The organism is Herbaspirillum rhizosphaerae (genome assembly GCF_046025915.1).
In the GTDB taxonomy this organism is placed as follows: Bacteria; Pseudomonadota; Gammaproteobacteria; order Burkholderiales; family Burkholderiaceae_D; genus Herbaspirillum; species Herbaspirillum rhizosphaerae_A.
Map to the genome: position 1 here is coordinate 57672 of NZ_JAQQFR010000011.1, position 57158 is coordinate 114829.

General features: G+C 56.0%; 52 protein-coding genes (2 of these 52 cut by a window edge). 18 read left to right on the forward strand and 34 right to left on the reverse strand.

The features are described from left to right. A protein-coding gene (locus tag PQR63_RS16850) for a UvrD-helicase domain-containing protein (RefSeq protein WP_408169149.1) crosses the window boundary here: on the reverse strand, positions 1–974 show its 5' end (the start). 1108 nt of this gene lie to the left of the window's left edge; only the first 974 of its 2082 coding nucleotides appear in the window; it begins with the start codon at positions 972–974; its stop codon lies off the left edge, out of view. A 110-nt stretch (positions 975–1084) separates the two neighbouring features. Between PQR63_RS16850 and PQR63_RS16855 the strand changes: the two genes are divergently transcribed. After that, positions 1085–1555 carry an SRPBCC family protein gene (locus tag PQR63_RS16855; protein WP_408169150.1) on the forward strand — a complete coding sequence of 157 codons (471 nt, stop codon included), beginning with the start codon at positions 1085–1087 and terminating at the stop codon, positions 1553–1555. Positions 1556–1565: 10 nt separating this feature from the next. Here the strand turns inward: PQR63_RS16855 and PQR63_RS16860 are convergent, their stop codons facing one another. The 7 genes from PQR63_RS16860 to PQR63_RS16890 form a co-directional block, all read right to left on the reverse strand. Then, entirely contained in the window at positions 1566–3104 is a 1539-nt protein-coding gene (locus PQR63_RS16860) for a PfkB family carbohydrate kinase (protein ID WP_408169151.1), read from the reverse strand. A 133-nt stretch (positions 3105–3237) separates the two neighbouring features. Beyond that, positions 3238–3996 carry an SDR family NAD(P)-dependent oxidoreductase gene (locus PQR63_RS16865; protein ID WP_408169152.1) on the reverse strand — a complete coding sequence of 253 codons (759 nt, stop codon included), beginning with the start codon at positions 3994–3996 and terminating at the stop codon, positions 3238–3240. Next, entirely contained in the window at positions 3993–5327 is a 1335-nt protein-coding gene (locus tag PQR63_RS16870) for a methyltransferase domain-containing protein (RefSeq protein WP_408169153.1), read from the reverse strand. The genes PQR63_RS16865 and PQR63_RS16870 overlap by 4 nt, the downstream gene beginning before the upstream one ends. After that, the gene (locus PQR63_RS16875) at positions 5237–5785 is read right to left on the reverse strand and encodes a WbuC family cupin fold metalloprotein (RefSeq protein ID WP_408169154.1); all 549 of its coding nucleotides are present in this window, start codon (positions 5783–5785) and stop codon (positions 5237–5239) included. Before PQR63_RS16875 ends, PQR63_RS16870 begins: the two co-directional genes overlap by 91 nt. 381 nt (positions 5786–6166) lie before the next feature. Beyond that, positions 6167–6961 (reverse strand): nucleotidyltransferase family protein, encoded by a 795-nt coding sequence (locus PQR63_RS16880; RefSeq protein WP_408169155.1) that lies wholly within the window; start codon positions 6959–6961, stop codon positions 6167–6169. 66 nt (positions 6962–7027) lie between these two features. Further along, positions 7028–7735, reverse strand: a complete 708-nt coding sequence (locus PQR63_RS16885) for an FkbM family methyltransferase (RefSeq protein WP_408169156.1) — start codon at positions 7733–7735, stop codon at positions 7028–7030. A 106-nt stretch (positions 7736–7841) separates the two neighbouring features. Then, positions 7842–8774 carry a glycosyltransferase family 2 protein gene (locus tag PQR63_RS16890; RefSeq protein WP_408169157.1) on the reverse strand — a complete coding sequence of 311 codons (933 nt, stop codon included), beginning with the start codon at positions 8772–8774 and terminating at the stop codon, positions 7842–7844. Positions 8775–9326: 552 nt separating this feature from the next. On the opposite strand from PQR63_RS16890, the gene PQR63_RS16895 reads away from it, so the two are divergent. After that, positions 9327–10760, forward strand: coding sequence for a GSCFA domain-containing protein (locus tag PQR63_RS16895; RefSeq protein ID WP_408169158.1), 1434 nt, complete (start codon positions 9327–9329; stop codon positions 10758–10760). A 117-nt stretch (positions 10761–10877) separates the two neighbouring features. Here the strand turns inward: PQR63_RS16895 and PQR63_RS16900 are convergent, their stop codons facing one another. The 11 genes from PQR63_RS16900 to PQR63_RS16950 all read right to left on the reverse strand — a co-directional run bounded on the left by PQR63_RS16900 (position 10878) and on the right by PQR63_RS16950 (position 21025). After that, a complete protein-coding gene (locus PQR63_RS16900) occupies positions 10878–11654 on the reverse strand; it encodes a phytanoyl-CoA dioxygenase family protein (protein WP_408169159.1) in 777 nt (258 codons plus the stop codon). A 39-nt stretch (positions 11655–11693) separates the two neighbouring features. Next, positions 11694–12749, reverse strand: coding sequence for a zinc-binding dehydrogenase (locus PQR63_RS16905; protein WP_408169160.1), 1056 nt, complete (start codon positions 12747–12749; stop codon positions 11694–11696). A 10-nt stretch (positions 12750–12759) separates the two neighbouring features. Then, positions 12760–13431 (reverse strand): class I SAM-dependent methyltransferase, encoded by a 672-nt coding sequence (locus tag PQR63_RS16910; RefSeq protein WP_408169161.1) that lies wholly within the window; start codon positions 13429–13431, stop codon positions 12760–12762. Between the two features lie 3 nt (positions 13432–13434). Beyond that, positions 13435–14445 carry a phosphotransferase gene (locus tag PQR63_RS16915; protein WP_408169162.1) on the reverse strand — a complete coding sequence of 337 codons (1011 nt, stop codon included), beginning with the start codon at positions 14443–14445 and terminating at the stop codon, positions 13435–13437. Next, a complete protein-coding gene (locus tag PQR63_RS16920; protein ID WP_408169163.1) occupies positions 14427–15044 on the reverse strand; it encodes a haloacid dehalogenase-like hydrolase in 618 nt (205 codons plus the stop codon). The genes PQR63_RS16915 and PQR63_RS16920 overlap by 19 nt, the downstream gene beginning before the upstream one ends. 3 nt (positions 15045–15047) lie before the next feature. Then, on the reverse strand, positions 15048–15980 hold the full coding sequence (locus PQR63_RS16925) for a transketolase family protein (protein ID WP_408169164.1): 933 nt from the start codon (positions 15978–15980) through the stop codon (positions 15048–15050). Then, complete coding sequence (locus PQR63_RS16930; RefSeq protein ID WP_408169165.1) at positions 15977–16804, reverse strand: transketolase; 828 nt, start codon at positions 16802–16804, stop codon at positions 15977–15979. Before PQR63_RS16930 ends, PQR63_RS16925 begins: the two co-directional genes overlap by 4 nt. Positions 16805–16876: 72 nt before the next feature. Beyond that, complete coding sequence (locus tag PQR63_RS16935) at positions 16877–17869, reverse strand: GDP-mannose 4,6-dehydratase (RefSeq protein ID WP_408169166.1); 993 nt, start codon at positions 17867–17869, stop codon at positions 16877–16879. An 11-nt stretch (positions 17870–17880) separates the two neighbouring features. Further along, positions 17881–18480, reverse strand: a complete 600-nt coding sequence (locus PQR63_RS16940; RefSeq protein ID WP_408169167.1) for an SIS domain-containing protein — start codon at positions 18478–18480, stop codon at positions 17881–17883. Further along, positions 18477–19427 carry an NAD-dependent epimerase/dehydratase family protein gene (locus PQR63_RS16945; protein WP_408169168.1) on the reverse strand — a complete coding sequence of 317 codons (951 nt, stop codon included), beginning with the start codon at positions 19425–19427 and terminating at the stop codon, positions 18477–18479. Before PQR63_RS16945 ends, PQR63_RS16940 begins: the two co-directional genes overlap by 4 nt. A gap of 530 nt (positions 19428–19957) precedes the next feature. Next, positions 19958–21025 carry a YeiH family protein gene (locus tag PQR63_RS16950; RefSeq protein ID WP_408169169.1) on the reverse strand — a complete coding sequence of 356 codons (1068 nt, stop codon included), beginning with the start codon at positions 21023–21025 and terminating at the stop codon, positions 19958–19960. 118 nt (positions 21026–21143) lie between these two features. On the opposite strand from PQR63_RS16950, the gene PQR63_RS16955 reads away from it, so the two are divergent. After that, positions 21144–22049, forward strand: coding sequence for a LysR family transcriptional regulator (locus PQR63_RS16955; RefSeq protein ID WP_408169170.1), 906 nt, complete (start codon positions 21144–21146; stop codon positions 22047–22049). 17 nt (positions 22050–22066) lie between these two features. Here the strand turns inward: PQR63_RS16955 and PQR63_RS16960 are convergent, their stop codons facing one another. After that, positions 22067–23536, reverse strand: coding sequence for a sensor histidine kinase (locus PQR63_RS16960; protein ID WP_408169171.1), 1470 nt, complete (start codon positions 23534–23536; stop codon positions 22067–22069). Positions 23537–23550: 14 nt separating this feature from the next. Further along, positions 23551–24228: a response regulator gene (locus PQR63_RS16965; protein ID WP_408169172.1), complete on the reverse strand. Its 678-nt coding sequence runs from the start codon at positions 24226–24228 to the stop codon at positions 23551–23553. Positions 24229–24576: 348 nt separating this feature from the next. Between PQR63_RS16965 and PQR63_RS16970 the strand changes: the two genes are divergently transcribed. The 5 genes from PQR63_RS16970 (at position 24577) to PQR63_RS16990 (ending at position 31063) form a co-directional block, all read left to right on the forward strand. After that, positions 24577–25551, forward strand: a complete 975-nt coding sequence (locus PQR63_RS16970; RefSeq protein WP_408169310.1) for a tripartite tricarboxylate transporter substrate binding protein — start codon at positions 24577–24579, stop codon at positions 25549–25551. Positions 25552–25613: 62 nt separating this feature from the next. Next, positions 25614–26732, forward strand: a complete 1119-nt coding sequence (locus tag PQR63_RS16975) for an ABC transporter substrate-binding protein (RefSeq protein ID WP_408169173.1) — start codon at positions 25614–25616, stop codon at positions 26730–26732. Between the two features lie 200 nt (positions 26733–26932). Next, on the forward strand, positions 26933–28744 hold the full coding sequence (locus tag PQR63_RS16980; protein WP_408169174.1) for an ABC transporter permease: 1812 nt from the start codon (positions 26933–26935) through the stop codon (positions 28742–28744). A 59-nt stretch (positions 28745–28803) separates the two neighbouring features. Continuing rightward, a complete protein-coding gene (locus PQR63_RS16985; RefSeq protein ID WP_408169175.1) occupies positions 28804–29883 on the forward strand; it encodes an ABC transporter ATP-binding protein in 1080 nt (359 codons plus the stop codon). Between the two features lie 118 nt (positions 29884–30001). Next, on the forward strand, positions 30002–31063 hold the full coding sequence (locus PQR63_RS16990) for a porin (protein WP_408169176.1): 1062 nt from the start codon (positions 30002–30004) through the stop codon (positions 31061–31063). Positions 31064–31166: 103 nt separating this feature from the next. On the opposite strand, the gene PQR63_RS16995 is transcribed toward PQR63_RS16990, so the two are convergent. Together PQR63_RS16995 and PQR63_RS17000 are read right to left on the reverse strand one after the other, a co-directional pair. Next, a complete protein-coding gene (locus PQR63_RS16995) occupies positions 31167–31664 on the reverse strand; it encodes an asparaginase domain-containing protein (RefSeq protein WP_408169177.1) in 498 nt (165 codons plus the stop codon). Positions 31665–31737: 73 nt separating this feature from the next. Beyond that, entirely contained in the window at positions 31738–34329 is a 2592-nt protein-coding gene (locus PQR63_RS17000; protein ID WP_408169178.1) for a chemotaxis protein CheW, read from the reverse strand. A 348-nt stretch (positions 34330–34677) separates the two neighbouring features. Between PQR63_RS17000 and PQR63_RS17005 the strand changes: the two genes are divergently transcribed. After that, a complete protein-coding gene (locus PQR63_RS17005) occupies positions 34678–35433 on the forward strand; it encodes an L-asparaginase (RefSeq protein ID WP_408169179.1) in 756 nt (251 codons plus the stop codon). On the opposite strand, the gene PQR63_RS17010 is transcribed toward PQR63_RS17005, so the two are convergent. Further along, positions 35411–36397: a D-2-hydroxyacid dehydrogenase family protein gene (locus PQR63_RS17010; protein ID WP_408169180.1), complete on the reverse strand. Its 987-nt coding sequence runs from the start codon at positions 36395–36397 to the stop codon at positions 35411–35413. The two genes, PQR63_RS17005 and PQR63_RS17010, sit on opposite strands and share 23 nt — an antisense overlap. An 88-nt stretch (positions 36398–36485) precedes the next feature. Beyond that, a complete protein-coding gene (locus tag PQR63_RS17015; protein WP_408169181.1) occupies positions 36486–37487 on the reverse strand; it encodes a zinc-dependent alcohol dehydrogenase family protein in 1002 nt (333 codons plus the stop codon). 203 nt (positions 37488–37690) lie between these two features. Here PQR63_RS17015 and PQR63_RS17020 point away from each other — a divergent pair, with 203 nt between their 5' ends. Both PQR63_RS17020 and PQR63_RS17025 read left to right on the forward strand, forming a co-directional pair. Continuing rightward, entirely contained in the window at positions 37691–38575 is an 885-nt protein-coding gene (locus PQR63_RS17020; RefSeq protein ID WP_408169182.1) for a LysR family transcriptional regulator, read from the forward strand. A 537-nt stretch (positions 38576–39112) separates the two neighbouring features. After that, entirely contained in the window at positions 39113–40981 is a 1869-nt protein-coding gene (locus PQR63_RS17025; RefSeq protein WP_408169183.1) for a phosphoenolpyruvate carboxykinase (GTP), read from the forward strand. 65 nt (positions 40982–41046) lie between these two features. On the opposite strand, the gene PQR63_RS17030 is transcribed toward PQR63_RS17025, so the two are convergent. Then, complete coding sequence (locus PQR63_RS17030; RefSeq protein WP_408169184.1) at positions 41047–41487, reverse strand: acyl-CoA thioesterase; 441 nt, start codon at positions 41485–41487, stop codon at positions 41047–41049. A gap of 324 nt (positions 41488–41811) precedes the next feature. Here PQR63_RS17030 and ahpC point away from each other — a divergent pair, with 324 nt between their 5' ends. Both ahpC and ahpF read left to right on the forward strand, forming a co-directional pair. Beyond that, complete coding sequence (ahpC, locus tag PQR63_RS17035) at positions 41812–42375, forward strand: alkyl hydroperoxide reductase subunit C (RefSeq protein WP_050476347.1); 564 nt, start codon at positions 41812–41814, stop codon at positions 42373–42375. Positions 42376–42645: 270 nt separating this feature from the next. Further along, entirely contained in the window at positions 42646–44241 is a 1596-nt protein-coding gene (ahpF, locus tag PQR63_RS17040; protein ID WP_408169185.1) for an alkyl hydroperoxide reductase subunit F, read from the forward strand. Between the two features lie 137 nt (positions 44242–44378). Here the strand turns inward: ahpF and PQR63_RS17045 are convergent, their stop codons facing one another. The 4 genes from PQR63_RS17045 to PQR63_RS17060 form a co-directional block, all read right to left on the reverse strand. Further along, positions 44379–45539, reverse strand: coding sequence for a D-alanyl-D-alanine carboxypeptidase family protein (locus PQR63_RS17045; protein WP_408169186.1), 1161 nt, complete (start codon positions 45537–45539; stop codon positions 44379–44381). Between the two features lie 279 nt (positions 45540–45818). Beyond that, the gene (locus PQR63_RS17050) at positions 45819–46454 is read right to left on the reverse strand and encodes an alpha/beta hydrolase (protein ID WP_408169187.1); all 636 of its coding nucleotides are present in this window, start codon (positions 46452–46454) and stop codon (positions 45819–45821) included. Positions 46455–46485: 31 nt separating this feature from the next. Continuing rightward, positions 46486–46824: a (2Fe-2S) ferredoxin domain-containing protein gene (locus PQR63_RS17055; protein WP_050476350.1), complete on the reverse strand. Its 339-nt coding sequence runs from the start codon at positions 46822–46824 to the stop codon at positions 46486–46488. A 55-nt stretch (positions 46825–46879) separates the two neighbouring features. Continuing rightward, on the reverse strand, positions 46880–47950 hold the full coding sequence (locus PQR63_RS17060) for a VanZ family protein (protein WP_408169311.1): 1071 nt from the start codon (positions 47948–47950) through the stop codon (positions 46880–46882). Positions 47951–48171: 221 nt separating this feature from the next. Here PQR63_RS17060 and PQR63_RS17065 point away from each other — a divergent pair, with 221 nt between their 5' ends. Beyond that, positions 48172–49053: a biotin--[acetyl-CoA-carboxylase] ligase gene (locus PQR63_RS17065; protein WP_408169188.1), complete on the forward strand. Its 882-nt coding sequence runs from the start codon at positions 48172–48174 to the stop codon at positions 49051–49053. A 36-nt stretch (positions 49054–49089) separates the two neighbouring features. Here the strand turns inward: PQR63_RS17065 and PQR63_RS17070 are convergent, their stop codons facing one another. Continuing rightward, complete coding sequence (locus tag PQR63_RS17070) at positions 49090–51483, reverse strand: tetratricopeptide repeat protein (protein ID WP_408169189.1); 2394 nt, start codon at positions 51481–51483, stop codon at positions 49090–49092. Between the two features lie 289 nt (positions 51484–51772). Here PQR63_RS17070 and PQR63_RS17075 point away from each other — a divergent pair, with 289 nt between their 5' ends. The 3 genes from PQR63_RS17075 to argB all read left to right on the forward strand — a co-directional run bounded on the left by PQR63_RS17075 (position 51773) and on the right by argB (position 54437). Continuing rightward, entirely contained in the window at positions 51773–52534 is a 762-nt protein-coding gene (locus PQR63_RS17075) for a type III pantothenate kinase (RefSeq protein WP_408169190.1), read from the forward strand. Positions 52535–52580: 46 nt separating this feature from the next. Beyond that, the gene (locus PQR63_RS17080; RefSeq protein ID WP_408169191.1) at positions 52581–53387 is read left to right on the forward strand and encodes an SPOR domain-containing protein; all 807 of its coding nucleotides are present in this window, start codon (positions 52581–52583) and stop codon (positions 53385–53387) included. 150 nt (positions 53388–53537) lie between these two features. Continuing rightward, on the forward strand, positions 53538–54437 hold the full coding sequence (argB, locus tag PQR63_RS17085; RefSeq protein WP_094562391.1) for an acetylglutamate kinase: 900 nt from the start codon (positions 53538–53540) through the stop codon (positions 54435–54437). A gap of 72 nt (positions 54438–54509) precedes the next feature. On the opposite strand, the gene PQR63_RS17090 is transcribed toward argB, so the two are convergent. Continuing rightward, a complete protein-coding gene (locus tag PQR63_RS17090; RefSeq protein ID WP_408169192.1) occupies positions 54510–55352 on the reverse strand; it encodes a TraB/GumN family protein in 843 nt (280 codons plus the stop codon). Positions 55353–55437: 85 nt separating this feature from the next. On the opposite strand from PQR63_RS17090, the gene PQR63_RS17095 reads away from it, so the two are divergent. Further along, positions 55438–56172, forward strand: coding sequence for a pyrimidine 5'-nucleotidase (locus PQR63_RS17095; protein WP_408169312.1), 735 nt, complete (start codon positions 55438–55440; stop codon positions 56170–56172). A 36-nt stretch (positions 56173–56208) separates the two neighbouring features. Here PQR63_RS17095 and PQR63_RS17100 read toward each other — a convergent pair whose 3' ends face one another. Then, on the reverse strand, positions 56209–56784 hold the full coding sequence (locus tag PQR63_RS17100) for a Fur family transcriptional regulator (RefSeq protein WP_408169193.1): 576 nt from the start codon (positions 56782–56784) through the stop codon (positions 56209–56211). Positions 56785–56924: 140 nt separating this feature from the next. Beyond that, positions 56925–57158, reverse strand: partial view of a tyrosine recombinase XerC gene (xerC, locus tag PQR63_RS17105; RefSeq protein WP_408169194.1) — the final stretch only. Its footprint extends 747 nt past the window's final position; only the last 234 of its 981 coding nucleotides appear in the window; its start codon lies off the right edge, out of view — the gene reads right to left on this strand; its stop codon occupies positions 56925–56927.

Sequence of the window (57158 nt, forward strand, 5' to 3'; positions counted from 1 at the left end):
TCCATCGCCATGACCTTGATCGGATCGCCGAGGCCATGCTCCGACCACAGTGCCTTTTCAAACAACTTGGGATTATTCGAAATCACCGAGTTGGCGGCTTGTAGAATGCGTGTGCTGGAACGGTAATTCTGTTCCAGCTTGATCAGATGCAGATTCGGAAAATCGATCTGCAGCGTCTTCAGATTTTCAATCGTCGCACCACGCCAGGCATAGATCGCCTGATCGTCGTCGCCCACGGCGGTGAACATCGGTTTCTTGCCGATGCCGCTGACCAGCAGCTTGACCAGCTCGTACTGGCAGGTGTTGGTGTCCTGATATTCATCCACCAGCAGATAGCGCAAGCGGCGCTGCCAGCGGTCGCGCACCTCTTCGTTATTGCGGAATAGTTCCACCGGCAAGCGGATCAGATCGTCGAAGTCGACCGCCTGATAGGCCGATAGTGTCGCGACATAGCTGCGATAGATGCGGGCGGCCACAGCTTCCTCTTCGTCGACAGCATTCCTGAGAGCAAGATCCGGATCGATCAGACCGTTTTTCCATAGCGACATCGCGTTCTGGATGCGACGGATCAGCTGCTTGTCGGTCGTTACCGCCAGATCTTGCACCAGCGAAAAGCAATCGTCGCTGTCCATGATCGAGAAGCGATCCTTCAGGCCCAGATGCTTGGCCTCCTGACGCAGAATCTTCACGCCCAGCGAGTGGAAGGTCGACACGGTCAGATGCTTTGCCTGCTTGGGTTCCTTCAGCAGTTTGGCAATACGCTCCTGCATTTCCAACGCGGCCTTGTTGGTAAAGGTCAGCGCGGCAATATGGCGCGATTCGTAGCCGCAGTTCTCGATCAGATGAGCGATCTTTTGTGTAATCACGCGCGTCTTGCCCGAACCGGCGCCGGCCAGCACCAGGCAAGGGCCGTTCATATACAACACAGCTTCGCTTTGCGGGGCGTTCAGGCCAAATGCGGGGGCAGCAGACATGCGGGGATCGATTCGGTACGGTGGGGGATAACACGCCATTGTAGCAGGCCGGGCAAGCCGGGCCGGGGCCTTCTGTGGGACAATGGAGGCATACGGAAACAGGCCATAGCATGAAATTCAATCACTTGATACAAATCAACGATCCGCTCAATCCGCTGATCGACAATCTGACCCGCGAACAACTCTGGCGCGGGCTCGTCATGCGTGCGGAAGCACCGCAATTGTTCATGGAACATCTCGACGAATGCAAGCTGTCCGACAAGACGGATGCGTCGGTCAAGCGCATGCTGCGCTATGGCGAATTACGTATTCACGACGTCGTCACCTATGAGCCGCAAGTGCGGGTGCATTACCTGGTGCCGGCGCAGGGCGAGATCCCGACATCAAGTTTAAGCATGACCATCGAAGAGCCGGAAGCGGAAGCCTTATTCGTGCGCTTCGAATACGACGATGGTGCGCCGGAAGAAGTCGATACTGAGAAGGCCTTCTACGACCAGTTCCGCCGCTCGGCGTATGAAGAGGCGGATATCGATACCATCCGCATCATTCGTGAACTGATTGTTAAAGGTTCGATGCATTAAGCATCGAACCTCACATCTTGCGCTGACCGGAGGAGGCAAGCAGCGTATCTGTGATGGAAAAGTCTTTTAGTTCCTGCATCAAATCCGTAGATGACAATGGAATATTGCCGACGCGGCTGATCTGGCAAGCTGCGGCAATTGAGCCAAGATACATGCTTTGCCAGATGTCTGCCCCGACGGCCATCGCGATCGAGGTGCATGTCAGCAAACTGTCTCCGGCGCCAGCCGTGTCTTTCGGGGAGATGTTGAAAGCGGGTAGTCTGTCCGTCAACCAATCGCCGTTGTCTTCAGGTTTGGCATGCACGAGTATGCCTTCTGCCCCGAGCGTGAGAATGATGTTGTCGGCTCTGGATTGTTGCCGTAGTTGCTCCGCGAGCACGACGAGGCCAGCGTTGTAGTCCCGCACGGCCAGACGCGCTTCGCGTTCTGTAGGGGTAAGCAGCATTGCCCCCTTGAATCTCGATACGTCGCCCATTTGAGATGACGACTGGCTGTCCGCGACAAACGGAATGTTGCGTTCGACGCAGGCGGCAATCAGTTCGTCGACCACAGCTTGTGGCAGGCAGCCATAGTTGAAATCAGAAAAAATCACGAGATCGCATGCAGCCAGGCTGCTCTTGACCTTCTCGATGAAACGTCGAGCAAGTCTGGGCTCAATATCATGTTGCCGCAGATGGCTCACGCGCAGCAAAGTTTTACCCGCAGCGCGAAAGCGTTGCTTCAGAGTTGTCGGTCGGCTGTCATCTTCGAAAAGGGTTGCGGTGACCTTGTATTCCTGCAGTTTTTCACGCGCGAAATCTGCGGCAACGTCGGTGCCTGCGACGGAAAAATAGCTGACCTCGGCGCCAAGTGTGCAGGCGTGCGAGGCGACAATCCCTGCGCCACCAATGAATCGCTCTTGCAAAATCGGAGTCACCACCAACGTCGGATCTTCTTGCGACATGCCGAGTGCTTCGCAACTGACATATTCATCAACGATCAAGTCACCGATGACGGCAACCCGAAAACCTTTGAACTTTTCCATAATTGCTCGCAAATCTCGCATGGAGAAAGCATGGCGATCAAGATAGTCCTGTGGTCGAATTATCGAGCCAAGATTCGGCTCCAGGATGTCGCGCTTTAGCAAGTCGATAGATGAGAAGCGCATTTCTCCAGAGCTGAACATCAACTTGCCGCCGTATTCGTCAACGGCAGCTTGCTCCGGATTGTCTTTTGATTCGTGCTCGTCACCCTTTACCACCACCGTGGGTCGTAAGACCCGGATGATGTCTTCCGGTGCAGAGGTCATGACAAACGCATAGTTGACAAAACTGATCGCGGTTATCCCGTCGAAGCGCAACTGTGCAGGAAGCAACGCACCCGGAATATGGTCGCCTGCTACGCCGACAACCAGAAAATCTCCACATTCGGAAGCAAACTTCAGAAGACGCAAATGTCCTGGGTGAACGGTATTAAAGTTGCCTGCGACAAACACGACGCGAGCGTCGGCACCAGCGCGGGCTCTTATCTCTGTGATTTCTGCGATATCTGATAACAACGAACTATCCAATTTATCCTCCGATGCAGCTTCTTATCCTGATGCCATTTTTCGAACCTGGCGTGGCCACGCGTCTCCACATTGCACCTGGGCGATGATCCTCAAGATTCTTTGTATTGAGCAACACTCATAGATGCGTTTGCCGTCATTCTTCTCTGGGAAAATCCCTGATGATCGACTCGTGGCTACGCAGCGTCAGTCCGCCATCCACTGCAATATTCTGACCCGTGATGTAGGAGGCCTGGTCACTGGACAGAAACATGATGGTGTTGATGATGTCTTGTGAACTGCCTGCACGTCCGAGCGGTATGAAACGTTCGAAGCGGTCTGTGATCCAGCTGTTTTGACGATAGTATTCCTGCGCAGCCTCTTTAATCACTACGCATGGTGATACAACGTTGACACGAATACCTTTGTGGCCGAGCTGCAATGCATAGTAACGCGCGAGTTGCGCCAGACCGGCTTTGCTGACGTGGTAGCCGAGATCCTGTTCGGGAGCAATGTAATGGTCTGCGATAGAACTGACCATGACGATGCTGTTTCCTGTTTCACTCATGGTGAAATAAGAGCATTCAACGAGATGGTCGATAGCAACTCTGGTTGCTGTCAGCGCGACGGACAGATCGGTTTCAAACGCATCCGTCGACGACCTGTTGCGCTGCATGAAAACGATACTGTCTACCTTGCCATGCATTGCTACGGCACGATCCAGCGTAGCGCGTAGTGCCGCTGCGTCTGAAACATCTACAGCGTGCATTCCCAGCTGGAGCGAAGCTCTCTGCGAGGCTGGATTGCGGCCGAACACAGAGACCCGATTTCCCGGATCGGCAGCGAGTAAATGCTGAACAAGGGCCAGGCCGGTCCCACGTGTGCCACCGACGACGATGTAATGCTTGTCACTCATTTTTTGATGATCTTGAACTCGGGCAGCGGCACTACGAAACAACCGCCCTGATCCAGATATTCCTGATGTTTTTGCATGAAGGTCTCAGCAAAGCGCCATGCCAGCACCAACACATAATCCGGTTTGCGCTCATAGATAGCCGATGACGGCAGAACCGGCAGATGCCAGCCAGGGCTATAGCGCCCTTGTTTGGCTTGATTATCGTCGACCAGATAGTCGATGTATTCGCCCATTTCGAAATGATAGATCAGCGTTGTTCCAGTGATTGACGCTCCAAAACCGGCGACTGTCTTGTTTTCTTTTTTTGCCTGCTTCAGGAATTGCAAGGTCTGTTGCTTGAGTCCCTCGATTTTGGCCGTATAAGTATCATAGGTCTCCTTGCGATAGATTCCTTTGCTTTCTTCCTCAGCCAGCAGCTTCTCCACAGATCCGTCTTTTTGCATTGGGCCGCTCGGACGTTGCACGAAGTAGCGGAGCGAGCCACCTTTGGTGGCAACGCGTTCAATCGCGGTCAGTTCCAGTCCTACGCTTGCGAACAAGGCCTGCATCGGCTTGACCGAAAATGACGACAAGTGTTCGTGATAAATGAAATCGAACACCATGTTGTCAATGAGATCGGCCAAGTAATAGCTCTCAAAAATGAATACGCCGTCCGCTGCCAACAGCACATTAATACCGTCGACCCAAGATCGTAAATCATCAATGTTCGCAAAGACATTGTTGGCCGTGACGATGCGGGAATGACCGTGAGAAGCGACGATCTGCGTGGCCAGATCGCGTTCGAAAAATTTACCGATGGTTTCGATGCCGCTGGCAGTTGCCTGCTCGGCGATATGTGCAGCAAACTCGACGCCAAGGACCTTCATGCCCAGTCCCTTGAACGACCGTAATAAGGTGCCGTCATTGGAGCCCAGATCCATGACCAGCGATCCTGGCGCAACCTTGCAACGCTGAACGACATTCTCGGCATAGGCCTGAAAATGTGTATTCAGTCCGAATGAACTCTGTGTCACATAGATGTAGTTGCCATACAGTACGTCCGGATCAATGATGTCTGTGATTTGTGCAAGGCCGCATTGTTTGCACATAAACAGGTCGATCGGATAGCTAGGCTGTATTTCATCCAAACGATCCTGACTGACATAGTCGTCGCCGATGGGCGTCGGCTTCAATGCAAATACCAGTTCCAGATCTTCGCTTGCGCAGGCGCGGCAGTCCGTGCGTCGATGAATAATTTGCTTCATTGCTTTCCTGTCTGAGGATTGATTCGTTGATCCAGGTTCCGGATATAGCGTTCGGCAGCAGCAGCATCGCTGCCATCCGGCGCCCAATCGGGAAATTCAGTCGTGCCCAATTGAAACGGGCCATTCGTCGTTTCATGAAACACGAGTACATCGGAGCGGATAATGAGCGTATGAAACACGGGTTTCTCGATGCGCTCGTAAAACGTCAGCCCCGATGCGTAGTCACCCATTTCGATTACCTGCGCCACTTCGCCTGCGTCATCGAATATCACCAGATCGACGCGGCCTGAAATGACATGCATCGATTCGGATTTTCCGGGGTGTTTGTGAGGGCGGACATAAGCAGTGCGCTCATGGATGATCAGCATTTCGTGCAATGCATTTTCGGGCGTATTGTGTGCGCATAAACGAATCCGCTTGCGCGGATTTTTGGACGATAGGTCTTCGAGGTGACCGATGTCCTCACGTGATGCGGTGACTATTTCAAGATCCGAATAGATGACTTCGGCGTTCTGAAATCGATATTTGCGTGCGTCTTCGATCATAGCCTTTTCATATCCGCAGCAAGGTGGTTGCTAAAATTGCATTCATATTGAACAGTCGCGCTATTGTTAAGCATTCGTAGATAAAACGATAAAAGATAATTTCATTAATCTGTTCGTGAATGTCATCGCAATTTCTATGCGGACTACGCCGATTCGCTCATTCTCGCAAAGAAAATCGCAAGAATAGACGTTATTGGAAAGAATACATGTCGATTTATGCTTTTGATCGGGAAAACAGCTTTGTAAATGACGGGCAAACATCGCATTTGGATAGAGCGACGGCCAGCGACGGCCTTGTTGCCCGCGAAAATGGTGATGAGTGGCAGCGTATAGCGGACAGAACTCAGCCTGAAACCGAGAAACGCAATTCGCGCGCAACAATCAGATTGTTGTCAGAGTGTTCATTAATCGAGGCAAGTCCGGGCTTAGCGTATCCAAGAGCCGGTTCCAGGCAAGTTGGTTTTCAGGAAGGGCGGCTGGCATATCAAAGTCCCGTTGGGCTTCCGTCCAACTCTTGATGGTTCCGATATCCCGATGATATGAACTATTTGAAAAGGTGAAAATACGGCCTATGAAATGCGGGATAACTTCGGTGCTGAAATCAATTTCCGGTTTGCCCAATGTGGCCATGAACTCCAGGACGGTAGGTTCGACGATATAGACAGCGGCGTTGGCCAGATTGCCTGGCGGATTGGCGACCTTTTCATGAAATGCCTGGACGATGCCGTCGTTGTCCAGATCGACAATTCCGCACGATCGGGGATCCTCGGTCTCGAATAGCATCATCGTTAGCGCCGCATCGACTGGTCGATGATGATGAGCATCCATGAACTCTGCACAGTTGAAACGCGTCAGGTTATCTGCATGCGCAATCAGGAATGGCTCACTCCGGAAAAAATCCCAATTGGCCAGCGCCGTGCCTGCCGTTCCGAGCAACTGCTTCTCATAGATCAGCGTTACTTGATTGTTCCAGCTGCTTTGACGAAGATACTCAGTCACTAACGGTGCCTGGTAGTGCGTGTTGATGAGAATCTGATCGACCCCTTGCGCCAACAAATTTCCAATCCAGTAATCCAATAGCGGTCGTCCGTTAATGGGTACGAGACATTTGGGTAAAAAATTGGTCAGTGGCTGGAGTCTTGTTCCAAGGCCAGCTGCGAGTAACAGTGCACGCATCTTGAAACTCACCTCATCATGGCTGCGAGTGAGAACACGCTACCAATTTCTTATTCGTAGCTTTCATCATTTTTTTGTGAATACGAGGTTGCGCGAATTTTCCGAAGAGCGTACCCCTTGATAGCCAAACTGCGCTAAAAATTCAGGCACGCCGGTTGTGGCATTTTGCACTTCTACAATCAATACGGGATGGTCGCGTTGTATCAATTCCGTCATCCCCTTGCAAACAGCAAGCTCGTGGCCTTCAACGTCCATCTTGACGAGCGCAATACGATGCGGCAGCTTGAGCGAATCAATACTCAGGCCCAATTTGCTATCGCCCGCCCCGTTATCCGTACTGGAAATGCGGGAGCCGGTGTTTGTGTCGAAAATATAATTCGGGTTTGCCGGAAATAAATCTGGGGCGATACGGATCAGGCAAGTTTGTTCGGTGGCCGCGGCGTTGAGCATGGTGATGTTGCGATACCCGCCTTTTTCGACAAAATGGGTCAACAAATCGAAGGTGTGTGTCAGTGGCTCAAATGCGATGACCTGCCCCGAGCTGCCAACCAATTCGGACATTTTTAGACTGTAACGGCCGACGTTGGCACCGACGTCAATACACCAATCACCAGGGCTCAACCAATTGGATAAACGCGCCCATTCGGCTTCATGGCTTTTGAAGCGACCGGTTCGTATCTGTCGAAAAAAATACCATTTAGAGGCAGCATGTTGCATCCTGTCTGGAAGCATTTTGACGAATGTCCTCAGGATATTCATGGTCGGATTTGTCATGTCGTGCTCCCGACGGAGACAGCATTCGCGATGTCGCTTTTGGTGGGTGTGCCGTTCACAATACTTTTCTCTTTGTCCGGTGTTGTTTTTTAAAAACCAAGTAGGCTTACATGTTGATAAGTAGGGCGTCGGCAGCTAGTAATATCGGTTTATAAATCTCGACGAAATTATGACTTTGTTTTGCGGTATCGCTTATTTGCCCAGCCTTTGCGTAAAGGAGGTTTCTTATCGCAGTCTTGAAATAATCGGATTTCTTGACTCTTTTTCTCAATTCATAGTCTTGTAGATATCTCAGTATCAGCATCGCCATCTCATAGGCAGCACGGCCGGTATGAACATACGTGTCATCTGAAGATAGCTGAGACGCGACCTTGCGAAAACAGCCGCAATATTCATCCAGGAAATAAAAGCGGTCAGGATGCGTTTTTGCCATATCGAGCGCTAGAGTCCAATCCTGGGCTCTGAATTCTCCCATGCCGTCCGCACCAGCCATTCTATCTAGGCTTAAATCCCAAGGGGAATTGTCGGGGCCATACTTAGGTAGAGTTTCACACTTGACGATGGCGACAATGAAAGACGTGTAGTGATCAAAGCCGAGGATCGAACAAAATTCATCAGCGTCGGCCTGACGCCGGGCCTGCCACCCAGGATGGTTCAATTCAATGATTTGTCCGCCGTCTTCGATGACATACTTACCGAATCCAACATAGGCGTCATTTTTGATCATTTCATCGAACAACCTAGCTATTTTATCGGGGAAGAAATAGTCGTCGCTCGCCAGAAACATCACGTAAGGCGTTTCGACATGGGTATACATCATCACAACCGATCCGATGGCACCTTTGCTTTTCTCGTTATGGAAAATCCGTATCCTTTTATCGCCTGAGAATTTTTCCAGAATAGATGCAGTGTCATCGGTCGACCCATCATTACAGATCAGCAGATTGGTGACTGGTGAATTGTCTGCAAAAATGACATTGGTAATCAGGTGCTCAAGGTAGCTACCGTGGTTTTTGGTAGGGATGATGACGGTAAGCATGTTCTTCTCCAATTAATAGCTTCTTTGGCGAGTCGCCGTTCAGGTTCGCCCGCATTTCTTTTCTCTGCAATTCAATATGCCGCAAGACCTGCCGCCATCCAAATTCACGGTCGTAACCGACAAAAACAAGGGATATTGCATCCCGATGATTAGTTTCGGGTGACGAGATGAGGCAGGCACGTTGCCGTTAATTCGATCTGCCTAGGTAAGGTAAGTCGAAGTGCCCCTAATATATCTCTGGCTTAAAGATGATAAGTGCAAGCCTGCCAAGCTGAAACGGTGAATAACGCCCTTAAAGACCCGTTAGCTCTTCATTTAATGACGCAAATCAGCGGATCGCTTCGTCACAAAAGCGTTTGCTCGAACAAGTGTTGCGTCAGTAAGATTTGTCACTATGCTTTTGCTATATCGACGTTCTCCGGACTTCACAAGCGGCGTTAAAACATGTGTAGAATCAACTCAGCATTAGCCTATTTATTTGGCTGATAGGGTGCTTTCGGCCGCTGCAGATGCAGGCGTGCTTCTCCAAAAAACCTTACCGAATTTTCAAACATGACAGATTCTATCCAACCTCTTGACGCCAATTTGCTTCAATTGCTTGAAGCAGGCAATCGTGACGCCATTCGCGAAGCAGCAACAAGATTTATTGGAGAGAATCGACGAGTTGAAGCAATAGCCTGTTTTAAGAAACTCGCGGAAGAAAAAAACGATCTGGATTCGCGGTTTATTTATGCGCAGTTGATTGATGATGGCTCGCACAAGCAATTGGCAATTGCCAGAGATCTGGCGCTATCGATTCTGGATGATTATCCGGTACTTTTTGAGGATAATGCGGACGCCAACTGTTTTCTGGTTCGGTATGCGGCACAGCGATGCAGCTACGTAGGCCCGCAGGAAAAAGCTGCCGAGTTGTATCGCAAAGTCGCCTCCATGTCCAATAGCGCAGACGACTACTATCATCTTAGCGAAAGTCTGTCGCACATTAACAATGTCGCGAACAATCTGGCGGATTCCATCTCAGCTTTGGAGAAGGCTATTTCACTGGATCCAGCCACCTACGATACGGAAACGAATCGTGAAACGATCAAGATCGGAAAAGCCGGGCTGGCATCGACGAATGCAGAAGTGGCCGTGCAGAAGCGGAAAAAAATCGGGCGCTATCCATTGACCGAAGACTTTCTGGGTAACTTGCCGGATCTGATCAAGAACCATATCGCCTTCGATTTGCGGAACGAAAAAAAATTCATCAGCAAATCGACGCGGTTTTTCACGATGGGCTCCTGCTTTGCGCGAAACATCTCTGTGAGTCTGAATAAGAATGGCTTTAACAGCACGCACATGGAAATCTCTGAGTACATCAATACAACGTTCGCGAACAAAGCGTTTGTTGATTGGCTAAGTACAGGAAAAGTTGATGGTGCAATCGGCGATCGGATTCAAGAGTTGTTGCCGCCGGGATGGAATGCCGAGAATACACTGGAAAAAATCACGAATACCGACGTGTTCATCTTGACGCTGGGTGTTGCCCCGGCTTTTTTTGATCGAGCTACCGGTGACTTTGTTTTGCCGCGCCCGACTGCGCTCAATTCTCGTGTGCTGGCTGAAAAATATGAATATCGTACGACTTCGGTACAGGAAAACGTTGATAACGTTCTTTATCTGATCAATTTCATCCGGCGTCTTTCCCCGGATGTAAAACTGGTCGTCACCGTTTCTCCCGTACCGTTAATTGCATCGTTTGAATTCGAGTCTTGTATAGCCGCAGATTGTTTATCCAAAAGCACCATGCGGCTGGTGGCGCATCAGGTCGTCAATCAATCCGGTCTCAAGGACATTATCTATTGGCCTTCATTTGAAGTATTCCGTTGGGCCGGCTCCAATGCAGGCAATTTCTATGCCGCTGACGATGGTGCTGCATGGCATGTATCGGAAGAGAAGGTAAATGGAACGATTGGTGCTTTCATCGATATGTTCAATGCGGAATGAGTCGATAAAATGAAGTGAAGAGCGTCGCGATGAGACTTCCTTTGTAGGAAAGTCTCATCGAGATAGCTTCATTTCAGAGGCTATTTTTCTCGTGTTCCGGCGACATTGCATTGCCAATTATTTTGTCTGCCTGTTGGCGAAGACCATCGTTATTTCAACGCTGACACGAGTCTGATCCCCCATATTGACCGCACCGCCGTGCAATATCCCCTCGTTGAAGATCAGCATGTTGCCGGGTTCGGTCAGCATCAGTTCTGCACCTAGTGTCGAGACATCTTCGTCAATGACCGGTTTCATGCCGCCGGCGCCTGGTGCCGCATGATAGCGGTAGGACTTGCGATGGGAGTTGGGTACGATCATCAAGCCGTTCTTGCCGGGTTGCGAAAAAATCGGAATCCATATCTTGACGGTCTCGGCCTCCGACGGAAAGGCCTGATCGTCCATACCCATGACATCATGAAACCATTTATCCGCATGCAGGGAGCCAACATCTTTGGCTGCGTGTGGGCGTACCAGCCGCCAGTAAATTTCTTCCCGACCGGCTTCATGCGTGTCGCCATAAAACACATCGGAAATCGAAAATTCACCCAGCTCATCACGCAATGTCTGCAAAAAAGGCAAGACCTTGATTTTGTCGCAACTATGTTTAGGTAAGCAACGCGTTTGCTTGGGCCATAAGGTTTCATGCGTCAACAGATGTGCCAGCTGGTGATAATTGGGGATGCCAATTTCACTGAATTGAGGGACCAGTTCGCGATGCGCTGCGCCGATTACAGATAACCATTGCTCGGTGATTGCATTGCGAAATATATCCAGCTCATCCTGAGTAAGCCGGACATCTTTTGAAAATCCAGGCGCATCAAAGATCTTGCTTTTCAGATTGAGTGTGCTCATGTGTCTATCTCGTTAGCATCTCGGACGATACATTCCAATTCAGGCATCCATCTTGATCAGACAGCGCCCCGCCAGCTCGCCGCTGCGCATACGCTGTATCGCCACGTTGATGTCGTCCAGTTTGAAATGTTCGGTGATTAGAGGCTTGAGTTGGATGCGTCCGGCATTGAGTAGCTTGGTATAGCGCGGGATGTCGACATGGGGCACCGCTTCGCCTCCATGCGATCCGCTGATGCGCTTGTCGAAGTGCAGCGGCAGCGAATAGATGTTGATGTTGCGTCCCTTGCGCGGCACGCCGACCAGCACCACGCGTCCTTGCGCCTTGGTCAGTTCGTAGCCGAGTTCGATGATCGCCGGTTGTCCGGTGTTGTCGATGAACACGTCGATACCCTGATTACCCAACAGCTCTTGCAATGCCGCCTTGGCGTCGACCTTGCTGGAATTGATGGTGTGCGTCGCGCCCAGCGACTTGGCCAATTCGAGGCGGTTGTCGTGCAGGTCGACGGCAACGATAGGATAGGCTGACAACAAGCCTGCCGCCTGAATGATATTGAGACCGACACCGCCGGCACCGAACACCACGACGGCTTCACCGAAGCGAATCTTGGCGTTGTTCTCGGCGACGCCGAAACCGGTCGTAACGGCACAACCGAACAGCGACGCCACTTCCATGTCTGAGGATGGCTCGATACGAGTGACGCGATTTTCGGAGACGATGGCGTATTCGTTGAAGGTCGCAATCAGTCCGGCATTGAGCGACTTGCCTTTCCAGGTGTAACGCGGCGGCACCGATTCGATGCCCTGGCTCTTGCGCCAGTGCAGAACGACATGATCTCCCGGCTTGACAAAGCGCACGCCGGGACCGACGGCTTCCACCACGCCCGAACCTTCGTGCCCGAGCAAGTGAGGCAGATATCTGTCTTCACCCTTGGCACCGTCAATCTCGCCAAGCTGCGAGCCGCAGATGCCGCTGTTGTTGACCTTCACCAGCACCTGGCCAACTTCCAGCGTCGAAGGTAGTTCGACTTCATCCACTACCAGCGGTTGTTGTAATTCGACCAGGATGGCCGCCTTCATTGTTTTTGGCATGTTCATGGCGTTACCGTCATTCAAAGTAGATCAAGGAATGGTCGCCGGTGTAACCGGTCTGTTTGAACCACCAATCCCATTCTTCCGGTGTGCAGAAGGCTTCACAGGTCACTTGCCAGTACAGCAAATTGGCTTTCTCCGACTCGTTGCGATAAGACTCGACGCAAAGATATTTATTCTTTTTGCCGACGCGTTCCATTTCACGCAGTGCTTTGTCCAGATCGTAGTTGTGCAGGTTGTGCAGGGTCGTGATGGAAAAGACGAAATCGAAATAGTTGTCTGCAAATGGCAAGCTCGTTGCGTTGGCTACCTGCAGATTTGGTTTGATCTCTTCCTTGGCGTTGGCGATCGCGTATTCCGATATGTCGATGCCGTGGATTTTCACGCCCGGTACCAACAGCGAAATTTCGTATAGTAAGAAACCCTTGCCGCAACCGATGTCCAGAATTTTGTCGCCTGCCTTGATGCCGTAATGATCGATCATCGCCTGTGCAACCGGCGCCCACCGTCCTGGCATGTAGCGATAACCGCCGTAGCAGATGCGACGGTCGCCATCCCAGTAATCGAAGCCCCATTGCTTGGCCAGTGCTGCCGCTTTGGCTTTTGGAAACTCGGCGTCATTGACGCGCGCCAGATAATCGCGCGTGGTGCTTTTGTGGACGGAGGTGAGGAAGTCTATGTATGCCATGATTTATACCAGCCAGGAATGGAAAAAATGTTCTGTCTTGTCAAACTGCATGCGCTGTCTTTGTTCCAGCGACAAGGTCGGATCCGCAAATTGCCGGCGCTTCGCCGCAGCCGGCAAGAATTCGTTGAGCATGATGCAGCACCACTTGAGCTGGAAGGCCGGCAACAACAGGCGCGCACGCTCGCGCAGTATCTCCGGTCGCGTCGAGTAGCTGACGGCTGTCGTCACAAAATCATCAAAGTACGTTTGTGACACGGGCACCGCCGGCTGGCAAAAGAAATCGCCGATCATCTTCGCCGGATCATCCCAGCCTGCATATTCGAAATCGATGAAACACAACTGGCCATCGCTCTTCAGCAAGGCATTGTGAAAGCCGAAGTCGGACGGCGAAATGCAACGGTCGTCGTCATGCAGGTCGGGCACTGTCGCACCAGCTATACGCAGGCGGTGGCCATGCCACGTTCCGGCAATACGACCAATCAGATTTTTTGCCTTGCGCGACAAGTCGTCGTCGTCGGTAATTTCCTGCAATCGCAGCAGACGGCGATCAACCATCTCCAGATGCTGCGCGACGGAAAAGCATGCTTCTGATGCCGTCGGCAACTTCTCGCTCAAGGCATTGTTGGCGTGCCCTCTGGCGTTGAGCGCGGCGATGAATTGCGCTGCACTGCGCACATGCGTCGGCTGCAACTCGTTCGCCGTCAGTTTGTTGCCGTCGATGAATTCGTAGATGCCCAAATGATCCTGAGCGCTACATACAATCGGCGTCGGCACATTTTTTAATCCGATGGCAGATGCATGGGACAGAAACGCATATTCAGCGCCGAGGCGATCACGCGTATCGGCCGGGTGATTGAAGTACGCCTTCGCCAGATAACGGCCGGCGTTCAGATCCACAGAGAACACCTGGTTGTTGCCGCCACCTCCGACGATCATCAAGGACAATCCGGCCGGATCGATTCCCGACGACAGGAGCAAGCTCGCGATTTTTTCCGTCAGTTCCCGGTTTGCCATGTCGCCTCGAAAAACGCCTGAATTTCTTGCCACGAGCCGAAGCGCGCGCTGACGCCTTCCCCGTCATGGCCATGTTCCGGATCGAACAGCAAGCGCTGGGTATGCGCCGGAAAGCCCTGCATCTGCAAAATCTCGGGAAGGTCGTCGATGAAATAATCGCACTCGCACGCGGCGATGCGCGCGATCTTCTCTTCCTTGGTCAGTTCGAAAAAAACGCGTTCAGTGGCAAACAACGGCGATGTGCCGTCGACCAGTACCGTCGAGATCCAACCCGCCGCCGCCGCATGCAAATCATACTGTGGTCCAAGGAATGGATGTTTGGTCTTGTGGCTGACGATCACGATCTCCGCATGCTCACGCGCTGTACGGATGAACTCGATCACGCCGGGATACGCTGCTGCCTGCGCCATTCGCGCACCGTACACGTAGCCCTGCAATTCAGTCCATGCGGCTTCGTTGTCGATCTTGCGCAGGTGATTGCGCACAGCTATTTTTGACACCGGCGTCGCGGCGGGGACCAGAGACTGTTCCACCGCAACCGCGTGAAACAACTCGTCGTAGCTGACGATAGTGTTATCGAAATCGAAACCTATTTTCATGGCTTAGCTGCGAGCCTTGGCATATGCCGCCTGAACCTTGCTGGCGATGTTTTCTGCCGTCAGGCCGTACTTGGCGCGCGCATAGTCTTGCGAACCGACTTCGTGCATGAACTCGTCGTCGGTGCCGAAGCTCAGTAAGCGTCCTTGCATTCTGTCCTGCTGCGCCAGCCATTCGGCGATGCTGCCGCCAAGACCGCCAATGCGGCTGTGTTCTTCAACCACGGCAACGATGCTGTAGTCAGTAAATGCTGTCCGGACGGTATCGACGTCGAGCGGCTTGATTGTGTGAAAACTTTCCACGCGCGCAGTGATGCCTTGAGCCGCCAGCAAGTCAGCGGCTTGCAGCACTGTCGGCAGCAAGGTGCCGGCGCCGATCAGGCAGACGTCAGTGCCTTCACGCACGTTAATGGCACGGCCGATTTCAAAGGAATCATCTTTCTTGGGGACGATCTGCTCGCCCTTCTTACCGATGCGGATGTAGACCGGGCCATTTTGTTTCAGCGCTGCACGCAGACATTGGCGCAACTCGACTTCATCGGCCGGCGCCATGACGGTCATGTTCGGCAGCACGCGCATGATAGCGAGGTCTTCGCATGAATGATGGGTCGGGCCGAGTTCCGCATACGACAGGCCGGAACCGGTGCCGACGATGATGACCGGCACATTGTGATAGCAGGCATCGACGCGGATCTGCTCGTAGCAGCGCGTCGTGGTGAACGGTGTGATCGTGTAGATCACAGGGCGCAATCCCGACAAGGCCATGCCGGCGGCGACGCCCATCATGTTGGCCTCGGCGATGCCGCAGTTGAGGAAGCGGTCTTCGCTGGCGGCCTTGAATTTGTCGAACAGCTTGTTGCCAATATCGCCGGACAACAACACGACGCGCGAATCGCTCACGCCCAGTTTGGTGATTTCATCTGCAAATGCGTTTCTCATGCTGTCACTCCCAGTTCCACGTAAGCAGCGGCCAGTTCATCCGCATTCGGAATCCGGTAGTGCCAGTTGTTGTCGTCTTCCATGAAGGACACTCCTTTGCCCTTGACCGTATGCGCGACGACTGCGATCGGCTTGCCTGTGCGGCTGCGCGGACGGCCCATGACCTCTGTCAGCGTGGCCAGGTCGTGGCCGTCGATTTCCATTGCCTCCCAGCCGAAGGCGCGCCATTTGTCGACCAGCGGTCCCAATGCGAGAACGTCTTCGCTGCGGCCGGTGGCTTGCCATTTGTTGAAATCGACAATCGCCATCAGACTGCCGACTTGCTGGCCGGCTGCCATCATGGCGGATTCCCAGACCGAACCCTCGTTGCATTCACCGTCACCGAGCAATACCGTGACGTCGTAGCTACGTTTTTGGATACGTGCTGACAAGGCCATGCCCAGTCCGATCGGCAAACCGTGACCCAGCGAGCCTGTTGCGGCTTCGATGCCGGGCAAGTGGTCCGGGGTCGGTGGATGCTCAGCGAAAATGCCGCCGTCCTGACCGTAGGATTCCAGCATGGCTTCCGGATAAAAGCCCTTGAGTGCGAGGACTTGAAACAGCGCCGCAGCGCCGTGTCCCTTGCTCAGGATGAAGCGGTCGCGATCCGGATCGACAGGTTTTGACGGATCGATTTTGAGTGCGCTGAAGTAAGCTGCAATCAAGATGTCGACACAGGACAGGCAAGATCCCAGATGCGGGGTTTGCGTGTGATGAGACGTTGCGATGATGCGGCCACGAATGGTAGCGGCGATTTTTTGTAAGGCGAGCGTATCTGAAGTCATGGCGGTCTCTAAAAACAATGCCCGTTCTTGCAAACGGGCAGTACAGCAAGCAGTAAGGAGGGCAGCAAGCCCTCAGGGCTTGTGGACGTAGTTCCACTCCATCGATTGCATTGCGTCCAGATTCTCTTTTACCCAGGCAATGCACTCATCGAGGCCTTGGTCCAGGTCGATCTTGACGTCCCAGTCCAGAGTGTTGCGCAACTTGCTGCTGTCGAGCATGTAGGCGGCATCTTTGCCGAGACGTTCGCCGACCACTTCAACGCAGGAATCGAAATCAACGCTGAGCTTGCGGCAAATACGCTCAACCAGTTCGCGCACACTGACGATTTCATCGGTGGAGATGTGGTAGGTCTGACCAGACGTGCCTGCCGTAGCAATCTTGTGCGTGGCGTTCGACACGTCGCGCATGTGAATGAAGGAGCGGCGCGAATGTCCGCCGCCATGCAGCTGCAGCTTCTTGCCTGTCAGTATCGACAGGATGGTGCGCGGGATGATGCGGTACAACTGTTGACCCGGGCCGTACACGTTGGCCGCACGCGTGAATACCACCGGGAAACCGTAAGCGTCGAAATAAGTCTTCAGGCTCATATCGGCCGCAGCGCGCGAGACCGCATACGGCGTGCTCGGATTGAACGGCGTGTCTTCCTTGATGAAGCCATCGGTGCTGCCGTAGACTTCCGGCGTAGTGACATGCACGTACTTTTCCATGAAGTCGCAATGGCGCAAAACCTCATGCAGGCGAATGGTCGCCATGACATTGGTTTCGAACCAGTGTTCGGGATTCTTCCAGCTTTCCGCGACCATGCTTTGTGCCGCAAAATTGACAACGAAGGCCGGTTTTTCCTGCTTGATCAGCGCCGTCAGCGGTTCCAGATCCTTGTTCAGATCATAGTTGTAGAAGCGGAAGTTGGCATCCTTGCCGGACCAGCGGTATGGTAGAAAGGCCTTGTGCGGTTCTTGCGAGCGGCTGGTGCCGATGACGCTCTCGCCGTTTTGCAGCAGAAAGTCGGCGAAGCTGGCGCCGGAGAAGGAGTTGCTGCCGATGATGAGATATTTGCCCGACATGTGTATTTTGTTTATTCCGCTACAGGTTTATTTTCGTACAGCCATTGCATGATCATGTGCCCGACGACCAATTGCATGTCTTCCGCAATCTGCATATCGTCAATGGCGAAGTGAATCGGCACGTCGCACATGGCTTTTGCCTTGCCGCCGCTGTAACCGAGGATCGCACAGGTTTTGACGCCCATGGTTTTGGCTTGTTCCAGCGCGCGCAAGATGTTGGGAGAGTTGCCGCTGCCTGACAGGACAATCAATAAATCGCCGGCTTGTGCCTGAACGGCGAGCTGTTCAGAGTAAATATAGTCGTAACCGATATCGTTTGCCAGGCAGGTGATGACTGCCGCATTGGCCGACAGCGACGATACACGCATGCCGCCGCCGGTGCGCTTGGCGATGCCATATAGATAATCGTTGGCGAGATGGATGGCATTACCTGCGCTACCGCCGTTGCCGCAGAAAAATACCTGGCGCCCACTTATCCAGCAATCTTTCATATCCTGGGCGAGTTGCGCCACGCCCGACCAGTCCGATGTCGCCAGGACTTCTTGCAAGCGGCTGGCGTAAGCGGTGAAGACGGCAGTTGGCAATTTGTCCTGCGTGGTCATTGAAGTCATGCCGCTTTCGGAGTCAGCACAGTCTGCTCCATCCACTTCAGGTTGTAATAACGGTCTTCATCTTTCAACTCGCCGCTGCGGTATTTTTCGATGATTTCGGTAATGGCGACTTCGACTGATTTGGACGGCTTGAAGCCGGTAGCCAGCAGCTTGTCGGAGTTGACGCGGTAGGAGCGGGGGTCGTTCGATTCGGTCACGACGATGTCGACCGGGATGTGCTTGGCAACCATCTTGGCGATATCGAGGATGGAGATGTTTTCGAAGCCGGCGTTATAGACGCCTGTGACTTCCGGATGATCGATCAGATGCAGATAGACGTCGGTGATGTCGTCGATATGGATGTTCGGACGTACTTGCGCGCCGCCAAAAACGGTGATCTTGCCCTTGGACAGTGCCTGCATGGTCAGCAGGTTGACCGACACGTCCAGGCGCATGCGCGGCGAATAACCGCATACGGTGGCGGGACGGACGATCTGTACAACCATGCGATCCTTGTAGCTCAGTAGCACCGGCTCGGACACCATCTTGGTCTTGTTGTATTCGGAGATCGGTTTCAGTTCCAGATCTTCCGTGACTTGCAGTTCTTCCTTGACACCATAGACGCTGCCCGAAGACGCATAGATAAATTGCTTGACGCCTTTGCGTGCCGCTTTGTCGGCCAGCTGCATGGTCGCCAGGGCGCTGACTTCCCAGGTCAATTTTGGATCGAGGTCACCGCAAGGATCGTTGGCGACGGAAGACAGATGAATGATGGTGTCGACGCCGTCGAGCGAGATTTCGTCGATGTTGCGCACATCGCCTTTGGTGACAGTCAGATTCGGATGCGGCTGCAGGTAATTACCGAACCACATGATATCCAGCACATGCACCTTGTATCCGCGCGCCAGTAATTTAGGGACAAGTACCGTGCCTTTGTAGCCGCAACCACCAGTAACTAGAATGTTCATATATATGCGCGTGATTCTCTTAAAAATTAAATGGACCTGATTGATCGCTGCCCGAACGTGTCATCGCAACGACGTTCTGCGTGGCGTGAAAATTGCAAATCAACAACTTAATTTGCCTGCGAGCTTCTCTTTCATCATTCCTGAGCGTGCTCCCATCATGCGTTTGCCGTCTCCGCTGTCTCTGTATACGGACGGGAATCGGAAAACTGGAATTTGAGAGGTGAAATCCCGAGGGGCTCTGTTCTCCAACTCACCCGGGCGCTTTACTTGAAGCGATGGAATGGGCCGACGCTAACTATGTTGGTGCAATCTTAGTGCGGGGAAAGGTGTAGCAAAGAGGCAATAACACGCTGAATCCGGTCGTTGTTCTTCTTTTGTCCGGATATCGGCAGAAAGCCTGATTTTATGGGGGAAAGCGATGCATGGCCAGGTCAAGCCGGGATGGTCTGGCAGAAGCCAGGCCAAGATACTGCACCTCTTTCAAGGCGCGGAGATGCGGGAAGTTGTCTTTATGAAATGTTTTGGGCGGATCAGCGAAACAGATAGTCAATCACAGTGTTCACTAGCGCACCACCCACGATCAACCACGCAAACAGCAACCCACCCAGCAGCAGAGGACGCATCCCGGCGCGCCTTACCGACGACAGATGCGTCGTCAGACCCAGTGCTGCCATGGCCATCGCCAGCAGGAACGTATCGGCGTCGAGCAGGGCGCCGGTGACGGCGGCCGGGATCGGAAACAGCGAGTGAATCGCCACCACGCCGATGAAGGCGAACGCAAACCAGGGGATGCCGGCCATACGGGAAGTCTTGCCGCCACCGGCAGGCGCCGCCGACTTGCCGCGTTGCACATAAGCCGACAGGATCAGCAGGAACGGTGCCAGCATCATCACGCGAACCATTTTGGTGATCACCGCAGTGTTGGCGGTGTGTTCATCAATCGATCGCGCTGCGGCCACGACTTGCGCCACTTCATGCACGGTCGAGCCGATGTAGACGCCGAAGTCGGCGCGGCCTTGCAGCAAGTTCAGGCCATGCAACATGGGGTAGAGGAAGATTGCCACCGAGCCGAATACAACGACGGTCGACACCGCCACGGTTACCTGTTCGCTGCGTGCACGCAGCACCGGCTCCGTCGCCATCACCGCCGCTGCGCCGCAAATCGAGCTGCCGGCGCCGATCAGCATGACGGCATTGGGATCGAGCTTGAATACCTTGACGCCGATAAAGTAGGCCAGCGCAAAGGTCGACATCAGCATACAGGCGTCAATGACGACGCCGCTGACGCCGACTTGCGAGATGTCCTGAAAAGTCAGGCGCAGACCGTACAGCACAATGCCCAGGCGCAGCAGGTTTTGCTTGGAGAAGGCCACGCCGCTGCCGCAACTGGCGGCGACACGGGGAAATACCGTGTTGCCGATCAGCATGCCCAGCACGATTGCGATCGTCAGCGCGCTGAAGCCATGCGCCTGCAGCCAGGTATTCTTGCTGACCTCGATAGAGACCAATGCCAGCGTCGCGCTCAGTGCGAGTCCCGGAATGAAACGAGCCAGCGGCGATGTGGGGACGGCTGTGACGGAGAGCGGCGAGGTGTTCATGATGTGCCTGTCATTCATGGGTGATCGGAATGAAGGCACTTTATCGCGTCGCCATTTAAAAGAAAAACGCGTTATTTTGTTAATATCTACCTAAATAACAGGTTGATTGGCGAATTTTATGAAAATTACTTTGCGGCAATTGCAAATCTTTCTGGCGGTGGCGCAGTCGGGTAGTACAACTGCGGCGGCCGAAACGGTGGCTTTGTCGCAATCGGCGGCCAGCGCGGCGCTCAATGAGCTGGAAGCCGGTTTGAACGTGCAGTTGTTCGACCGAGTCGGCAAGCGGCTGGTGCTGAACGATAACGGCCGCCTGCTGTTGCCGCAGGCGCAGCACATGCTCGATGCCGCGCACACGATCGAGCAGCAATTCCTTGCGCCTGACCAAGCCGGCGCCGAACTGCATATCGGCGCCAGCACTACCATCGGCAGTTATATGCTGCCCGAGATGGTCGCAGCCTATCGTCACGATCATCCGCAATTGCGTGTGCGTGCGCTGGTGGCCAATACGGCCGACATCGTTGCTGCCGTCAGCAATTTCGACGTCGACGCGGCGTTGATCGAAGGGCCGTGCCACGCCAGCGATGTATTGGTCGAGCCGTGGATGACGGATGAGCTGATCGTGGTTGCCTCGCCGACGCATCCGCTGGCGGCGCAAGGCAAAAAACTCACTCTGAAAAAGTTGAGCGAGGCGGATTGGCTGTTACGTGAAGCAGGTTCCGGTACACGCGAAGCGGTTGAACATGCCTTGCTACCTTACCTGCATCACTTGCCGTCGGCGTGCGAGTTCGGTAATTCGGAGGCGATCAAACGCGCAACAGCGGAAGGCATGGGCATCAGTTGCCTGTCGCGCGCTGTCGTGAAGGATTTGCTGGAGTCGGGACGGCTGATCGAACTGGCGACGCCGTTGCCGATGTTGCGCCGGCATTTTTATCTGGTGCGCAATAAGCATCGCGTGTTGTCGCTGCGGCTGGCATCCTTGCTGGATTTCTTCCGCAGTTGGGCAGTGCAGCACGAACAGACTTGATACGTACGATTGAACTGTTATTTACGGGAGGATGCCGGGAAGCGCACCTTCACGATCAGGCCCTGATTTGATGCCGGATTTGGTCCCGGATTGTTCGCGCTGTCGGAGAGGATGATTTCACCGCGATGAGCTGATGCAATGTCGCGCACGATGGACATGCCGAGACCGGCGCCGTGGGGATTGGCAAGTTGCGCCGACGGTGCGCGATAGAAGGGCGCAAACACGCGCTCGCGATCGGCAGCCGGAATGCCGGGGCCGCTATCTTCCACTTCAAGCACGGCATACAGATCATCGCCGATACGCTGCTCAAATACGCGCATGCCGATCTTGCCGTGCGCAGGCGTATAGCGGATCGCATTGTCGAGCAGGTTGACGACCAGTTCGTGCAGCAGCAGCGGGCTGCCATCAATCAGTACGTCATGATCCGTATCGAAAGACAGATCGATATGTTTTGCGACCGCGTGTTGCGCCAGTTCCAGCGCCACCTGCCGCGCTGCGCCTGTCAATGAGACCGGTGCGATGCCGCCTTCCGCCGCGCCATGTTCGGCACGCGCCAGTGTGAGCAGGCGATTGGCCAGATGTACGGTGGAGTCAGTAGTGCCGGCAATGCTCTCGACCAGCTCGCGCAGTTCATGCAAGGCACGTGGATCATTCGGTGCGCGGTCGAACTCGCGCAGCGCCAATTCTGCTTGCGTCTTCAACACGGTGAGCGGCGTACGCAACTGATGCGAAGCGTCGGCGATGAAACGGCGCTGTCCCGTGATCAGGGTCTGCAGACGTTCCATGTAACCGTTCATGGCCAGCACCAGCGGGCGCATTTCCTTGTGTACGCGGTCGGGATCGAAGTCGGACAAATCCGTCGGTGCGCGCGATTCGACATCGCTGCGCAATTGCATCAGCGGCCGCAGCACGAAGCGCACGGCAAACCATACTAGCAGTGCAGCAACCACTACCAGCACGCCCTGACGCCACATGGTGTCGAACAGTATCTTGCGCGTCATGCCACGGCGCGCATCCATGGTCTCGCCGACCTGGATCAAAGCGATGCCGCGCATGCTGTCGTCGTAGACCGGTTGATGGAGCGCCGCGATGCGTACCGGCTGATCGTGATAATCCGCCTGATAAAAACGCACCAGCGCCGGATAAGCCTCCGAGCGTTTCACATCGGCGGGCAGTGGCGGCAGATCGTCGTAGCCGGAGACGAATTCACCCTTCACGCCGGTGACCTTGTAATAGATGCGACCGAGCGTGTCGGTCTCGAAACTGTCGAGCGCCACATAGGGCACGTCGGCGACGACATGGCCGTTGACGATGGAGACGCGTTCGGCCAGCGCGCGCGTCGACGCCAGCAAAGAACGGTCGTAGGCAATGTCGGCGACTTCCAGCGCGTTGTAGTAAACCGACACCGCGTCGACCGCCACCAGAATCAGCAGCGGCACCAGCAGCCAGCGCATCAGCTGACTGCGCAGGCTACCGAGTCTGGTCATGGCGAAATGCCGTATCATCCGGCGGCTTGCAGCAGGTAACCGAGGCCGCGCAGGGTAGTGATGGAGACGCGGCCTTCGTCGATGGCGTCGAGTTTTTTGCGCAGCCGGTGGATATAGATTTCGATAGCGTCGACATTGGCGTTGTCATCCAGCGAGAATACTTCCTGAAACAGTTTTTCTTTCGCCACGGTGCGGCCGACGCGTGTGATCAGTGCTTCCAGCACGGCGTGCTCGCGCGGCGTCAGTGCCAGTATGGCGCCGCCGTAGGTGAACATGCGCGATACCGTATCGAAACTCAGCGCACCGCAATTCACGGTGACGGTTTCGTTGCCCTGCGCGCGCCGCAGCAGCGCCTTGACGCGTGCTTCCAGTTCAACCAGCTCGAAGGGTTTGGCGAGATAGTCGTCGGCGCCGAGATTGAGTCCGTTGACGCGATCATTGAGTCCGCCGCGTGCCGTCAGGATCAGCACCGGCGTGCGGCTGCCGCGTGCACGCAGGCGTTTGAGCACTTCCAGCCCATCCATCTTGGGCAGCGTCAGATCCAGAATGACCAGCGCGTATTCCTGGGTCAGCAGCAGGCTGTCGGCATCGGCGCCATTGGCCGCGCATTCGACGGTGAGATGCGCGTCCTGCAAGGCCTTCGACAGCCAGCGGGAAAGTTCGACGTGATCTTCAACCAATAGAATGCGCATGATGACAATGAAAAAAGATGGTGCAACGCAATGAGACAACAAACGAATAGAAGGACGGAAGCCATGAATGAATCGTCACAGCGCAGCACGGTGAAAACACGGATAGCTGCGGATGCTAACAGAAGCCGGGCCTTTGCAATAGCGGGTTTGCGTCGGATCGACATACTCGTCGGATTCTTTCACCGCACTGAAAGCCGAATGAAAGTTTGGGCAGGTAGCATGCGCCCACATCATCAAATCAATAAAAATAAAAATCCTATATTGGAGACACAGCATGATCTCGATACGCGCTTTCACGTATTCGTTGCGCCACGTTTTCGCCACTTTGCATCGCGCCTGACTGCCGTCATGACTTCGACCATCCGGCATCCGGTGTTGCTGCGCCTACTGCTTGCCTGCGCGCTTTTGTTATGCGCCTTCTCCGCGCAGGCGACGGAGTGCATCGTCCCGGCCAAGCCGGGCGGGGGGATGGATGGCGCGTGCAAGATGATGCGCAAGGTACTGCCTGCAAAAGACGGAGCGCCCGAGATCAAGATCAGCTATCTGCCCGGCGGTATCGGTGCCGTGGCGTGGAGTTCGGTGGTGTCGCAGCGGCGCGGCGGGCCGGACACGCTGGTGACTTTCTCCGGCGGATCGTTATTGAATCTGGCGCAGGGAAAATACGGCAAGGCCGCGGTATCGGACGTGCGCTGGCTGGCAGGTGTCGGCACCGATTACGGCATGATCGCCGTACGTAGTGACGCGCCCTACAAGAATTTACGCGAGCTGGTCGACGCCATGGGCAATGACCCCGGCAAGATCACCATCGGCGTCAGCGGCACGGTGGGAAGCCAGGATTGGCTCAAGGTAGCGATGATCGCCCGTCGCGCAGACATTGACCCCAAGAATTTTCGTTTCGTTGCACTGGAAGGCGGTGGAGATTCGTTCACCGCTTTGCAGGCGAATCATGTGCAAGTGATTTCCGGTGATGCATCCGAGGCCGCCGCTTATATCAAGGAAGGCAAGTTCCGCATCCTCGCCGTGTTGTCGGAAGAACGCTTGCCCGGCGTGCTGTCCGGCGTTGCCACGGCACGTGAGCAGGGTTTCGACGTGGTGTGGCCGATCATTCGCGGTTTCTACATGAGTTCACATGCGTCAGACGCCGACTACCAACGCTGGGTCGGCATTTTCGACCGCGCCATGGCGACAGAAGAGTTCAAGCGTCAGCGCGCCGCCAGCGGCCTTTATCCGTTTGCCATGACAGGGCCGCAACTGACTGAATATGTCCGCAAGGTCGTCGAACAATATCGCAAGCAATCGCAGGAGCTGGGGCTGGTCAGATAAGCGCAAAGATGCACACTGACCGGGCTCTCCCTGCCCACCATAAAATCTAAAGGAGATTTCGCATGTCCGTTCGTGTATTCGTGAAGCGTCGCATCACTATTGCCCTGGCCCTGGCTTTGCCGCTGGCAGGTTTGTCCTCGACCGCTCTGGCGCAAGTGCCTGCGGGCTATCCCGCCGACTACGCCAAGGTGGTCGACGCAGCGAAGAAAGAAGGCAAGGTGGTGGTCTACAGCACCACGGACTCGAAGGCGGCGGAAGCGCTGATCAAGGATTTCAGCGCACTGTATCCAGCGGTGAAGGTGGAATACAACGACATGAACTCCACCGAAGTCTACAACCGCTTCATTTCTGAAGCGGCTGCCGGCGGTGCAACTGCTGACGTGATGTGGTCGTCCTCGATGGATCTGCAGATGAAGCTGGCTTCGGAAGGTTATGGCCTGTCTTACAAGTCGCCGGAAGCTGGAGCCGTGCCCGCCTGGGCAAACTGGAAAGATACCGCCTACGGCACCACCTACGAACCTGCCGCCATCGTCTATAACAAGCGTCTGGTGCCGGAATCCGAAGTGCCGACCACGCATGCGGAATTCACCAAGCTGCTGACCACCAAGCTCGACAAGTACAAGAACAAGGTCACCACCTACGACATCGAAAAATCCGGCGTCGGTTTCAGCCTGATCACCCACGACATGAAACTCAATCCGCAATTCTGGGATTTCGCCAAAGCGCTGGGTGGCGTGGCAGTGCGCGTGCAGTCGTCCACCGGCACCATGCTCGAACGCATATCCTCCGGCGAGAACCTGATCGGCTACAACATCCTCGGCCCTTACGCGCTGACCCGCGCCAAGAAAGATCCATCGATCGGAATTGCTTTCACCAAGGATTACAACCTGGTGCTGTCACGCGTGATCTTCGTCAACAAGTCTGCCAAAAATATCAATGCCGGCAAGCTCTGGATGGACTACATCCTCTCCAAGCGCGGCCAGACCATCATCGCCAACGACGCGCAATTGTTCGCCATCCGTGCTGACGTGATCGGTGCGACGACGTCGGCAGATTTGAACAAGCAACTGGGATCGGCCTTGAAGCCAATGCCGGTCAGCACCGAATTGCTGGAGTACCTGGACCAGACCAAGCGTCTGGCTTTCCTGAAGCAATGGAAGGACGCCGCCGGCAAGAAATAAGCCGCCGGCCGTGATCTACAAGATCCACAAGATCCGTAACAAGCAGCCCGGCTAACCGGTCGGGTTGCAGTTTTCAAGACATCACCGCTCATCACTCTTCGTTTGGGAAGCTGCTTTTGCGCCCTCCCTGGCCGAAGGCTTGTCCGGATTTCCGGATACGCAGGGGAGAGGTCGTGTCTATTTCTTAGGTAGCAAGACTTATGCAAACACTTTCAACCACCGATCGCATCGCGCCCGCAGCCAAGCGTTTCCGCATACGCCTGAACTGGCCGCGCGGCATCGTTGTTGCGCTGGCGTCACTGGCGATCTTCGTGCCGCTGCTGCTGATTTTCTATCAGAGCTTCTTGTCTGCGCCGTTCTTCGCGCCGGTGAAGACGCTGACCCTGGATTCCTATCGCTTCATTTTTGATGACTCGGATTTTCGCCAGGCCTTCGTCAATGGCTTCTATCTCGCCTCCGGCCTGGCGCTGATTGCAGTACCACTGGGCGGCATGCTGGCGTTCCTGATGGTGCGCACCGACCTGCCGGGACGCGGCTGGATTGCGCCCATGCTGCTGGTGCCGATCTTTGTGTCGCCGATGGTGATCGCGTTCGGCTACGTGGTATCGATGGGGCCGGTCGGTTTCTATACAGTGTGGATGCGTAACCTGCTGTCTGTTTTCGGCTTCGAAGGCGATCCCTGGAACGTGTATTCCTTCCCGGCCATCGTCATCATCGCCGGTCTGACCCATGTGCCGCACGTCTATCTGTACGCTTCGGCAGCGTTGAAGAGTCTCGGCTCCGACGTCGAAGAAGCCGCTCGCGTTGCCGGTGCGTCGCCGCTGCAGGTAGCACTCAATGTGTCGCTGCCGATGATCATGCCGGCGCTGGCGTATTCGGGCGTGCTGGTGTTTTTCCTCGGGTTCGAAGTCTTCGGTCTGGTGCTGGTGCTCGGCGATCCGGAAGGCCATCTGGTATTGGCGACTTATCTCTACAAACTCACTAACAAGCTTGGCACGCCTTCGTATCACCTGATGGCAGCCGTCGCCGTATGCCTTGTCGCCGTGACCATGCCCTTGGTCATGCTGCAACGCTGGTTGCTGAAGTCAGCAAACAAATACGTCTCGATCAAGGGCAAGGGCGCACGCCAGAAAGCGCTGCCCCTGGGCAAGTGGCGCTGGATTGCCTTCGCACTGATCGCCGGGTGGTTGCTGTTCACCGTGATCGTGCCGCTGTCGGGCATTGCCCTGCGCACCTTCGTGTCCCATTGGGGCGACGGCGTGACCTTGCTCGATGTGCTGACGTTACAAAACTTCCGTGACGTGTGGGCGCAGCCGTCATTGGTGCGAGGCATCATCAACACCGTGTTGATCGGCGTCATCGGCGGTGCCGTGGCGGTGGCCTGCTATAGCGCGATTGCGCTGGCGATGCATCGCAAGAACGACGGCATCACCCGCTTCCTCGACTACAGCGTGCTGGTGCCGCGTGCGGTGCCGGGTCTGCTGGCCGGTCTGTCGTTTCTGTGGGTTTTCCTGTTCGTGCCTTCGCTGCTGGACGGCTTCCTCAAAGGCTTCGACAACGATGTTGCACGCTGGCTGGTCGAGAATTTCATTCCTCAGTTACGCGAGCTGCGCTCCACCATTTTCTCCGTCTGGTTGGCGTATTCCGTGGTGTGGATGGCTTATGGTCTGCGCCTGATTACCACTGCCTTGCTACAAGTCGGCCCCGAACTGGAAGAAGCGGCACGCGCCGTCGGTGCGCAGCGTGGCCAGGTAACGCGCGACGTCACGCTGCCTCTGGTCAAGTACGGCTTGCTCGGCGCGTGGCTGATGGTGTTTCTGATCTTCGAGCGCGAGTATTCCACCGGCGTGTACCTGCTGTCGCCGGGCACCGAAGTCATCGGCTCGATGATCGTCTCGATGTGGGCGGCAGGTGCGGTGGAGCTGGTGGCTGCGCTGTCGTTCATCAACATCACGCTGGTCGCGATCGGTCTCGGCATCGCGCTGCGCTTCGGCATCAAATTGCACGATTAACTTACTCAATACACGAGGTTGCGATGTGATCGTCGCAGCCTGCAATCAAAGGAATCATCATGTCAGAACTTACCGTCAACGACCTGCACCTGGACTATGGCAGCGGCGCCAGCGCCAATCCGATTCTCAAGGGTGTCTCTATGCAATTACAGCGCGGCGAAGTGGTCGCGTTGCTCGGCCCTTCCGGCAGCGGCAAGACCACGCTGCTGCGCGCCGTGGCCGGATTGGAATCGCCCAAGGCAGGCACCATCGATATCGCCGAACGTCGCGTCTTCGACGGTTCGCGCAAGCTCGAAATCCCCGCTGAAGAGCGCAATCTTGGTCTGGTGTTTCAGTCGTATGCCTTGTGGCCGCACAAGACTGTATTCGACAACGTCGCCTACGGCCTCAAGCTGCGCAAGATGGGCAGCAGCGAAATCGCGGAACGCGTGAAGACCGTGTTGTCGCAACTCGGCCTCGGTCATCTGGGCGAACGTTTTCCGCATCAACTCTCCGGCGGTCAGCAGCAGCGCGTCGCCATCGCGCGTGCGCTGGTCTATAACCCGCAAGTCATTCTGCTCGATGAACCGCTGTCCAATCTCGACGCCAAGCTGCGTGAAGAAGCGCGAGCCTTCCTGCGCGAACTGATCGTGCGTCTCGGCTTGTCGGCGCTGATGGTCACGCATGACCAGGGCGAGGCAATGGCGATTTCGGATCGCATCCTGTTGCTTAACAACGGCAAGATCGAACAGCAAGGTACGCCGCAAAGCATGTACCAGACGCCGGACACGCTGTTCACCGCCGAATTCATGGGCAGTAACAATCGTCTGCCCGGCAAGGTGTTGCAGCGCGATGGTCAGCGCGTCACCTTGCAGGTCGAAGGTGGCACCGTGCAGGCCACGGCGCGCGGCAGCAATACCGGCAACGACGTCACCGGAATCATCCGTCTCGAACAAGTCCGTATCGCCGATCACCAGACCGACAACGCCATTCGTCTTCCGCTATCGACCTGCATGTATCTGGGCGATCGCTGGGAGTGCCTGTTCAAAGCCAAAAGCGCGGACAGCACAACGGTCGGCTTGCGCGCCTACGCGCCGCACAAGCTGGAGCAGGGCGAGTACTGGCTGACCCTGCCGGAGCAAGCGCTCTGGGCATTCTGATTTGATGCATTTGACACATGGACGGGACGGCCGCCCGTCTGTGTTTCAACACATCGCATCAAAGCAATGTATCAAAGCAACACAACCATAAAAACGATTTTCATCAAGGAGAGCAACAGTGCAGAAGAAATTATTGGCAGCAACAATCTTGTCGGCAGTCAGCGGCATGGCAGCGGCGCAGAGCAACGTGACCGTCTACGGCCTGATCGATACTGGGATCGAATACGTCAACAACGCAAGCGCTAAAGGCGGCAGCGTCACGCGTATGAGCTCGGGGGCGATGAACACGTCGCGTATCGGATTCCGCGGTGCCGAAGATCTGGGCGGCGGACTGAAGGCGATCTTCCAGTTGGAAAACGGTTTCAAGCTCGACAACGGCGCCTTCGACGGCGATGCCAACCAGCTGTTCAACCGTCAGTCCAACGTCGGCCTCGAAGGCAGCTTCGGTCGCGTTGTTGCCGGGCGTTCGTTCAGCACAACGTATGACTTCATTCTGCCGTTCGACCCGATGGGTTACTCGGCGCAGTATTCGTGGGTGACGTCGGCCGGTGCTACCGGTGGCCGCAAGGACGGCATGCCGACCGGCGTGTCGAACCTGATCAAGTACCAGGGTGACTTTGGCGGCTTCAAGATCGGTGCGATGTATGGTTTCGGCGAAGTCGCAGGCAGCGTCAACGACACGTCGAAGTATGGCGTCGGCCTGGCTTACGGCAACGGCCCCTTCTCAATGGCGACTACCTATGATCGCGTCAACGGCACGGCGGCAGTTGCCGGCGGCGCGTATGACAAGACCACGACGGTACATCTGGCTGCGGGCTATCAGGTTATCGAGCCGCTGAAGTTCAGTATCGGCTATCGTTATTACAAGAAGACGCTGGCGACCGGTGCGGCTGATCTGCGCAGCGATTTCTACTGGGGCGGCGCGACCTACAAGTTCACCCCGGCGTGGAGTCTGATCGGCACCATCTACTATCAGAATCAGAAGAATCTGGTAACTGATGCCGACCCGATCATGTATTCGCTGCGTCTGAAATACGCCTTGTCCAAGCGCACCGATCTGTACGCCAGCGGCGCGTACGCCAAGGCAAAGAACAATCAGCTGGTTGGCCTGTCGCGTGATGATGTCGGGTTTGGCAACAGCCAGACCGGTGTGACACTGGGCATGCAACACCGGTTCTAATCAGTTGTTTGTGCTGTGAGTAGTAAGTAGTAGGTAGTAATTAGTAGGCAGTAATAAAAAAGCGAGGCTTCGGCCTCGCTTTTTTGCTTGTGGAAGAGCGGAATCAGTCTTGTGGTTCGATAGGTTCGAACACGCCGGCGACTCGGTTCTTTTGAACCTGATCCCAAGGGAAGACGCGGCCGTTCATCGCCACATAGACGCCGTGCGTCAGCACCTGTGCGACGCCACAGGCAAAGCCGAAATTGAATTGCGCATCCGAGCCCTGGATCGCGTAAGGGATCATGGCGCCGGTCAGCACGATCGTCTTGGCCAGTTGCGCCGCGCCCAATACGCGTGCCGTGTCTTGCATCGTATCGGTGCCGTGGATGATGACGATGGCGTTTTCTTCGGAGCGGTCGCATGAGGCGAGTACGCGGCGCCGGTCGATGTCTTGCATGTCGAGCGAGTCGAGCAGGGGCAGTTCTTCCAGCGTTGCGGGGACGGTCAGGCGTGCGCGTGCGATCACTGCCGGCAGATGGCTGTTGGCGAAGCTGAGCTGGCCGGCGATTTCGTCGTAGTGTTTGTCGAAGGTGCCGCCGGTGGCGATGATGCGTAAAGTCATGATGGGGACGAATCAGAAAAACAGGTCTTCATCATCATACCCCACATCTCGCCAGCGACAGCACCGAGCGACCTCAGGCAGCCATGAGCTGCAGCGTCGAGCTGGTATTTTCCGCGGCTTGCTCAGCTACTTCCGGCGGCATCGGGATCTGACCGTCGATCAGCAATGCAAACAGACGTTCGACATCAATGGCCTGGATCAGCAACTGGCCGTTATTGGCCTTGATGACTTGTGTCACCAGCATCGAGGCGCCTTGTAAGGCGAACGGCGTGTGCATGATCTGGCCCGGGTTGAATTGCGGTACGGCGTGCAACTCGTCGACCAGCAGGCCGATGGTGTGTTCGCCTTCGCGCACGATCATGACCTGGCTGCTGCCGCTGACGGCCGAGCGCGTGCCGCGCATCATCTGGCCCAGATCGAAGACCCAGATAAACTCTTTTCGGTTGTCGTCGCGTTGCAGACCGAGCACGCCGATTTGTTCCACACGGGTGCCCATGGACGTCGGCAGTACCGAGCTGTACGGCACCGCTTCCACAACATGCGCCGCCGAGATGGCGAACAGATTGTTGTCGCTGAAGAAGGTCGCGTATTCGTTGCCGTCGGTGATGGCGGGATCCGTATCGAGCAGGAATTGGCGGCTGTCGGTTTGCGAGCCGGTGCCTTGCACCGCGCCGAAAGATTCAAACACCACCGCGATGATGTCTTCCTGATAGCCGTCTGTGACTTTGAACTCACGATAGCCGCTCGATACCGAGCAGGCAACGATTGCATATTCATTGTCGTGGATGGTCACTTGCGACGCGCGACCACCGTTGGAAATCGCCAGCAGCGCAGGATCGATGTCGAGGATGTCGCCGACCGCACGCTTGTCATCTGTCGTCGAGATGATGCGTGCGTTGCGGTCGATATAAAAGGCGGTCATCTTCTTCTTGCCGGTGATGCCGCTGGCCAGCATGTTCGAAAACTCCGGCGTCGAGTCGAATACGATGCCAATGCCGCCGACCACGATCGCTTCGTTGTCGAGATCGCGAATCGCGGCATGGTAAATGTACGTGTTCTTACCATCGTACAGCGACGTCGCAGAAAACGGACTCACGTAATACTGCTGTTGCGTACGCAGCGAGAGCACCTGATTGAGGCTATCTTCATCGACCTGAGCGCCGATCATTGCCGCAGCGTTATCACCGGTGCTGGCGACGATGCGGCCATGGCGGTCATAGACGAAGATGCGCGTGTACACAGTGTAAAGACCGTTGATGTAGGTGAGGATGTTGGTCATCTTCTCTACCGTTGCCTGATCTTGTTCCGGCTGCGCCAGCGCGGTGCGCAGCTCTGGCGTCAATGCCCACCAGCGGCAATCGTCGGAGCGCTCATACAGATTGCGATCGAGCAGATCGACCAGCAGGCTGGTGGTGAATTCAGCATCGCGCATGCCCGATACCAGCACGGTCTGATAGAGATCGTGGATCGATTGCGCGAACAGCTCGTTGCTACGATTGCCGGTCTCGCTGATCTGATCAAGGATGGTCTTGAGCTTGAGCATTTCGCCACGTTGGCCGGCAGTCATGACCTGGCCGTTCCACACGATGCGTTGAATGGTCTTGGCGGCAGTCATGATGTCGAACAGCGGCGGGCAGAAAGATTCCGCATGCGACAGCAAGCCCTCTGCGATGTCGGACGGCAGCTTGGTCAGCGCGTCGCTGATCACACCGCTGAATGCAACTTCCACCGGAATCATCACCTGGCCTTGCCAGCCGATGGGGCCCGGATATCCTTGGTAACCATCGGAAGATACCGTACGCACCAGATATTCGCGACCGCAGAACAGCATCAGCGATGCGTTGCCGTCGCGGTTGACCGGCACTTCGGTGCCGACCGGAACCCACAGTTTGTCGGCACTGGCGATGACGCGATTGTCGGCGTCGAGCAGCAGCATGTTGGAGCGTGATTCCGCGTCGCGATGTGAAGAGAAGATACCGGACATTTCTTCTTCGAAATGGAAGCACAGACAGAGGATGCCAACCACCGCACCAGTTTGGGGATGCTGCATGCGACGCGAATAGATCAGCGCGCGCTCTTTGCCCGGACGCAGGTCGCTGAAGCGGAAGGTCTCGACATAAGTATCCGAGTTGAGCGTCTCGCCGATGAGCGCGTCGGCGCTGTGTTCCAGCGGCGTGGCCGGGTCGATTTGTACGAGTACATTGCCCTCAGTATCGAGCAGCATGATCTCGTCGTAGACGGTATATTTGTTGCGATACTCGCGCAGGCGATAGCGAATCGCGTCGGTGTTGTCGGTGATGCCGGCGACAAAATTGCACAGTTCGCGATCAGTGGCGAGGAAGCCGACATCGGCTGTCCGTTCAAACAGATTACGGACCACGATGTCGATCACGTATTGCGCTTTGGTGCCGATTTCGGTGAGCACGTTGCGGACTTTTTCCTGAACCAGGCTGACTACCAACTCGCGTTCAAGCCGGCTGAAACCGGTGCGCGTTGCTGCCATGGTTGGCAGGATCGTCTTGGCTTCGCTAGGGCAATTCATTTTGGCCGAGGCTTCAATTACACGCCACATCAGATTCAGTTCCTGCAGTGACTGTTCGCATTTCGTCACATCGCGCATATACGGCAAGAAAGTCTCGGTTTGAATCGCTACGTGTTCACTCATGTTGTCCCTTTTATTGAAGAAGTCCGTAAGAACCTATCCGCACCGCGCTTATGTTTTATGGTGAATCTTCTGAGTTGATGGCGGTGCTCAGTTGTTATTACGCAAATTGCGTGCCACGCATTTTATTGGCAAAACACCATTCATGTTGTCTACAAGATGGTCTCCAAAACCGCATGCAGGCTGGCTTCTGTAAATTTCCGCAAGGAAATTGTAAAGGCGTTTAGCGAATGAATTCGTCGCGTGCGGTTGAATTTCATTAAACGGAAAGCACCTAAGTCAACCTGCCGTCACACAACAGTCATACCGTTGTCAGTCAGATTTTTCATAGTTGGATAAAATCGAGGGGATATGAAACCGATCGCTCCCGGCACCGTCATCTTTCATCGTCATCGCGGCTATGGCGTTATCGTCTCCGTCAATTTATTGACGGGGTGGATATCTGCGCGCTTTGGCAGCGAGGTGCGTACGCTCGATCTGAATCTGTCATCGGATGAAGTGCAGCATGCGGATGGCACACCTATCCTGTTTCGCCGTGCGCCGCCGGATCGGATGCCGCATGCACGGTTGATGGCGATGGTGCGCGAGTTGCATGCGGCCGGTTATCAGCGTTTGTATTTATATAGCTGGCCCAAGCCATCCGGTTTACATTGGCGCTGGCATTTGTTCGCCGGCCCGCGGCACTGGAATGAACGTCCGTGGCGCGAAGGCTGGTATGGCTCGGGTGCAGACTACAACTTCAATCCGATTTTTGGCTGGGGCGATGTGCCTGGCGCGAGCGCACAGGATCTGGCCAGCGCGCTGGCGCAATTTGATCCGCATGGACTGGCGCAAGCGCTGGGAAGAGATGAAGATCACACTGATTGGTTTGCATCAGTGTGCGATGCTTTGTTGCCCGACTACGCGTTTAGTCTGGGCTGGGATCACACGGGGCAGATGCCGGAACACCTGCCCGTGATCGCCGTGCGTCGCGGTGTTGCTCCCTATGACGGACCGCCGCTGCCGTGGCCGCCCGGCTGGGCGCATTTATGGAAAGTGTCGCACGCGCCTCATCTGGTCTATGCGCCGCCGAGGCCTGTTCGCATCAAGCCAACGCCTCAGGATTGAGGACGTTCTTCGGCGTGCCGTTGGCGAAGTCGACGATATTCTGAAACGCAGCGCGGAAGTACAACTCGTAGCCGTCTTTTTCAACATAGCCGAGATGCGGTGTTGCCACGACGTTATCCATGCGTAGCAGCGGTGAATCCTGCGGCAGCGGTTCAGTTTCGAACACATCGATCCCGGCGAAACCCGGGCGGCCTTGTCGCAGGGCTGCTTCCAGTGCACCCTCGGCCACCAGCTCGGCACGGCTGGTGTTGATGAAGGTTGCGGTCGGCTTCATCTGCGCCAGGTCTGCTGCGGTGACGATGCCACGCGTGGCGTCGTTGAGGCGCAGATGTACTGACACAAAATCAGCGGTCGCGAAAAATTCTTCCTTGCTCGCTGCGGCGGTATAACCATCTTGCTGCGCCTGGGTACGGCTTGCATCGCGACCCCACACCACCACTTTCATGCCGAAGGCTTTGCCGTAACCGGCTACCGTGCGGCCGATCTTGCCGTAGCCCCAGATGCCGAGTGTGCGGCCTTTGAGCGCGACGCCGAGAGGATTGTGTTCCGGTACGGCGGAGACTTGTTGCCAGATACCGGCTTTGAGGTTGGCGGCGTATTGCGGCACGCGGCGCGCAGCGGCCATGATCAGCGCCCAGGTCAGCTCGGATGGCGCGGTCGGGTCGCCGACGCCTTCGACGATGGCGATGCGTTGCGTGGTAGCGGCAGCGACATCGACATGGCTGCTGACTTTGCCGGTTTGCGAAATCAGTTTCAGCGCCGGCAATTTTTCCAGCAGCGCCTTGTTGAAGACCGTGCGTTCACGAATCAACACCACGGCGTCGAAAGGTGTCAGGCGCGCGGCCAGTTGCCCAGTGCCGCGCACGCTGTTGGTAAACACTTTGACGTCATGTCCGTCCAGCATCTTGAAGCAGTCGAGCTGGCGGACGCTGTCCTGGTAGTCGTCGAGAATGGCGATCTTCATATTGTCTCCGGAGGGCGGTCGCTGTTGAGGAAAACCACATCATAAAGCGCCCGCCGGATTTTTGCCGCGGCCTTTCAATGAAAGCTGATCAGGCTGGGATTTCGATCACCAGCTTGCCGCGTGCGCCGCCGGCATCGATCACGTCATAAGCGGCATCAGCCTGATCAAAGCCGAAGCGGCGTGCGTCCACCTGCACGACGATCTTGCCTGCTTCGACCAGTTTGGCGGCTTTTTCCATGATTTCGCCGTGATGTGCGCGTCCCTCGCCGGTCAGCAGCGGCATCAGCGTAAAGACGCCGGAGTAAGTCGCAGCGCGGAACGACAAGGGTGCCAATGCATGCGTGCCCCAGCCGAGACAGCTAACCACGTGGCCGTGATAACGGCGTGCCGCGAGGAAGGATGCATCCAGCGTGGCGCCGCCGACGGTGTCGTAGACGATGTCAAAACCTTCACCATCGGTATATTGCTGCACATATTCTTCCACTGTCGTGGCGCGATAGTCGATGAAGGTGGCGCCATAGCCGGTGATGATGTCGCGTTGTTCGGCCGAGCCGGTGGCATAGACGTCGGCGCCGAAGGCGATGGCGATCTGCACGGCGATATGGCCGACGCCGCCGGCGCCACCATGCACCAACACCTTTTGACCGGCGTGGACGTGCGCGCGGTCAACCAGGCCTTCCCAGGCGGTGATGAAGATCAGCGGCAGAGCGGCGGCGTCGCGCATGGTGATGTTGGATGGCTTGTGCGCCAGCAGGTCGGCGTCGACGGCGGCAAATTGCGCCAGCGAACCTTGCACGCTGCCGACGCCGCCGGTCATGCCATAGACCTCGTCGCCGATGTTGAAGCCGGTGACACCTGCGCCGACGGCTTCGACCACGCCGGCCATGTCGATGCCTAGGACTGCGGGCAGTTGCGCCTGGGCATGACCGGCCTTGCCGGCGCGAATTTTGGCGTCGAGCGGATTCAGGCCGCTGGCACGGATGCGCACCAATACCTGGCCAGGGACGGCGACAGGACGAGTCACTTCGGTGATTTGCAGCGGAGTGGCGTTGGCATTGAGCAGGACGGCTTGCATGGTGGTGGTGTTCATGATGTTTCCTTTCAAGAGGGATGGTTGGGCGCCGAGATGTGGGTCTTCAGCGATGGAGCCAGTCTAGAGAGAGAAAGCGCGCAGAAAAACGGGGCGGACGGCAATACAGAATGATGAAAACGTGGATAATCGATTGCGGCCTGGCACAGCGCGCAAAACACGAAGCGACCAATTAAAAAAGAGAAAAACGAAGAGAGAAACGCATGGACCGACTGGATGCCCTTAAAGTGTTTTGCAGCGTGGTGGAAGCGGGCGGTTTCAGCCGCGCCGCCGACCGGCTCGGTATCTCCACGTCGTCGGTAACGAATCAGGTGTCCGCACTGGAGACGCACTTTCGCATCAAGCTGCTCAACCGCACTACGCGCAGCATGTCGCTGACGGCGGAAGGGCGCCAATGCTATGAGCAGGCGCTAAAATTACTTGGTGACATGAGCGAGTTGGAAGAAGGGCTCATGCAGTCCAATGCCACGCCGTCCGGCACCTTGCGTGTCGATATGCCGAGCGTCATCAGTCGCCAGTACATTGCTCCGGCATTGCCCAAGTTTCTTGCGCAGTATCCGGATATTGCGCTGAAGATTACCGTCGGCGACCGTATGATCGACATGGTGGAAGAGGGCGTCGACGTGGTGATCCGCATCGGCGATCTGCCCAGCTCCAATCTGATTGCGAAGACCATTTTCAAGACCAGTTTCATGACGTGCGCATCGCCGGCTTTTCTTGAGTGTCATGGTGCGCCGAAGACACCGCAGGAGCTGGCTGATTTCGCCTGTCTCGGCTTTCTCAATCCCAAGTCGCGCATGGTGCGGCCGTGGCAATTTGTCAAAGGCAAGGATACCTACACGCATATCCCGCAAGGGGCGCTGGCGATGGATCATGTGGAGTCGCTGATCGAATCCGGCAAGGCGGGTTGCGGACTTGTCCAACAGATGTCGGTATCGCTGATTCCACCAGTGCGCAACGGCGAGCTGGTACGGGTGTTGCAGGACTGGTTGGCGCCGGGGCCGGACGTGTCGGTGCTGTTTCAGCAGAAGCATCACCGAGCGGCGAAGATCAAGGCCTTCGTTGATTTCGTCGCTGGTGTCTTTTAAGCATCATTCTCTTCACTTCGCGTTATTTTTCTGTTTGCTGCTGCACAGCAATGTCGGTCAGACACTGACAACAAATCGGCCGTTTGTCCTGTGGCACTTTGACACACCGGCGGTGTCCATTCAGTAAGGCTTTGGCAGATAAAATCGTCACTGAACTCCGGCGTAACCCCTTTTGCTGCACTGCTTCGTAATGAAAAAACGCGATCGCGTTAAAAGCGTATTTCCTACTACATTAGTCGGTTACTTTTCACTACAATTAAGCGGGGCGCGGGTGTACAATCGCCGCCTGATTTTCATAAAAGCAGCGGCTGCGGAACAATCTGCAGCAGCAAATTTGTGAACGGTTTCAGTGAAGACCATGGCTCCCCCGGCCCGCTCGCCTACTCCGCGAGCAGCCACGCAGTCATGACCTGACTGCATTCGACAAGACCGCCGTACCACCGGCTGATGGCGCTACCCGCCTCGCCGGCTGCATGCAACGACGATCCTGCCGTGCCAACGAATTCGATTTAACTTTAGGCATTGGAGGTAGTGTTTATGAATCAACCTGTCATGGAAGGCGTCGCAGCAGTGAACGCCCCCGCTTTCGTCAAACACCAAAAACTGATCAACTGGGTTACCGAGATCGCCGCGCTGACCAAGCCGGAAAGCATCTGCTGGTGCGACGGTTCGCAGGAAGAGTACGACCGCCTGTGCGCTGAAATGGTCGCCGCCGGCACCATGAAGAAGCTGAATCAGGAAAAGCGTCCTAACAGCTACCTGGCTTGCTCCGATCCATCGGACGTAGCGCGCGTGGAAGATCGCACCTTCATCTGCTCCAAGAACAAGGAAGACGCCGGCCCGACCAACAACTGGACCGATCCTGCCGAAATGCGCACGACCTTGAATGGTCTGTTTGCCGGCAGCATGCGCGGCCGTACTTTGTATGTCGTGCCGTTTTCGATGGGCCCGCTGGGTTCGCCGATCGCCCACATCGGCGTCGAGTTGTCGGATTCGCCTTACGTTGCCGTGAACATGCGCATCATGACCCGCATGGGCAAGGCCGTGTATGACGTGCTGGGCAGCGACGGTGATTTCGTCCCATGCGTGCACACTGTCGGCGCACCATTGCAAGCTGGTGAAAAAGACGTCGCCTGGCCGTGCAACGCCACCAAGTACATCGTCCACTATCCAGAGACCCGCGAAATCTGGTCTTACGGTTCGGGCTACGGCGGCAACGCGCTGCTGGGCAAGAAATGCTTCGCGCTGCGTATCGCGTCGACCATGGGCCGCGATCAGGGCTGGCTGGCAGAACACATGCTGATCCTCGGCGTGGAATCGCCCGAAGGTAAGAAGCACTACGTCGCAGCAGCCTTCCCATCGGCGTGCGGCAAGACCAACTTTGCGATGCTGATTCCGCCGAAGTCCTTCGACGGCTGGAAAGTCACTACCATCGGCGACGACATCGCCTGGATCAAACCAGGTCAAGACGGCCGCTTGTACGCGATCAATCCTGAAGCCGGTTATTTCGGCGTTGCCCCGGGCACCAACGAAAAGACCAACTTCAACTGCATGGCGTCGCTGCGCGCCAATACCATCTTCACCAACGTCGCGCTGACCGACGACGGCGATGTCTGGTGGGAGGGTATGACTTCGGTCCCGCCTGCGCATCTGGTCGACTGGCAAGGCAAGGACTGGACGCCGGAAATCGCCAAGGAAACGGGTCGCAAGGCTGCCCATCCGAACGCGCGCTTCACCGTCGCCGCGACACAAAACCCTGTGATCGACGCTGCATGGGATGACCCGGCAGGCGTGCCGATTTCGGCCTTCATCTTCGGTGGCCGCCGCTCGACCACCGTGCCGCTGGTGACCGAAGCGCGCAACTGGGTTGAAGGCGTCTACATGGCCGCGACCATGGGCTCCGAAACTACTGCTGCTGCCGTCGGCCAACAAGGCGTTGTGCGCCGCGATCCGTTCGCGATGCTGCCGTTCGCCGGCTACAACATGAGCGATTACTTCCAGCACTGGCTGAACCTGGGTCGCAAGATCGCCGCGTCGCCTGCCGAACTGCCGAAGATCTATTGCGTCAACTGGTTCCGTACCGATGCTGACGGCAAGTTCGTCTGGCCTGGCTTTGGTGACAATATGCGTGTGCTGAAGTGGATGCTGGAACGCATCGAAGATCCGCAAGGTGTGCGCGTCGGCGGTACGCCGCACATCTTCGGCGTGTCGCCACGTTACGAAGATCTGCAATGGGACGGCATCGACTTCACGCCGGAACAGTTCGCCATGATCACCTCGATCGACAAGGCGGCCTGGGCCAAGGAAGTTGAGTTGCACACCGAGTTGTTCGACAAGCTGAAGCACAACTTGCCCAAGGAACTGGTTGAAGTGAAAGTGGCACTGGAGAAGAAATTGGCGGCCTGATCGCGCCGATAAGTTCTCTATACTGTTAAGGAAAACGGCTGCCGACGATGTCGGTGGCCGTTTTTTTATGCCCGCAAAATCGTCTGCAGCACGGTGCGCATGTGGTCCGGTACTTTCACAGGACGGCGTGTTGCCGCATCCACATAGACGTGGATGAAGTGACCCTGTGCCGCCGCCGTCACATCGTTCTCGCGAAAAATCCCTACTTCATAACGCACGCTGGAGTTGCCGATGTTCGCCACACGCACGCCGACATGCACCATGTCCGGGAAGCTGACCGGCGCAAAATAATTGCAATGCGTCTCGATGACCAGGCCGATGACGTCGCCGTTGGGGATAGTCAGCGCTTGTTTTTCCATGAGGAAATGATTCACTGCGGTATCGAACCAGCTGTAGTAGACGACATTGTTGACGTGACCGTAGACGTCGTTGTCCATCCAGCGCGTCTGAAGGACATGAAAATGAGGATAGTCGGCGCGGTTGGAGGCGGTCGGTTTGGTTGTCATCTTGTTTTGGGCTGGTCACACACATGTTGCCGTGCTGAAGTAATATTGCGGCGGGAACGAAGCTCGTCTCCCGATTTCTACTGAACGGTGAGTCAGCAGTGTAAGCGATCGCCTTTGGCGGCGCAGCAGGGAGGGCATAGCTGGTTGTTTCTGACGGCTTCGTGCCCATATGTGTTTTATCCCTTGTGACACGTAGCATGCCGCTTCATACGAATGTCGATAGTCAAATGCAATCGAAAGTATTAAACAAATAAATTTGATTAATATATAGAGGCGCTTTACTATCTCTTCACTCTCTTTCAACCCCTAAGTAAAGGAAACGCAATGTCCCTGATCAATACGACAATCAAGCCATTCAAAGCAACTGCTTACCACGACGGCAAATTCGTCGACATCACCGAAGCAAGCCTGAAGGGCAAGTGGTCCGTGTTCGTGTTCTACCCAGCTGACTTTACTTTCGTCTGCCCGACAGAACTGGAAGATCTGGCCAACAACTACGCTGAATTCCAAAAAATGGGCGTCGAAATCTACGGCGTGTCGACCGACACCCATTTCGCGCACAAGGCATGGCACGACACATCGGATGCCATCAAGAAAGTGCAATACCCACTGGTCGGCGACCCAACAACAACACTGGCTCGCAACTTCGAAGTCCTGATCGAAGAAGAAGGCCTGGCACTGCGCGGTACATTCGTGATCAACCCAGAAGGTCAGATCAAGGTTCTGGAAATCCATGACAACGGAATCGGCCGCGACGCTTCCGAACTGCTGCGCAAGGTCAAGGCAGCGCAATACGTTGCTTCGCACCCAGGTGAAGTTTGCCCAGCAAAGTGGACTGAAGGCGCAGAAACTCTGAAGCCTTCCCTCGATCTGGTCGGCAAGATCTAAATCGCTGATTAAGCTACTGCGCGATTCGATCTCAAGACTGCAGGTGAGAACAATGCGTCGCCGTACATCCGTACGGCTGCGCTTCTCTTCTCGACCTCGAACCGCTCGCTACGCTTACTCAACGATTTAACGTAGTAAATAAGAAGTACAGAAACAAAAACTGAAGCACCCGTCCGGATTCAGCGCAAGCAACGCCGCAGAGCTCACGAGGCCGAGCGGCGGAGTCCGGACAATATTGAAATCTCACATCAGAGGAAAGTGGAAATCACCATGTTGGATGCCAATCTCAAAGCCCAATTAAAAGCCTACCTGGAAAAGGTCACGCAGCCTATCGAGATCGTCGCGTCGCTGGATGATGGCGCCAAGTCTCGTGAGTTGCAGGAGCTGCTGCAGGAAATCGTCACGCTGTCCGAGCGCATTACGCTCGTCGAACGCAACGATCATGCCGTACGCAAGCCGTCCTTTTCATTGAATCGCCCCGGTACCGATATCAGCGTGCAGTTTGCCGGTATCCCGATGGGCCACGAATTTACGTCGCTGGTGCTGGCGCTGCTGCAAGTCGGCGGCCACCCCATCAAACTCGACGACAAGGTGATTGAGCAAATTCGCAATCTGGATGGCGATTACACCTTTGAAACCTATATTTCGCTGACCTGCCAGAACTGCCCGGAAGTTGTGCAGGCGCTGAACGTGATGTCGATCATCAACCCCCGCATCCGATCGGTGACGGTGGACGGCGCGCTGTTCCAGGACGAAGTCGAGAAGCGCCAGATCATGGCCGTGCCGACCGTCTACATGAACGGTGAAGTGTTCGGCCAGGGCCGTACCGGTGTGGAAGAAATCCTCGCCAAGCTCGACACCGGCGCCGCAGCGCGCAAGGGTGAAGAACTGAGTGGCAAGGAAGCCTACGACGTGCTGATCGTCGGCGGTGGCCCGGCAGGTGCAGCAGCTGCGATTTATGCAGCACGTAAAGGCATCCGCACCGGTGTGGTTGCAGAACGTTTCGGCGGCCAGGTGCTGGACACGCTGGCAATTGAAAACTTTGTCTCCGTCAAGGAAACCGAAGGCCCGCAATTTGCCACCGCGCTGGAACAGCACGTCCGTAGCTACGACGTCGATATCATGAACACGCAACGCGCCGAAGCACTGGTGCCGGGTAACGGTCTGATCGAAGTCAAGCTGGCCAACGGCGGCGTCCTCAAGGGCAAGACCGTGATCCTGTCGACCGGTGCACGCTGGCGCGAAGTCAACGTGCCGGGCGAGCGCGAATACCGTAACCACGGTGTCGCTTACTGTCCGCACTGTGACGGCCCGCTGTTCAAGGGCAAGCGCGTGTCTGTTATCGGCGGCGGCAACTCCGGCGTGGAAGCGGCAATCGACCTGGCCGGTATCGTCAGCCACGTTACGCTGCTGGAATTCGCTGCAGAATTGAAGGCCGATGCGGTGCTGGTGCGCAAGCTGAAGAGTCTGCCGAACGTCACTATCGTGACCTCGGCACAAACCAGCGAGATCACCGGTGACGGCAAGAAGGTTAACGGTATCAGCTACAAGGAACGTGTCAGCGGTGAAGTAAAGCACGTCGAACTGGAAGGCGTTTTCGTCCAGATCGGTCTGGTGCCGAACACCGAATGGCTCAAGGGTACGGTCGCTCTATCCAAGCACGGCGAAATCGAAATCGATGCAAAGGGTCAGACTTCGATTCCTGGCGTGTTCGCAGCAGGCGACGTGACAACGGTGCCGTACAAGCAGATCGTGATCGCTGTTGGTGAAGGCTCCAAGGCGGCTCTGAGCGCCTTCGATCACCTGATCCGCACTTCGGCTCCAGAAGAAGCTCCGGTTGCGGCGAAGGAAGCTGTCGCAGCCTGATACAGCTTGATGCAGGCTGACAGAAATGGATGTAGTCGTTTCAGCAGTAAGCCAAACGTAAAAAAGCCACCTCTGGTGGCTTTTTTATTGTGCTCACTCTGCGTCGAAACTTTCCGGCGCAGAGTTGTGTCGCGAGATTATTTGAACAGCAGGCGCATCGAATCCCATGCGCGGCCGAAGATACCCGCAGGACCAACAGACTCCAGTGCCACCAGCGGCAACTCGGTAACTACCTTGTCGTCGATCATGATCTTCAGGGTGCCGACCTTGGCGTTTTCGGAAATCGGCGCGATCAATGGATCGTTACGTTCAACACGCGGCTTGATCTTGTCAGCGGTGCCCTTCGGTACCGTTACGTAGACATCGCGCATGAAACCGATCTTGATCTTGCCTTGCGAACCCTTCCAGACGTCGGGCGTATCGACTGCCTGGCCCTTGCTGTAAAGCTTCACAGCGTCGAAGTTCTGGAAGCCCCAGTTGAGCAGCTTCTGGCTTTCTTGCGTACGAACCTGATCGGAGACGGTGCCGATGACCACCGAGATCAGACGGCGCTCGCCATTGGCGACCGGACGCTTGGCCGAGGTGATCAGCGAGTAACCGGCGCTTTCCGTGTGGCCGGTCTTCATGCCGTCAACGGTCGGATCGAGCCAAAGCAGACGATTGCGGTTTGGCTGGGTGATGTTGTTGTAGGTGAATTTTTTGACCGAGTAATAGGTTTTATAAAACTCAGGGAAGTCGTTGATCAGGTTGCGGCACAGGATCGCCAGATCGCGTGCGGTCGTGTACGTGTCGGGGCTAGGCAAACCATGCGGATTGCTGAAGTGCGTGCCGGTCAGACCCTGGCGTTGCGCTTCGCGGTTCATCAGGATGACGAAGGCGTCGGTGGTACCGGACACGGCTTCGGACAGTGCCACGGCAGCATCATTGCCGGAGACCGAGATCAGGCCGTACAGCAGGTTGTTGACCGACACCGGCTTGTTCGGCTCGATGAACATCTTAGAGCTGCTGGGATCGACTTTCCACGCATTGACCGAAACATTGATTTCCTGGTTCAGGTCGAGGCGCTTGTCACGTACCGCCGCGAAGGCCAGATAAGCCGTCATCAGCTTGACCAGAGATGCCGGCTCGACGCGCGTATCAGCGTCTTGGGAGGCCATGATCTGGTTGCTCGAGGCATCCAGCAGGAGCCATGATTTTGCGGCGACGCCAGGAGGTGGAAGGGTCTGGGCACTTGCTGCCGAGAAAGTGACCGACAAGGTCAGGGCGGTTGCGGCAATAGCCGCGAGTAGTTTTTTCATCTTCAGGTGTAAAAATGTGTCCCGCCTGACTGCTCGCGGGACTGTCGTTTGAAAAGAGATGAGTGAACATCGCACCGGGATTATAAACGCCGAGCCTGACAATAAGGCTTTACGGCGTCTGTTTGCTTGCAGTGTCTTCCTGTTTCATGATCCGTAGCGAGAGGCCGTCAGCCGGTGCCGATCGGAGCGCAGGATACCGGAGTGTACTTTAGTACACGAGGATTCCGAGCACCGTACGGCGCCGGATCACGGCCTCGCAGCAGGAGCATGGGACAGGAATTAGTGATGCCACATTTGGACTATCAGGTTCTTGATATGTTGCAATTTTCTGTGAAAAAAGTGATCCGAACCCGGGATCACGATCACCGGCAGTTCTTGCGGACGCGCCCAGTCAAGCACGGCGCTGAGCGGAATCGTGTCATCCAGCTCACCATGGATCAGAATGGTATTGGCAGGCGCATCCGGCATCGGCCACTTGCCGGCGGCGGTACCGACCAGTGCCAGGCGCTCGGCAGGCGTGCCTTCTGCAATCAGACGCTGTTGCAGTTGCGCTTGCACGAAGGTGCCGAATGAGAAGCCACCCAGCGCCAGCGGCAACTCCGGATATTGCTGGCGCATGTGCACGAGCAGCAGCGCCATGTCGTCGGTTTCTCCCTGGCCGTGATCATGCACGCCTTCGGATTTGCCGACGCCGCGGAAATTCATGCGTACCGTCACATAGCCGAGCGCGAGGAAAGAGCGGGCCAGCGTCTGCGCGACCTTATTGTCCATGGTGCCGCCGAACAGCGGATGTGGGTGGGCGACCAGCGCCAGGCCGCGCGGTGTAGCAAATTGCTCGGGATCAGGCAGATCCAGCGCGCATTCGAGCTGGCCGATTGCGCCGGGAATCAGGAACGATTGTGTTTGGGCGTTCATTGGGTGTGACGTAATGTACGTATTAAGGCGTTCAGATTTTCAGGCGATCGACGATCTTGCCGCCGACGATATGGGAGTCGATGATTTCATCGATGTCTTCGTTGTCGACGAAGGTGTACCAGGTGCCTTGCGGATAGATCACGACGACCGGGCCTTCTTCGCAGCGTTCGAGGCAGCCGGCCTTGTTGATGCGGACTTTGCCTTCACCGGCCAGGCCGAGTTGCTTGATGCGTTTCTTTGCATGCTCTTGTGCGGCTTGCGCGCCCTTGTCGGCGCAGCAGGTGCGCTCGCCGGGTTTACGCTGATTCAGGCAAAAGAAGACGTGGTGTTCGTAGAACGGTTTTTCTGGAGTATCTGCGGTATCTGCCATGTTGATGCTCGGTGGGATGGGCCAAAGCATGCATGATACACCTTGAGGCCGGACCTTATTTTGGCGCGGCAGCCTTGCGATGCACGGGGTGATACAAGAACCACAACGCCAGGAAAGGCCAGAGCACCGAAAGGAATTGCGCGGCGCCGTCGAAATTCAGGAATTTGCCTTGCACCCAGGTCTGCAGCGTCGATACGAAATAGGGATTGGCCGGCACCGCATTGGTCGCCAGCAAACTGAAGATCAACGCCAGTCCCGCAATGCGGCGTTGTGCGGTAGGCGGGGCGAATGACAGCCCGGCCAGCATCAGGCCGCCGATGATTATGCCGCCGGCAGCACCCGGTGTAAGCCAGACGAAGGCGTTTTCCGGGGCGAAGAAGAGCGCGCACGCCAGCGATTTGATAAACACGGCCGCGAGCAGATAGAACGCCGTCAGCGCGTTGCGCGGCGCTTGCTTGCGCAGCAGCAGCAGCATGGTCAGTATCGCGCCGGTCAGGCCGCATGCCGTCACGATGATTTCGGCGAGCCAATATTGCTCCGCCGTCAACTGCGCGCTATTGGTCCACCAGGTCGCCAGATCGATCGGCGTATCCAGCAAATCGGACAACAAGCTCGACAGCGGCGGCACCAGATGGCCGAGGCCGAACAAGTGATTCTGCGGATAGATCAGCGCCAGCGGCCACAGCCCGATCACCACCAGTCCGCGGCTGGCTTCGCGTGAGAACCAGCGTCGGCGCAACTCCAGCAAGCGGCTCTCGCGCAAGAAGTAACGGCCGGTCCATGCGCCCAGCAGCGCTCCGAGCAAGGTGCCGCAGCTATTGGTAATGAGATCGAGATTGGAGGGAATGCGCGTAGGCAGATAGGTCTGCACTCCTTCCATGACGACCGACAGGGCGATACCTGCAATGGTGCTGAGAATCACCGCCCAATAAGAGCGGATGCGTGGGTACAGCGCAAATACGGTAAAAGCGCCGAAGGGCGCGTAGCCGACGATGTTGGTCCACAGATCGAAGCCGGTCCAGTAATACGGCAGGCGCGCCCACAGATAGTCCCAGGGTTGCAGACCCATGTCGCGCCAGCCGGTAAACGGATACCAGCTGGCATACACGATCAGCAGTGTATACATCAGCAGACTGACCCGGGCGAACGACGACGCCACCGGCTTGTTGAGGGGGCGTGCTCCGGTTACGCCAGCAGTGGGCGCAGCAGCAGCTGCTGCCGGCGTTACTGTAGCTGGCTGAATGGCTGACTGAGGAGATTGTGGAGGTCGGTGCGAGGCGTCCATGCTGGCGAGGGTACCCGATTTCTTCGTCGCTTGCATCTTCGACAACCGTTACAATATTGCCTATGTACGCCGCCGACTCTCCTGATTCTCCTGATTCTCTTTCTTCCAACGCCGTGACGACCACGACAAGCATTTCAACTATTTCCGCTGAGCGCATTGCTGCATTGATCGCTGAGTCGAGCAACGACCACGCCAAGCCCGTTGCGATTGAAGTGGTTGCACAAACCGGCTCGACCAATGCCGATTTGCTCGCACGCGTGACGACCTTGGCGACACCGACTTTGCTCGTTGCCGAATCGCAGACGGCAGGCCGTGGCCGGGCAGGCCGCGCCTGGCATACGACGGCGACCTCGGCATTGACGTTTTCGCTGGCGTGGAAATTTCAGCGTCCTGTACAGGCATTGATCGGCTTGCCGCTGGCGATCGGCGTCGCACTGGCCGAAGCCTTGGTGGTCTTCGGCATCAAAGTCGAGCTGAAATGGCCGAACGACGTATTGCGGGATGGCGCCAAGCTGGCAGGGATTCTGATCGAAACCGCGCAAAACAAAGTGACCGACGCCAATGCAAAGGCGTCTACCTGGGCAGTGATCGGGATTGGCGTCAATCTGGCGATGCCACAGGATTTGCAAGATCGGATTGGACGCGCCGTCGCGGACGTATCCGAGCTGCAGAGCCATGACCGCGAGCGTTTGCTGGCGTTGTTGCTGAGTGCCTTGTCTGACGCATTGGCTGAATTCGACGCGCAAGGTTTTTCCGCTTTTGCTGCACGCTGGAATCGTCTGCACGCCTACGCCGGACGTGCTGTGCGCATCCTCGACAACGACCGTGTTGTGCACGAAGGCACGGCCGTCGGCGTCGACGACAAGGGGTGCTTCCTGATGGATACCGCGAACGGGCGCATTGCCGTGGTCGCTGGTGACGTGTCTCTACGATTGCAGGAGTAAAGGTACAATCCAGCTCCTCGCAGGGCTGGATTGTACTTATGCGGGAACGTCGTAAGCCGCAGGCGGCAAACCGGCAATGCGCCGTTGGTGCATGTAGCGATAGGCATCTTCGATGTGGCGCGTAAACAGTCCGCTATCGAACAAGGGCGTGGTCAGGCGATTGGCAAGCAGGCGTTGTCGATACGAAGCAAGACGTTCGCGATCGCTTGCCAACGCTACCGCCAGCTCCTCATATTCCGCAACCGAAGTAGTGATCAGTTCTGGCAGGCCGACGGCATTGAGCAAACTCGCTGCGACTCTGCTCGAAAAGGTATTGCCGAGACGTGTCAGTACTGGCAGCCCTGCCCATAGTGCGTCGCTCGCGGTGGTGTGCGCATTGTAGTTATACGTATCGAGGAACAAATCAGCCTGACGATGGCGCGCAAGATGCGACGCCAATTCCATATGCGGTGCAAATACGAGGCGGTTGCCGGCAATGCCGCGTTTTTCAGCTTCAGCGCGCAGGTTATCGCTGACGGCTGGGCTGTCGTTGAAAAGCCATAGCACGCTGCCTGGGACTTTGTTTAGGATTGCCATCCAGATGCCGAAGACTTGCGGCGTGATCTTATAGTTGCTGTTAAAGCAGGCGAATACAAAGGCATCTTCAGGCAAGTCTAATTCCTGTCGCGTAAAGGCGTGTTCTGCGATGGAGCGAGTGCGATCATTGATCTGATATGAATGTGGAAGCCGGATGATTTGTTCCACGTAGTATGGGGCAGCGGTATCGGGCGTCGTTACCTTGTCGCCGATGATGTAGTCGATATAAGGTGCACCCAGCGTGCCGGGATAACCCAGATAGCTGACCTGTACCGGCGCTGCGCCGTGGGAAAAAATCCCCATGCGCGAGTCGCGCGTGTAGCCCTTCAGGTCTACTGCAATATCGATGCCTAGGTCACGCGACATCGCAACGACTGCGGCATCGCTCTGATGTCTTACGTCAATGAAGCTATCCATGGCGGCTGAGACGCGCTGACGCATGTAATCCGAGATATCGGGGCCGTAGGAAAAACCAATCAGTTCAAAAGCGTCTCTGTCGTGTTTTTCAAATAACTCCGCCATCAGGTAAGTGGTAGCGTGGTTGTGAAAATCTGCAGAGTAGTAGCCGATTTTGATTTTTTTACCAGGCTCGACGGGCGGCCATTGTAGGCCGCTGCGCTTATCGGGATGCTGGCGCGTTGCATGAAGTTCAGCGCATAGGCGTTCCGACACCGGATCATCGGACAAGGTAACAAACAAAAATGGATCGAATGACTGCTCTTGCGCCTGCACCGTTGCACGCAGTGCCTCCATCTCGTCTTCTACGCCTTGCCAGTCGCACAGCAGCATCTTGCTGCGCAGCCAGTTTATCTGCAGTTGTTCGAGCGCCGGATTGAGCGCGCGCGCCTGCGAATAGGCTTGTAGTGCGTCCTGGTGCCGTCCGGCATCGCGCAGGCTGAGGCCTTTGCTGTACAAGGCTTGCGCCGATTGGCCGTCAAGCTGCAGCGCGTGTTGGTAGGATTGCAAGGCGGGCTCAAGCTGTCCTAGCCGGGCTTGCACAACGCCCTTGTCTATCCAGGCCGTCACATGGTCCGGCGCCAGCGAAATGAGGCTTTCCAGTGCCGCCAGCGCATGTTCAAAACTATGGAGTCGGACAAAGCAAACGCTGCTTTGCAACCATGCTTCGAGATGGTCGGGGGCTAGCCTGAGCACATTGTCGAACGCCGCCAGCGCGTCTTCCAGACGATCCTCATGGATTAGCAGCAAGCCGTAGTTGATCCAGGTGCCGGTCAGCGCCGGATTGATCGCCAACGCTTTTTGATAAGCCGCCAGTGCTGGGCTATGGCGCTTCAGTGCCTGCAGCGCCACGCCGCTGTTGGACCATGACTCGGCATGCTCGGGCGTGATCGCCAATGCCTTGTCGTAGGCCGACAAAGCGTCTTCGTAGCGCTCCATGGCATTGCAGGTCGCGCCATAGTTGGACCACGCGTCCGCGTAGTATGGATTTACAGATAGCGCGTGTTCATAGCACGCCAGCGCTTCTTCGAAACGTCCCTGATTGTTGAGTGAACGACCATAGTTGAGCCATGCCTCGGCATGTTGAGGAGCAAGTTGCGTTGCCTTCTTGTGATGCGGGAGCGACTCTTCTTCTTTACCGGCCTCCGATAATGTCTTCGCCAGGTTGAAGTGCACAAAATTGTTGCCGGGATCAATGGAAACAGCCTTCTTCAGCAATTTGATTGCTTCCTGCTTATCGTTCTGTATGCCTTTGACGACGCCAAGGATATGCAGTGCGTCGAAGTTTTTGGCGTGTAGTTGCAAGACTTTCTGCAACAGTTGCTCTGCCTCGCCTAGCTTACCTTGTTCGAAGTGCTGGACGGCTTGCCCCAGTAGCGCATTGATTTGAGAATTCATTTGCCAGGAATTGTTTGAAGTTATTTTCGATGCCGTGATCAGTGGAGCTCAAGCTGATCTGAAAGAAGAGTGGTAGCGTCGCACGAAGATACCGCAGACACAGCCTACGCAGTCAGCCGCGATTATAGCCGAGCATACGAGCGTCCCTAGGTAGCGGGCTTGCGATGTCGGAATGGCAAATTTCTTGTTTCGTCAAATTAAAAGCCTGATAATCCCTTTGGCGAAAAAAATACCGTCACAAATATCCGTTACGCCAAACACTTTCATGTCACCGAGGACGAGCAAGCACATGTTGTTATTGATCGATGCCGGCAATACTCGCGTTAAATGGGGCGTCCCGAGTCGCGATGCTTGGTCTTTGGGCGTTGCCGTTCATTGGCTGCATGTCGGATCGGTAGCGCGTGATGACGTGAGTACGCTGCCGAAAACCTGGCAAGTTCTGCCGGTGACGCGCGTCATTGTGTCGAATGTGGCCGGTCCCGGGATGAAAGAAGCATTGGAATCCAGTGTCCGGATGGCATTTGGTGAGGCGATGGCGATTGAGTGGTTTGCATCGCAAGCGCAATTGGCTGGCGTGCGCAATCTTTACAAAAATCCGGCACAGCTGGGATGCGACCGGTTTGCCTCCGCCATCGGTGCGCATGCCTTGTTTTCGAATCGCGCGCTGATTGTGGCGACCTGCGGTACGGCGACCACCGTGGATGCTGTCACCGCCGCTGGCGACTTCATCGGCGGCATGATTTTGCCGGGGTTTGGTGTCATGGCGACGTCGCTGGCGCTCAATACCGCCCAGCTTCCGCAGATACACAGCATCAGCGAGGTGGCCACACCGTTTGCGGACAACACCACCGATGCCATCATTGCAGGCTGTATCGCAGCGCAGACGGGCGCCATTGAACGTGCGGTCGTCAGGCATCGTGCGCAACAGGGCAATGTGCTGTGCGTGATGGCCGGCGGCGCGGGGGCTATGCTGGCGTCGTATCTGGCGATGCCTTGCGAAAAGGTCGATAATCTCGTGCTGATCGGGCTGCATGTGGCAGCGAGCGTCTGAGGTTTTCTCTTTCTTGATAATTGATCAACCGGGCTGACCGTTCTCTATGCTGAAATTGTTTTTTTGGCTGTTGCTGATTGCGAATGGCGTGTTGTTTGCGGTGAATCGCGGCTATCTGGGCGCGACCGCCTCCGAACGTCACGAGCCAAAGCGGATGGCGCAGCAGCTGCAACCCGAGACGCTGACGATCTTGCCGCCCAACAGCGAGAAGCTGGTGACACCGGCGAGAGCAGCGGAGCAGGCTGCCGCGGCCGAGGCTGACAAGAGTGCCAAGCCTGCCGCCGATGCTCCTGCAGCGCCCGCGCCGGCTCCACAGGCTGAACCAAAAGCAGACGTAAAAACGGATCTCAAGGCCGAGGTGAAACCTGCTCCCAAAGGAGAAACGATCGCTTGCACCGAGATCGGCAATTTCAATACCGTGGAGGCCCGTAAATTTGAAGCGCAACTGACCAGCCTGCATCTGCCCGCCAAGGCGGTGCCTCGGAGTGTGCAGGAAGCGGGCAGCCATATGGTCTATATTCCTTCGCAAGACGGCAAGGACGGTGCGGACCGCAAGGCGGCGGAGTTGCGTCGTCTCGGCATTCAGGATTTCTACGTGATTCCCGAGTCGCAAACCAATCCGGCACTGCGCTGGGCAATTTCACTGGGCGTGTTCAAGACCGAGGAAGCGGCAAAAGCCTACATCGGCCAACTTATTCCACAAGGTGTGCGTAGCGCACGCATCATGGCGCGTAATGTCACTTCGACCAGACAGGCTTACCAATGGCGCGGTATTGATGCCGCGACCAAGGCGTCGCTGGATAGCCTGAAGGCAAAATTCCCGAATCAGGAAATGCGCAGCTGCACGGGTTAAGGTTGCCTCCTAAGGTGGGCGTGGCTTGCAAGGCATAGGCCGATTTTGCATGAGTGCCGATAAAACACAACATCCGCAACAATAGCTTCGCGCTTTCCATGTAAAATCGCGGACATTCCGAATATCTCTTCCCAGCTCAGGATTTGCGCTATGACCGACTTGACCGATCTGACCGACGTTGCCCCTCAAATCAAGGCCGAAATTCTGGCGGAAGCCTTGCCGTACATCCGCAAATTCCACGGCAAGACCATCGTCGTCAAATACGGCGGCAACGCCATGACCGAAGAACGTCTGAAGCATGGTTTTGCGCGTGACGTGATTCTGTTGAAGCTGGTCGGCATGAATCCGGTCGTAGTGCACGGCGGCGGTCCGCAAATCGACAATGCGCTGAAGAAGATCGGCAAGCAAGGCACCTTCGTGCAAGGCATGCGCATCACCGACGAAGAAACCATGGAAGTCGTTGAGTGGGTGTTGGGCGGCGAAGTGCAGCAAGACATCGTGATGTTGATCAATCACTACGGCGGCCAGGCAGTTGGTCTGACCGGCAAGGATGGCGGGCTGATCCGCGCACACAAGATGCGTATGCCGGACAAAGAACATCCAGGGGAATTCCTCGACATCGGTTTCGTCGGCGAGATCGAAGCAATCAACCCAGCCGTGGTCAAGGCCTTGCAGGATGATGCTTTCATCCCGATCATTTCGCCGATCGGCTTCGGCGATGATGGTCAGGCTTACAACATCAATGCCGATGTGGTCGCCGGCAAGATTGCAGAAATCCTGCACGCCGAAAAGCTGATCATGATGACCAATATTGCTGGCGTGCAAGATAAGAAGGGCAATTTGCTGACGGATTTGTCGGCGCGTGAAATCGATGAGATGTTCGAAGACGGCACGATTTCCGGTGGCATGTTGCCGAAGATTTCGTCGGCGCTGGACGCTGCTAAGTCGGGCGTCAATACGGTTCACATCATCGACGGCCGCATCGAGCACTCGCTACTGCTGGAAGTGCTGACCGAGCAGGCATTCGGTACGATGATCCGCTCGCACTGATTACCTTCTTATCAAAAAAAGGCGCTTCCGGGAGACCGGCAGCGCCTTTTTTATTTTCCCACCATCATTGCCTCAGTAAATACGTTCGACCTTGTAGCCGCGTTGTTTGAGCAATGCAGGTACGCCTGTGGGGCCGACCAGATGCAGAATGCCCATGGCAGCGAAGATTCCGTCCTGCTGCTTTAGCAGCGCACTGACGCGATCCGTCAGGAGTGGATTGCGTTGATCGAGCAATACCTCTTTGGTAAAACGGCCGACAAAACTTTTGTCACTCGCCATGTCGTCCAGCAGAGCTTGTAAACCGGCCAGGTTACCGGTACGCCAGCATTCCGCCAGGGCCACAACTTTGGCCGCATCGTCGGGATCGTTCAATTCCTTGATGGTATCTTCCAGCAACTGGTTTTGCTGTTCTTCGCTCAGTGCGCCGAACAGCGCGAGTTGCGCTGCGGCGCTTTCGAGTTCGATTACGGGTTTGTCGCGTTTCCTGGCGACATTGGCGAGATAGCTGTCGACAGCAAGTTCAGAGCGATAGCCCTTGCTGTCGAACTCCTGGATGGTCAACAGGCTGGCGATCATCCATGGCCGGAAACGGGTGACCGCATCGGGAGCGATATGGTATTTCGTCAGTGCAGTCTCTACCTGCTGACGTAACGGTGGGGGCAACTCGGTACGGTAGCTCTTGCCGTCTGGATAGAATCCATATTGCAGGACCGCCGCCTGCATGGCCGGGATTTTCTGGGGATCGATTTCCAGTGCGATGGCTGGGGCCTTTTCGAGCGCTTGCATAACGCGCGCGTCGAGCGGATAGAAATTATCGGCGCCGACATGGATAGTGCCGAACAGATACAGCGTGTGTTGCGCATTCTGTATCTTGAACAAGGCACCGTGCTGCCCGGTGTCTGCTGCTTTCGTCATCGGCAGATAAAGGCAGAGCAGCCAGGCGAATGTCACTATAATCAGGCGTCGCACCATTGTCTCCCCTTACTTGATCCAGTTTTTCATCGTGCCGAATACTACACCGCTCTGGCTTTTTGATCTCGACAACACGCTTCACAACGCTTCCCACGCAATTTTTCCGGCGATCAATGCCAACATGAATGTGTTCATGGAGCGCGTTCTGAAGGAGCAGGGCTTGCCGTCCGATCAGGATGCGGTCAATGCGTTGCGCCAGCGTTATTGGCGCTTGTATGGTGCGACTTTACTCGGCATGGTGCAGCATCATCAGGTGTTGCCGGATGATTTCCTGCGCGAGGCGCATCACTTCGACGATTTGTTTGACATGATCCGTGCCGAACGCGGCCTGTTGAATATGCTCAAGCGTCTTCCGGGGCGGAAGATTCTGCTGACCAATGCGCCTTTGCGCTATTCCCGCGACGTGGTGCGTCACCTTGGCTTGCACCGGCATTTTGATCAGCATATTTCCATCGAATCGATGCGCGTGCATCGGCAGTTGAAACCGAAGCCTTCACGTCAGATGCTGCGCAAGCTGTTGGCACGCGAGCGCGTCGCTGCGCATCGGTGCGTGCTGGTGGAGGATACGCCGGCTAACCTGAAATCGGCCAAGGAGCTGGGTTTGCGTACAGCATGGGTGACGCAGTATCTGACGGGAAACCCCCATTTTGCTTCTACTGGGGTGCGCCGCATGTTGACCATGCATCCGTCTTATGTCGATGTGAAAGTGCGTTCAGTGCGGCAACTGACCGGCCATTTGCGCCGTCTTGTCCTGCGTGCTTAATTGATGACGTACCAGCCGACTGCGCCGGCCTTTGGCTTAATCGGCGCAGTCGGCGCACCAGCCCTTGATGGTCAATTCGATTTCATGGCTTTGAAAGCCTTTGCCCAAGGATTTTTGCAGAGCCGTCTGGAGTTGGGCTGCGGTCGTCTGGTGCTTGCCCGATGAGGGGAGGACGCTTTCCAGAAAGCCGGCTTCTCCGCTGCCGTCGAGGCAGAAAACCCGTGCGCAACGCGTGCATTTGAAGTGACCATGCTGATGTTGCGGATGGCCAGGTGCGTGCTGGTGACCGCCGTGGTCGTGATGCTCTGCGCCGGCACCGGCGTTATAGCGGAAGATACGATCGTCGCTGGCGATCTTGTGCGCCAGCCCGGCTTCGGTCAGGCAATCCAGCGCGCGATAAAGCGTGACGCGATCCATGTCGACCAACTGATCCTGAATATCCTGATGCGACACAGCGCTGCGTGCGCTGAGCAGCGCGGCCATGACGCTGACGCGCGCCTGCGTCACGCGTACGGAAGCGTCGCGCAATTGCAATTCTGCCAATGCTTGAGCTTTGGCCGGTTCCTGAGCGAGAGCAGTGGGCATGGCGGTGTCGGCTGGTTTGGATTTCATGGGGCTTGTTCTGGGTTCCGGCTTTGAAGTAAAAGCCTCTGACGAATTATGCCGCAATTCACGGCGGTGGGCGTCCTACGCATGTATTTCAGTCCCCGGCGGCATATGCTGGCAGGCATTTTTGTCGGACGGCAGCCAGGTTATTTCGGTGCTACTTTCTTCGCACGTGGATGGGCTGCATCGTAGACTTGCGCCAGGCGCTGAAAATCGAGCGAGGTATAGACTTGTGTTGCGGTGATAGAGGCGTGGCCGAGCATTTCCTGGACCGCACGCAAATCGCCGGAGCCTTGCAGGACATGCGAGGCGAAGGAGTGGCGCAAGACGTGAGGATGTACGTTGGTCGCCATGCCAAGCGCCTGGCCGTGTGCCTTGAT

What these genes read in the sequence shown, in the direction of transcription:
- PQR63_RS16855 (WP_408169150.1), top strand. Translation starts at nt 1,085, where the DNA reads ATGAAATTCAATCACTTGATACAAATCAACGATCCGCTCAATCCGCTG.
- PQR63_RS16865 (WP_408169152.1), bottom strand. Translation starts at nt 3,996, where the DNA reads ATGAGTGACAAGCATTACATCGTCGTCGGTGGCACACGTGGGACCGGC.
- PQR63_RS16875 (WP_408169154.1), bottom strand. Translation starts at nt 5,785, where the DNA reads ATGATCGAAGACGCACGCAAATATCGATTTCAGAACGCCGAAGTCATC.
- PQR63_RS16880 (WP_408169155.1), bottom strand. Translation starts at nt 6,961, where the DNA reads ATGCGTGCACTGTTACTCGCAGCTGGCCTTGGAACAAGACTCCAGCCA.
- PQR63_RS16885 (WP_408169156.1), bottom strand. Translation starts at nt 7,735, where the DNA reads ATGACAAATCCGACCATGAATATCCTGAGGACATTCGTCAAAATGCTT.
- PQR63_RS16890 (WP_408169157.1), bottom strand. Translation starts at nt 8,774, where the DNA reads ATGCTTACCGTCATCATCCCTACCAAAAACCACGGTAGCTACCTTGAG.
- PQR63_RS16895 (WP_408169158.1), top strand. Translation starts at nt 9,327, where the DNA reads ATGACAGATTCTATCCAACCTCTTGACGCCAATTTGCTTCAATTGCTT.
- PQR63_RS16900 (WP_408169159.1), bottom strand. Translation starts at nt 11,654, where the DNA reads ATGAGCACACTCAATCTGAAAAGCAAGATCTTTGATGCGCCTGGATTT.
- PQR63_RS16905 (WP_408169160.1), bottom strand. Translation starts at nt 12,749, where the DNA reads ATGAACATGCCAAAAACAATGAAGGCGGCCATCCTGGTCGAATTACAA.
- PQR63_RS16910 (WP_408169161.1), bottom strand. Translation starts at nt 13,431, where the DNA reads ATGGCATACATAGACTTCCTCACCTCCGTCCACAAAAGCACCACGCGC.
- PQR63_RS16915 (WP_408169162.1), bottom strand. Translation starts at nt 14,445, where the DNA reads ATGGCAAACCGGGAACTGACGGAAAAAATCGCGAGCTTGCTCCTGTCG.
- PQR63_RS16920 (WP_408169163.1), bottom strand. Translation starts at nt 15,044, where the DNA reads ATGAAAATAGGTTTCGATTTCGATAACACTATCGTCAGCTACGACGAG.
- PQR63_RS16925 (WP_408169164.1), bottom strand. Translation starts at nt 15,980, where the DNA reads ATGAGAAACGCATTTGCAGATGAAATCACCAAACTGGGCGTGAGCGAT.
- PQR63_RS16930 (WP_408169165.1), bottom strand. Translation starts at nt 16,804, where the DNA reads ATGACTTCAGATACGCTCGCCTTACAAAAAATCGCCGCTACCATTCGT.
- PQR63_RS16935 (WP_408169166.1), bottom strand. Translation starts at nt 17,869, where the DNA reads ATGTCGGGCAAATATCTCATCATCGGCAGCAACTCCTTCTCCGGCGCC.
- PQR63_RS16940 (WP_408169167.1), bottom strand. Translation starts at nt 18,480, where the DNA reads ATGACTTCAATGACCACGCAGGACAAATTGCCAACTGCCGTCTTCACC.
- PQR63_RS16945 (WP_408169168.1), bottom strand. Translation starts at nt 19,427, where the DNA reads ATGAACATTCTAGTTACTGGTGGTTGCGGCTACAAAGGCACGGTACTT.
- PQR63_RS16950 (WP_408169169.1), bottom strand. Translation starts at nt 21,025, where the DNA reads ATGAACACCTCGCCGCTCTCCGTCACAGCCGTCCCCACATCGCCGCTG.
- PQR63_RS16955 (WP_408169170.1), top strand. Translation starts at nt 21,144, where the DNA reads ATGAAAATTACTTTGCGGCAATTGCAAATCTTTCTGGCGGTGGCGCAG.
- PQR63_RS16960 (WP_408169171.1), bottom strand. Translation starts at nt 23,536, where the DNA reads ATGACCAGACTCGGTAGCCTGCGCAGTCAGCTGATGCGCTGGCTGCTG.
- PQR63_RS16965 (WP_408169172.1), bottom strand. Translation starts at nt 24,228, where the DNA reads ATGCGCATTCTATTGGTTGAAGATCACGTCGAACTTTCCCGCTGGCTG.
- PQR63_RS16970 (WP_408169310.1), top strand. Translation starts at nt 24,577, where the DNA reads ATGACTTCGACCATCCGGCATCCGGTGTTGCTGCGCCTACTGCTTGCC.
- PQR63_RS16975 (WP_408169173.1), top strand. Translation starts at nt 25,614, where the DNA reads ATGTCCGTTCGTGTATTCGTGAAGCGTCGCATCACTATTGCCCTGGCC.
- PQR63_RS16980 (WP_408169174.1), top strand. Translation starts at nt 26,933, where the DNA reads ATGCAAACACTTTCAACCACCGATCGCATCGCGCCCGCAGCCAAGCGT.
- PQR63_RS16985 (WP_408169175.1), top strand. Translation starts at nt 28,804, where the DNA reads ATGTCAGAACTTACCGTCAACGACCTGCACCTGGACTATGGCAGCGGC.
- PQR63_RS16995 (WP_408169177.1), bottom strand. Translation starts at nt 31,664, where the DNA reads ATGACTTTACGCATCATCGCCACCGGCGGCACCTTCGACAAACACTAC.
- PQR63_RS17000 (WP_408169178.1), bottom strand. Translation starts at nt 34,329, where the DNA reads ATGAGTGAACACGTAGCGATTCAAACCGAGACTTTCTTGCCGTATATG.
- PQR63_RS17005 (WP_408169179.1), top strand. Translation starts at nt 34,678, where the DNA reads ATGAAACCGATCGCTCCCGGCACCGTCATCTTTCATCGTCATCGCGGC.
- PQR63_RS17010 (WP_408169180.1), bottom strand. Translation starts at nt 36,397, where the DNA reads ATGAAGATCGCCATTCTCGACGACTACCAGGACAGCGTCCGCCAGCTC.
- PQR63_RS17015 (WP_408169181.1), bottom strand. Translation starts at nt 37,487, where the DNA reads ATGAACACCACCACCATGCAAGCCGTCCTGCTCAATGCCAACGCCACT.
- PQR63_RS17020 (WP_408169182.1), top strand. Translation starts at nt 37,691, where the DNA reads ATGGACCGACTGGATGCCCTTAAAGTGTTTTGCAGCGTGGTGGAAGCG.
- PQR63_RS17025 (WP_408169183.1), top strand. Translation starts at nt 39,113, where the DNA reads ATGAATCAACCTGTCATGGAAGGCGTCGCAGCAGTGAACGCCCCCGCT.
- PQR63_RS17030 (WP_408169184.1), bottom strand. Translation starts at nt 41,487, where the DNA reads ATGACAACCAAACCGACCGCCTCCAACCGCGCCGACTATCCTCATTTT.
- ahpC (WP_050476347.1), top strand. Translation starts at nt 41,812, where the DNA reads ATGTCCCTGATCAATACGACAATCAAGCCATTCAAAGCAACTGCTTAC.
- ahpF (WP_408169185.1), top strand. Translation starts at nt 42,646, where the DNA reads ATGTTGGATGCCAATCTCAAAGCCCAATTAAAAGCCTACCTGGAAAAG.
- PQR63_RS17045 (WP_408169186.1), bottom strand. Translation starts at nt 45,539, where the DNA reads ATGAAAAAACTACTCGCGGCTATTGCCGCAACCGCCCTGACCTTGTCG.
- PQR63_RS17050 (WP_408169187.1), bottom strand. Translation starts at nt 46,454, where the DNA reads ATGAACGCCCAAACACAATCGTTCCTGATTCCCGGCGCAATCGGCCAG.
- PQR63_RS17055 (WP_050476350.1), bottom strand. Translation starts at nt 46,824, where the DNA reads ATGGCAGATACCGCAGATACTCCAGAAAAACCGTTCTACGAACACCAC.
- PQR63_RS17060 (WP_408169311.1), bottom strand. Translation starts at nt 47,950, where the DNA reads ATGTATACACTGCTGATCGTGTATGCCAGCTGGTATCCGTTTACCGGC.
- PQR63_RS17065 (WP_408169188.1), top strand. Translation starts at nt 48,172, where the DNA reads ATGTACGCCGCCGACTCTCCTGATTCTCCTGATTCTCTTTCTTCCAAC.
- PQR63_RS17070 (WP_408169189.1), bottom strand. Translation starts at nt 51,483, where the DNA reads ATGAATTCTCAAATCAATGCGCTACTGGGGCAAGCCGTCCAGCACTTC.
- PQR63_RS17075 (WP_408169190.1), top strand. Translation starts at nt 51,773, where the DNA reads ATGTTGTTATTGATCGATGCCGGCAATACTCGCGTTAAATGGGGCGTC.
- PQR63_RS17080 (WP_408169191.1), top strand. Translation starts at nt 52,581, where the DNA reads ATGCTGAAATTGTTTTTTTGGCTGTTGCTGATTGCGAATGGCGTGTTG.
- argB (WP_094562391.1), top strand. Translation starts at nt 53,538, where the DNA reads ATGACCGACTTGACCGATCTGACCGACGTTGCCCCTCAAATCAAGGCC.
- PQR63_RS17090 (WP_408169192.1), bottom strand. Translation starts at nt 55,352, where the DNA reads ATGACGAAAGCAGCAGACACCGGGCAGCACGGTGCCTTGTTCAAGATA.
- PQR63_RS17100 (WP_408169193.1), bottom strand. Translation starts at nt 56,784, where the DNA reads ATGAAATCCAAACCAGCCGACACCGCCATGCCCACTGCTCTCGCTCAG.